The sequence below is a fragment of the Corynebacterium flavescens genome, assembly GCF_008693105.1.
Classification (GTDB): Bacteria; Actinomycetota; Actinomycetes; order Mycobacteriales; family Mycobacteriaceae; genus Corynebacterium; species Corynebacterium flavescens.
This window is the reverse complement of sequence record NZ_VXKK01000042.1, coordinates 1-57,078: the sequence shown is the minus strand read 5'-3', so window position 1 is coordinate 57,078 and position 57,078 is coordinate 1. Positions and strand designations below refer to the sequence as shown.

49 protein-coding genes, 3 tRNA genes and 1 pseudogene (1 of these 53 only partly in view) are annotated in these 57,078 nt (G+C 62.0%); 31 read left to right on the top strand and 22 right to left on the bottom strand.

All coding sequences use genetic code 11. The annotated features are described in order from the left end of the window. Nucleotides 1–279 carry the 5' end (the start) of an AAA family ATPase gene (locus tag F4V60_RS10475; protein WP_075730529.1) on the bottom strand. 1,059 nt of this gene lie to the left of the window's left edge, so the window shows 279 of its 1,338 coding nt (coding positions 1–279); the start codon lies at nt 277–279; the stop codon falls past the left edge of the window. Nucleotides 280–334: 55 nt separating this feature from the next. Then, nucleotides 335–1,654: an MFS transporter gene (locus tag F4V60_RS10470; RefSeq protein ID WP_075730528.1), complete on the bottom strand. Its 1,320-nt coding sequence runs from the start codon at nt 1,652–1,654 to the stop codon at nt 335–337. Between the two features lie 249 nt (nt 1,655–1,903). On the opposite strand from F4V60_RS10470, the gene F4V60_RS10465 reads away from it, so the two are divergent. Then, on the top strand, nt 1,904–2,608 hold the full coding sequence (locus tag F4V60_RS10465) for a response regulator transcription factor (RefSeq protein ID WP_075730527.1): 705 nt from the start codon (nt 1,904–1,906) through the stop codon (nt 2,606–2,608). 65 nt (nt 2,609–2,673) lie between these two features. Further along, the gene (locus tag F4V60_RS10460; RefSeq protein WP_075730526.1) at nt 2,674–4,137 is read left to right on the top strand and encodes a sensor histidine kinase; all 1,464 of its coding nucleotides are present in this window, start codon (nt 2,674–2,676) and stop codon (nt 4,135–4,137) included. A 28-nt stretch (nt 4,138–4,165) separates the two neighbouring features. On the opposite strand, the gene F4V60_RS10455 is transcribed toward F4V60_RS10460, so the two are convergent. Further along, nucleotides 4,166–4,594, bottom strand: coding sequence for an HIT family protein (locus F4V60_RS10455; RefSeq protein WP_075730525.1), 429 nt, complete (start codon nt 4,592–4,594; stop codon nt 4,166–4,168). Nucleotides 4,595–4,628: 34 nt separating this feature from the next. Here F4V60_RS10455 and purD point away from each other — a divergent pair, with 34 nt between their 5' ends. The 5 genes from purD (at nt 4,629) to F4V60_RS10430 (ending at nt 11,259) form a co-directional block, all read left to right on the top strand. Then, nucleotides 4,629–5,915 (top strand): phosphoribosylamine--glycine ligase, encoded by a 1,287-nt coding sequence (gene purD / locus F4V60_RS10450; protein ID WP_075730524.1) that lies wholly within the window; start codon nt 4,629–4,631, stop codon nt 5,913–5,915. A gap of 52 nt (nt 5,916–5,967) precedes the next feature. Then, nucleotides 5,968–7,407 (top strand): adenylosuccinate lyase, encoded by a 1,440-nt coding sequence (purB, locus tag F4V60_RS10445; protein WP_174775532.1) that lies wholly within the window; start codon nt 5,968–5,970, stop codon nt 7,405–7,407. Between the two features lie 28 nt (nt 7,408–7,435). Beyond that, nucleotides 7,436–8,320, top strand: a complete 885-nt coding sequence (locus F4V60_RS10440) for a phosphoribosylaminoimidazolesuccinocarboxamide synthase (protein ID WP_075730522.1) — start codon at nt 7,436–7,438, stop codon at nt 8,318–8,320. Nucleotides 8,321–8,377: 57 nt separating this feature from the next. Further along, entirely contained in the window at nt 8,378–10,492 is a 2,115-nt protein-coding gene (locus tag F4V60_RS10435; protein ID WP_075730521.1) for a S9 family peptidase, read from the top strand. An 80-nt stretch (nt 10,493–10,572) separates the two neighbouring features. Continuing rightward, nucleotides 10,573–11,259 carry a DUF2334 domain-containing protein gene (locus tag F4V60_RS10430; protein ID WP_075730520.1) on the top strand — a complete coding sequence of 229 codons (687 nt, stop codon included), beginning with the start codon at nt 10,573–10,575 and terminating at the stop codon, nt 11,257–11,259. Nucleotides 11,260–11,303: 44 nt separating this feature from the next. Here F4V60_RS10430 and F4V60_RS10425 read toward each other — a convergent pair whose 3' ends face one another. Further along, nucleotides 11,304–14,009: an ExeM/NucH family extracellular endonuclease gene (locus tag F4V60_RS10425; RefSeq protein ID WP_075730519.1), complete on the bottom strand. Its 2,706-nt coding sequence runs from the start codon at nt 14,007–14,009 to the stop codon at nt 11,304–11,306. A gap of 338 nt (nt 14,010–14,347) precedes the next feature. Here F4V60_RS10425 and purS point away from each other — a divergent pair, with 338 nt between their 5' ends. The 5 genes from purS (at nt 14,348) to trhA (ending at nt 19,472) form a co-directional block, all read left to right on the top strand. Then, nucleotides 14,348–14,593, top strand: a complete 246-nt coding sequence (gene purS, locus F4V60_RS10420; protein WP_075730518.1) for a phosphoribosylformylglycinamidine synthase subunit PurS — start codon at nt 14,348–14,350, stop codon at nt 14,591–14,593. Beyond that, complete coding sequence (purQ, locus tag F4V60_RS10415; protein WP_075730517.1) at nt 14,594–15,274, top strand: phosphoribosylformylglycinamidine synthase subunit PurQ; 681 nt, start codon at nt 14,594–14,596, stop codon at nt 15,272–15,274. 30 nt (nt 15,275–15,304) lie between these two features. Then, nucleotides 15,305–17,578 (top strand): phosphoribosylformylglycinamidine synthase subunit PurL, encoded by a 2,274-nt coding sequence (gene purL / locus F4V60_RS10410; RefSeq protein ID WP_075730516.1) that lies wholly within the window; start codon nt 15,305–15,307, stop codon nt 17,576–17,578. Between the two features lie 138 nt (nt 17,579–17,716). Continuing rightward, a complete protein-coding gene (locus F4V60_RS10405; protein ID WP_075730515.1) occupies nt 17,717–18,547 on the top strand; it encodes a MerR family transcriptional regulator in 831 nt (276 codons plus the stop codon). A gap of 190 nt (nt 18,548–18,737) precedes the next feature. Continuing rightward, nucleotides 18,738–19,472 carry a PAQR family membrane homeostasis protein TrhA gene (gene trhA / locus F4V60_RS10400; protein WP_075730514.1) on the top strand — a complete coding sequence of 245 codons (735 nt, stop codon included), beginning with the start codon at nt 18,738–18,740 and terminating at the stop codon, nt 19,470–19,472. On the opposite strand, the gene F4V60_RS10395 is transcribed toward trhA, so the two are convergent. Both F4V60_RS10395 and F4V60_RS10390 read right to left on the bottom strand, forming a co-directional pair. Further along, on the bottom strand, nt 19,469–21,580 hold the full coding sequence (locus F4V60_RS10395) for an acyl-CoA dehydrogenase family protein (RefSeq protein ID WP_075730513.1): 2,112 nt from the start codon (nt 21,578–21,580) through the stop codon (nt 19,469–19,471). The genes trhA and F4V60_RS10395 overlap by 4 nt on opposite strands. 29 nt (nt 21,581–21,609) lie before the next feature. After that, nucleotides 21,610–22,935, bottom strand: coding sequence for an acetyl-CoA C-acetyltransferase (locus F4V60_RS10390; protein ID WP_075730512.1), 1,326 nt, complete (start codon nt 22,933–22,935; stop codon nt 21,610–21,612). A gap of 117 nt (nt 22,936–23,052) precedes the next feature. Here F4V60_RS10390 and F4V60_RS10385 point away from each other — a divergent pair, with 117 nt between their 5' ends. Both F4V60_RS10385 and F4V60_RS10380 read left to right on the top strand, forming a co-directional pair. Then, on the top strand, nt 23,053–24,375 hold the full coding sequence (locus F4V60_RS10385; RefSeq protein WP_075730511.1) for a 3-oxoacyl-ACP reductase: 1,323 nt from the start codon (nt 23,053–23,055) through the stop codon (nt 24,373–24,375). A gap of 1 nt (nt 24,376) precedes the next feature. Beyond that, complete coding sequence (locus F4V60_RS10380) at nt 24,377–25,306, top strand: MaoC family dehydratase (protein WP_075730510.1); 930 nt, start codon at nt 24,377–24,379, stop codon at nt 25,304–25,306. 85 nt (nt 25,307–25,391) lie between these two features. Here the strand turns inward: F4V60_RS10380 and F4V60_RS10375 are convergent, their stop codons facing one another. Together F4V60_RS10375 and F4V60_RS10370 are read right to left on the bottom strand one after the other, a co-directional pair. Further along, nucleotides 25,392–26,393 (bottom strand): HNH endonuclease signature motif containing protein, encoded by a 1,002-nt coding sequence (locus F4V60_RS10375; RefSeq protein ID WP_075731308.1) that lies wholly within the window; start codon nt 26,391–26,393, stop codon nt 25,392–25,394. 279 nt (nt 26,394–26,672) lie between these two features. Continuing rightward, entirely contained in the window at nt 26,673–27,683 is a 1,011-nt protein-coding gene (locus F4V60_RS10370; protein WP_075731306.1) for an acyl-CoA thioesterase, read from the bottom strand. Nucleotides 27,684–27,717: 34 nt separating this feature from the next. Between F4V60_RS10370 and F4V60_RS10365 the strand changes: the two genes are divergently transcribed. Genes F4V60_RS10365 through purM form a run of 3 tightly spaced genes read left to right on the top strand, consistent with a single transcriptional unit; the run spans nt 27,718 to nt 30,709 of the window. Continuing rightward, complete coding sequence (locus tag F4V60_RS10365) at nt 27,718–28,122, top strand: sterol carrier family protein (RefSeq protein ID WP_075730509.1); 405 nt, start codon at nt 27,718–27,720, stop codon at nt 28,120–28,122. 10 nt (nt 28,123–28,132) lie between these two features. Beyond that, a complete protein-coding gene (gene purF / locus F4V60_RS10360; protein WP_075730508.1) occupies nt 28,133–29,647 on the top strand; it encodes an amidophosphoribosyltransferase in 1,515 nt (504 codons plus the stop codon). Nucleotides 29,648–29,656: 9 nt separating this feature from the next. Then, the gene (gene purM / locus F4V60_RS10355; RefSeq protein ID WP_075730507.1) at nt 29,657–30,709 is read left to right on the top strand and encodes a phosphoribosylformylglycinamidine cyclo-ligase; all 1,053 of its coding nucleotides are present in this window, start codon (nt 29,657–29,659) and stop codon (nt 30,707–30,709) included. A gap of 160 nt (nt 30,710–30,869) precedes the next feature. Here the strand turns inward: purM and F4V60_RS10350 are convergent, their stop codons facing one another. Both F4V60_RS10350 and ygfZ read right to left on the bottom strand, forming a co-directional pair. Then, nucleotides 30,870–31,064 carry a DUF3073 domain-containing protein gene (locus F4V60_RS10350; RefSeq protein WP_075731304.1) on the bottom strand — a complete coding sequence of 65 codons (195 nt, stop codon included), beginning with the start codon at nt 31,062–31,064 and terminating at the stop codon, nt 30,870–30,872. Between the two features lie 140 nt (nt 31,065–31,204). Further along, the gene (gene ygfZ / locus F4V60_RS10345; protein ID WP_075731302.1) at nt 31,205–32,275 is read right to left on the bottom strand and encodes a CAF17-like 4Fe-4S cluster assembly/insertion protein YgfZ; all 1,071 of its coding nucleotides are present in this window, start codon (nt 32,273–32,275) and stop codon (nt 31,205–31,207) included. A 30-nt stretch (nt 32,276–32,305) separates the two neighbouring features. On the opposite strand from ygfZ, the gene F4V60_RS10340 reads away from it, so the two are divergent. The 3 genes from F4V60_RS10340 (at nt 32,306) to F4V60_RS10330 (ending at nt 34,838) form a co-directional block, all read left to right on the top strand. Continuing rightward, complete coding sequence (locus tag F4V60_RS10340; protein WP_075730506.1) at nt 32,306–33,181, top strand: aminodeoxychorismate lyase; 876 nt, start codon at nt 32,306–32,308, stop codon at nt 33,179–33,181. A 130-nt stretch (nt 33,182–33,311) separates the two neighbouring features. After that, nucleotides 33,312–33,944 (top strand): HAD family hydrolase, encoded by a 633-nt coding sequence (locus tag F4V60_RS10335; RefSeq protein ID WP_075730505.1) that lies wholly within the window; start codon nt 33,312–33,314, stop codon nt 33,942–33,944. 141 nt (nt 33,945–34,085) lie between these two features. Beyond that, nucleotides 34,086–34,838: a sulfite exporter TauE/SafE family protein gene (locus tag F4V60_RS10330; RefSeq protein ID WP_075730504.1), complete on the top strand. Its 753-nt coding sequence runs from the start codon at nt 34,086–34,088 to the stop codon at nt 34,836–34,838. Nucleotides 34,839–34,850: 12 nt separating this feature from the next. Here the strand turns inward: F4V60_RS10330 and F4V60_RS10325 are convergent, their stop codons facing one another. Then, nucleotides 34,851–35,558: a heme-binding beta-barrel domain-containing protein gene (locus F4V60_RS10325; RefSeq protein ID WP_075730503.1), complete on the bottom strand. Its 708-nt coding sequence runs from the start codon at nt 35,556–35,558 to the stop codon at nt 34,851–34,853. 65 nt (nt 35,559–35,623) lie between these two features. Here F4V60_RS10325 and F4V60_RS10320 point away from each other — a divergent pair, with 65 nt between their 5' ends. Continuing rightward, nucleotides 35,624–36,652: a diacylglycerol/lipid kinase family protein gene (locus F4V60_RS10320; RefSeq protein ID WP_174775549.1), complete on the top strand. Its 1,029-nt coding sequence runs from the start codon at nt 35,624–35,626 to the stop codon at nt 36,650–36,652. A 51-nt stretch (nt 36,653–36,703) separates the two neighbouring features. On the opposite strand, the gene F4V60_RS10315 is transcribed toward F4V60_RS10320, so the two are convergent. After that, nucleotides 36,704–37,552 (bottom strand): LmeA family phospholipid-binding protein, encoded by an 849-nt coding sequence (locus F4V60_RS10315; RefSeq protein WP_075730501.1) that lies wholly within the window; start codon nt 37,550–37,552, stop codon nt 36,704–36,706. A gap of 33 nt (nt 37,553–37,585) precedes the next feature. On the opposite strand from F4V60_RS10315, the gene mshD reads away from it, so the two are divergent. From mshD to pstB, 5 genes are all read left to right on the top strand, one after another. Next, entirely contained in the window at nt 37,586–38,500 is a 915-nt protein-coding gene (gene mshD / locus F4V60_RS10310) for a mycothiol synthase (protein ID WP_075730500.1), read from the top strand. Between the two features lie 246 nt (nt 38,501–38,746). After that, entirely contained in the window at nt 38,747–39,847 is a 1,101-nt protein-coding gene (pstS, locus tag F4V60_RS10305) for a phosphate ABC transporter substrate-binding protein PstS (RefSeq protein ID WP_075730499.1), read from the top strand. A gap of 126 nt (nt 39,848–39,973) precedes the next feature. Beyond that, entirely contained in the window at nt 39,974–41,020 is a 1,047-nt protein-coding gene (gene pstC / locus F4V60_RS10300; RefSeq protein ID WP_075730498.1) for a phosphate ABC transporter permease subunit PstC, read from the top strand. 14 nt (nt 41,021–41,034) lie between these two features. Continuing rightward, nucleotides 41,035–41,949, top strand: a complete 915-nt coding sequence (gene pstA / locus F4V60_RS10295) for a phosphate ABC transporter permease PstA (RefSeq protein ID WP_075730497.1) — start codon at nt 41,035–41,037, stop codon at nt 41,947–41,949. Nucleotides 41,950–41,985: 36 nt separating this feature from the next. Continuing rightward, nucleotides 41,986–42,759 (top strand): phosphate ABC transporter ATP-binding protein PstB, encoded by a 774-nt coding sequence (gene pstB, locus F4V60_RS10290; RefSeq protein WP_075730496.1) that lies wholly within the window; start codon nt 41,986–41,988, stop codon nt 42,757–42,759. Nucleotides 42,760–42,892: 133 nt separating this feature from the next. Here the strand turns inward: pstB and phoU are convergent, their stop codons facing one another. Together phoU and dusB are read right to left on the bottom strand one after the other, a co-directional pair. Then, nucleotides 42,893–43,621 (bottom strand): phosphate signaling complex protein PhoU, encoded by a 729-nt coding sequence (phoU, locus tag F4V60_RS10285; RefSeq protein ID WP_075730495.1) that lies wholly within the window; start codon nt 43,619–43,621, stop codon nt 42,893–42,895. A gap of 52 nt (nt 43,622–43,673) precedes the next feature. Next, nucleotides 43,674–44,819 (bottom strand): tRNA dihydrouridine synthase DusB, encoded by a 1,146-nt coding sequence (dusB, locus tag F4V60_RS10280; protein WP_075730494.1) that lies wholly within the window; start codon nt 44,817–44,819, stop codon nt 43,674–43,676. A 165-nt stretch (nt 44,820–44,984) separates the two neighbouring features. Here dusB and scpC point away from each other — a divergent pair, with 165 nt between their 5' ends. After that, a complete protein-coding gene (gene scpC / locus F4V60_RS10275) occupies nt 44,985–46,487 on the top strand; it encodes a succinyl-CoA:acetate CoA-transferase ScpC (RefSeq protein WP_075730493.1) in 1,503 nt (500 codons plus the stop codon). Here the strand turns inward: scpC and cydC are convergent. From cydC to F4V60_RS10255, 4 genes are read right to left on the bottom strand one after another with little or no spacing between them, the layout of a single operon-like run. Continuing rightward, on the bottom strand, nt 46,484–48,079 hold the full coding sequence (gene cydC, locus F4V60_RS10270; RefSeq protein ID WP_084559200.1) for a thiol reductant ABC exporter subunit CydC: 1,596 nt from the start codon (nt 48,077–48,079) through the stop codon (nt 46,484–46,486). The two genes, scpC and cydC, sit on opposite strands and share 4 nt — an antisense overlap. Next, entirely contained in the window at nt 48,066–49,691 is a 1,626-nt protein-coding gene (locus tag F4V60_RS10265; RefSeq protein ID WP_075730492.1) for an ABC transporter ATP-binding protein/permease, read from the bottom strand. The genes cydC and F4V60_RS10265 overlap by 14 nt, the downstream gene beginning before the upstream one ends. A gap of 25 nt (nt 49,692–49,716) precedes the next feature. After that, nucleotides 49,717–50,727 (bottom strand): cytochrome d ubiquinol oxidase subunit II, encoded by a 1,011-nt coding sequence (cydB, locus tag F4V60_RS10260; protein ID WP_075730491.1) that lies wholly within the window; start codon nt 50,725–50,727, stop codon nt 49,717–49,719. Beyond that, nucleotides 50,727–52,310: a cytochrome ubiquinol oxidase subunit I gene (locus tag F4V60_RS10255; RefSeq protein ID WP_075730490.1), complete on the bottom strand. Its 1,584-nt coding sequence runs from the start codon at nt 52,308–52,310 to the stop codon at nt 50,727–50,729. Before F4V60_RS10255 ends, cydB begins: the two co-directional genes overlap by 1 nt. Before the next feature lie 305 nt (nt 52,311–52,615). Between F4V60_RS10255 and F4V60_RS10250 the strand changes: the two genes are divergently transcribed. After that, a tRNA-Lys gene (locus F4V60_RS10250) sits at nt 52,616–52,691 on the top strand. A 176-nt stretch (nt 52,692–52,867) separates the two neighbouring features. Here F4V60_RS10250 and F4V60_RS10245 read toward each other — a convergent pair. After that, nucleotides 52,868–53,638 (bottom strand): annotated as a pseudogene (locus tag F4V60_RS10245) (EamA family transporter); the annotation flags it as partial. A 97-nt stretch (nt 53,639–53,735) separates the two neighbouring features. Here F4V60_RS10245 and F4V60_RS10240 point away from each other — a divergent pair. After that, nucleotides 53,736–54,548, top strand: coding sequence for a LysR family transcriptional regulator (locus tag F4V60_RS10240; protein WP_198154407.1), 813 nt, complete (start codon nt 53,736–53,738; stop codon nt 54,546–54,548). Nucleotides 54,549–54,849: 301 nt separating this feature from the next. On the opposite strand, the gene F4V60_RS10235 is transcribed toward F4V60_RS10240, so the two are convergent. From F4V60_RS10235 to F4V60_RS10225, 3 genes are all read right to left on the bottom strand, one after another. Then, nucleotides 54,850–55,230, bottom strand: a complete 381-nt coding sequence (locus F4V60_RS10235) for a tautomerase family protein (RefSeq protein WP_075730489.1) — start codon at nt 55,228–55,230, stop codon at nt 54,850–54,852. A 112-nt stretch (nt 55,231–55,342) separates the two neighbouring features. Beyond that, entirely contained in the window at nt 55,343–56,185 is an 843-nt protein-coding gene (locus F4V60_RS10230) for a PhzF family phenazine biosynthesis protein (protein ID WP_075730488.1), read from the bottom strand. Nucleotides 56,186–56,292: 107 nt separating this feature from the next. Then, nucleotides 56,293–56,625, bottom strand: a complete 333-nt coding sequence (locus F4V60_RS10225) for a metal-sensitive transcriptional regulator (RefSeq protein ID WP_075730487.1) — start codon at nt 56,623–56,625, stop codon at nt 56,293–56,295. Between the two features lie 82 nt (nt 56,626–56,707). Between F4V60_RS10225 and F4V60_RS10220 the strand changes: the two genes are divergently transcribed. Both F4V60_RS10220 and F4V60_RS10215 read left to right on the top strand, forming a co-directional pair. Further along, nucleotides 56,708–56,780: transfer RNA gene (locus F4V60_RS10220), tRNA-Glu, on the top strand. Between the two features lie 26 nt (nt 56,781–56,806). After that, a tRNA-Asp gene (locus F4V60_RS10215) sits at nt 56,807–56,883 on the top strand. Nucleotides 56,884–57,078: the final 195 nt, after the last annotated feature.

Sequence of the window (57,078 nt, the reverse complement as noted above, 5' to 3'; positions counted from 1 at the left end):
GGAGATTCCATCCAGCTTAAAGGGGGCGCGAGTCATCGACTTTGCAGCCTGCCACATGGTGGCGGAGTGCTTGATCGCGCTAAATGCATAGTAAAAGGCGTCTAAAATGGCAGACTTTCCAGTCGCATTTCCCCCGAAGATTCCGGCTAAGGGGTAACTCACAGAGTTCCAGTCTCCGTCCTTGGGCCGGAGGGTTTTTAGAGAAGGACGAAGGAGATCGACCGTAACCTCATCGCGGATGCTTTTATGGTTACGGACGGTGAAGCTAAGCAGGATCATGTGCACACAATATCACTCGGAATGGCTCTATTTGAACGATTTTCGAGAAAAGTGACTAGTTCCGCTTTGGTTCGCGGATGGGAATGAGAATGAGAGCTCCGATGAGGAGCACCGCGCCGATGGCGAGTACCCCGCCGCGGTCGCCCTGGCCGAGCAGCGAGACAAAGATGCCGAAGAGCAGCGGCGTCAGCCAGCTCACGGCCCGCCCGGTGGTGGCGTAGAGGCCAAACATTTGGCCCTCCCGCCCCGGTGGTGCCACTCGCGCCAGGAAGGCGCGGGCGGAGGCCTGCGCAGGTCCCACGAAGAGGCAGAGCACGAGGCCACAGATCCAAAACACCGTCGGCCCCGAACCCACGTAGAGCACCCCGGCCATAGCCGTGAGGATGCCCAGGCAGGTGAGGATGATGGCCTTGGGTCCCACGAGGTCGTCGACAAGCCCGCCTACCACCGCACCTAACGCGGCGGCGACGTTGGCCACCACCCCAAAGATGAGGACATCGCCAGCGTTCAAGCCATAGACGGACACGCCTAGTACCGCGCCGAAACCAAAGACAGCGGAAAGCCCGTCGCGGAAGATGGCGGAGGCGAAGAGGAAGTAGAAGGCGTTGCGGTCCTGGCTCCACAGCTCACGCAGCGAAGACCACAGCTGGCGATAGGATTCGATAACCCCGCCAGTTTTCTCCCCCGAGGGAGTGATTTCCGGAACGCGCACCAGCACCGGGATGGCTGAGAGGCCGAACCACAGCGCGGCCAGCAGGGCAACGACCCGGATATTGAAACCGCCCTCGGTGGACAGCCCTAGCGCGCCGCCCTGGCCGGAGACGAAACCGAGGTAGCACACAAGCAATAACACGATGCCTCCGAAGTAACCGGCGGACCAGCCGAATCCGGAGATGCGCCCCACCTTGTCCTCATCGGCGACCTGATTGATCTGTGCGAAGTAGTTGACCTCGGCGAATTGGATGGTGACTGAGGCAAAAGCCAGCAGGGCAAGGCCCACCCAGAAGTACACGGGGGCGTCATTGCGCACGAAGAAGAGGGTGGCCATGGCCAGGAGGGTGATGAAAGTCCACGTGGCCAGCGCACGGCGGCGGGTGCCGAGCCTATCTGAGCGCTGCCCCATGACCGGGGTGACGGCAAAGATTACCAGGCCAGCAATGGTCATCGACCACGACAGCCACTGCGCCGGGGTATAACCAGAATCGATCTGCGTGCCCACCGAATCGGTGAGGTAGACGGCGAAGATGAAGGTGACAAGGACCGCGTTGAAGGCGGCGGAACCCCAGTCCCACATGGCCCAGGAGACAACCGTGAGCTTGTCGGTGCGTTTATCGGCCCGGGGGATGGGGGCGGTGGGGAGAGTCGGAGAGGTCATAAGCCGAAATCCTAAGCGTTGCGGGGGGAGTACGCAGCCTTTGTGCGTGGGCCTGGGGTGAGTGTCTCACAGCAAACGCTCAGAGAGCCTACAGTGGACTAGGAAACCTAGGTGGAATGATGCGATCTTGATGGCCAAGAATCGCGCAGCTGATACTGCAGGTGGTGCGAGGGCGAGTTTAGGAATTAAGTGACTTAAAAAGGTACTGAGAAGTACTGCGAAGTACCGAGTGAGTAAGGAGCACGAAACATGGAAGACAACAAAGGTGTGAAGGTACTCGTCGTTGATGACGAGCCCAATATCGTGGAGCTACTGACCGTTTCCCTGCGTTTCCAGGGATTCGAGGTCTTTAGCGCCAATTCCGGCAACGAGGCCATGCGGGTGGCCCGCGAGGTCAACCCGGATGCCTACATCATGGACGTGATGATGCCGGGAATGGACGGCTTCGAGCTTTTGGGCAAGCTGCGCGCGGAAGGCCTCGATGGCCCCGTGCTTTATCTCACGGCGAAGGATAGCGTGGACCAGCGTATTCATGGACTCACCATCGGTGCGGATGATTACGTGACCAAGCCCTTTAGCCTCGAGGAGGTCATCACCCGCCTGCGCGTGATTCTGCGCCGCGGCGCCGTGACCGATGAGGATCAGGCCGATGCCACCATTTCCTATGCCGACCTCACGCTCAATGATGACACCCACGAGGTGACTAAGGCCGGAGAGATCATCGATCTTTCGCCCACCGAGTTCAACCTCTTGCGCTACCTCATGCAGAACAAAGAGGTGGTGCTGTCCAAATCGAAGATCCTCGATAACGTCTGGCACTATGACTTCGGCGGCGACGGCAATGTGGTGGAATCCTACATCTCCTACCTGCGCCGAAAGATCGACACCGGCGATACTCCGCTCATCCACACCGTCCGTGGCGTGGGCTACGTGCTGCGCACCCCGCGCTCCTAGGGCGTTTGTTAAAGATCGCCTTTTTGAAATTGCTTGTATGAGATAGACGTCAGAGTGTTTATTTAATGACCTACAGGACCGAACCTAACCCCGCCGCGCTCACTGACAACGGTGGCGCTGACAGCGGTGGCGCGGAAGCGTGGAAGCGGCGCATGCAGCGGCCCAAGCCCAAGGCCATGCCCTTGCGCACCTGGCTCGTGGTGCTGCTGGTGGTTGTCTCCGGACTGGGTTTGGCCGTGTCCTCCCTGGCCGTATCCTCCATCATGCGGGACGTGTTGTATTCGCGCGTGGATGATGAACTGCAAGATGCCACCCAGACCTGGGCACGGGAGGTCAGCAGTGACTCCTTCCAAGGGGACTATTCCAAGCGCCCGCCCACCGAATACGTGGTGATGTTTTATACCCCTGATGGCAGCCTGCACTACACGGGCCCTTCGACCTCGACGCCTGATGCCAGCAACCTCTACATCGGAGCTGGCCCCACCACCGTCGGCTCCTTGGAAAATGACCGCCAGTGGCGCGCGGTGGCCACCGAGGAAAACGGGGTCATCACCGTCGTGGCCAAAGACCTGACCACGGAGAACGCCATTTTGAAGGGCTTGGCCGTAGTCCAAGTGCTCATTGTGGCTTTGGTCTTGGCCGTCATCGCAGCAGCGGGCTACTGGTTCATACGCAGGGCGCTTCGGCCCTTGCGGGTAGTAGAGAAGACCGCCTCTGACATCGCCGCGGGCGACCTAGATAAGCGCGTTCCTGAGTGGCCGCTGCACACCGAGGTGGGCCAGCTCTCGGCCGCGCTCAACGTCATGCTCGGGCAGCTGCAGCAATCAGTCATCAGCGCCCAAGACAAAGAGGAGCAGATGCGCCGCTTCGTCGGGGATGCCTCCCATGAGCTGCGCACCCCGCTGACCAGCCTGCACGGCTACACCGAGCTCTATCGTTCGGGGGCAACCTCGGATGTGGACATGGTCTTTTCCAAGATTGATTCCGAGTCCAAACGGATGTCTCTGCTGGTGGAGGACCTTCTGGCGCTGACTCGCGCGGAGGGCTCGCGCCTGGATAAGCGCCGGGTGGATATGCTGGAGCTCTCGCTCTCCGCTGGGTCTTCTGCCCGCGCGGCCTTTCCTAATCGCGAGATTACCGTGGTCAATGACACCCAATCCATTCCCGTGGTCGAAGGGGATCCGGACCGGCTGCATCAGATTCTGCTTAACCTCATCACCAACGGCTTGCGCCATGGTGGTCCGCAGGCCAAGGTCACCTTGCGGCTGCGCAAGGAGGGCGGCGATGTGCTTATCGATGTCCGCGATGACGGCAAGGGCATGAGCGCCCAAGACGCCGCCCACATCTTCGAGCGCTTCTATCGCGCCGATAGCTCGCGGACCCGCGATACCGGCGGATCTGGGCTGGGACTGGCCATTGTCAAGTCCCTGGTGGAGCAGCACGGCGGAAGTATTTCCGTCACCTCAAAGCCGGGGGAGGGCTCTACCTTCACGGTGCGGTTGCCTGCGCTGGAATCCGAATCCGATTAGGCCTCGCTTTGATTAGGCCTCGCTTTGATTAGGCCTCGCGGAAGCCGTCCTCATCGGTGCCGAGGTGCTGGCGAATGCGCGCAGCGGCCTCGTCCATGGCGGCTGGATCCGTGGAGTCCGCAGCGAAAGCCTTGGAGAGGTCATACTCCGTCATGGACTCGGCGGGGAAGAGGTGGATGTGGGTGTGGGGGACATCGAAGCCGGCGATCATGTAACCGGTGCGCGGGGTGCTAAAGGCATCCTTCAAAGCAACGCCGATTTCCAGTGCCACCTTGTTGAGGTGCGCCCACGTTGTTGGATCCAGGTCGGTCCACTTATCCACCTCAGCTATGGGTACGAGCAAGGTATGCCCGTAGCGCACGGGTTCAATGGATAAGAATGCCACGCAGGTTTCGTCGCGGTAGACAAAACGGCCGGGCAATTCGCCGTTAATAATCTTGGTAAATACGGAAGCCATGTTCCTTAGGCTACCGCCAGTTAAGATAGTGGGCATGCGCATTCTCGTTATTGGCTCGGGCGGCCGTGAACACGCCCTGCTCAAAGGCCTAAAAGCTGACCCTTCGACCACTGAATTGCACGTTGCGCCGGGCTCGCCGGCCTTCGCCTCTCTCGCGCAGGTTCACCCTGAATACTCCCGCGTGGAGGATCCTGCGCAGATGCTCGAACTGGCGCAGAAGATTGACGCCGAACTCGTCGTCGTTGGCCCGGAGGTCCCCCTGGTCGCCGGCGTGACGGACGTGTTGCGCGCGCACGGCATCGCCGTATTCGGCCCCACCAAGGCTGCCGCGCAGCTGGAGGGCTCCAAGGCCTTTGCCAAGGACGTCATGGCCGCAGCCGGTGTGCGCACCGCGCGTGCCGAGCAGCTCGTGCCTGGATGCAGCGAGGCTGACATCGAAGAGTGCCTGGATAACTTCGGCCCGCACTACGTGGTCAAGGATGATGGCCTGGCGGGTGGCAAGGGCGTCGTCGTCACGCGCGATCGCATCGCGGCTCGCGCCCACGTGGACGAGGTACTTATTGCCGGGAATCCGGTGCTGCTGGAGTCTTTCCTTGATGGTCCTGAGGTATCGCTATTTTGCCTCGTGGACGGTGAGACCGTGGTACCTCTGCTACCAGCCCAGGACCACAAGCGGGCCTACGACAACGATGAAGGCCCCAATACCGGCGGCATGGGCGCCTATACGCCGCTGCCGTGGCTGCCGGAGGGCGGCGTGCAACGCATCGTCGATGAGGTGTGCACGCCCGTCGCCGCTGAGATGGTCAAGCGCGGGCAGCCCTATACCGGGCTGCTTTATGCTGGCCTGGCCTGGGGCAAGGAGGGCATCGCCGTCGTCGAGTTCAATTGCCGCTTCGGTGATCCAGAAACCCAGGCGTTGCTCAGCCTCCTTAAGTCCCCGTTGACACAGGCACTTTATGCCACCTCCACGGGAGCGCTGGCACAGCTGCCGCCGCTGCGCTGGGAGCAAGGCTATGCGGTGACCGTGGTGCTCGCCGCGGCGGGCTACCCGCAGTCCCCGCGCAAGGGGGATGCCATCACCGGTGAGGGGCTCGATGATCCCGAGCGAATCCTGCACGCCGGGACCACCATCGCCGATGGACAGGTGCTCTCTGCCGGTGGCCGCGTGCTCAACGCGCTGGGCAAGGGGGCCACGCTGGAAGAGGCCCGCGCGGCCGCCTATAAGGTGCTTGACGGTATCACCATGGAGGGTGGATTCTACCGCCACGATATCGGCCTTGCGGCGCAGGAAGGGCGCATTAGCGTGCCGGAGGCCCGCTAGCGAATAAGCGGCTTAGCCGTTAATACCTACCGTGGGGCGAGGACGTGGAATAATAGCCGTCGTGGCTGAAAAGAAGAAGATTTCCAACGTCCTGTCCTCTCGTTATGCTTCCGCCGAGCTCTCCAATATCTGGAGCCCGGAGCATAAAATCATTCTCGAGCGCCAGCTGTGGATCGCGGTCATGTGCGCACAGCGTGACCTCGGCGTCGACATTCCCGCGGCGGCCATCAAGGCATACGAAGCCGTGGTGGATCAGGTCGATCTAGATTCCATCGCCGCCCGCGAGCGCGTGACCCGGCACGATGTTAAGGCCCGCATTGAGGAGTTCAATGCGCTGGCTGGTTACGAGCACATTCACAAGGGCATGACTTCGCGCGATCTTACGGAGAACGTGGAGCAGTTGCAGATCCACAGCTCCCTGCGCCTGCTGCGGGACAAGGCCATTGCGGTGGTCAGCCACATTGGCAGGCACGCCGCGAACTACCAAACTCTCGTCATGGCTGGACGCTCCCACAACGTGGCTGCGCAGGCCACCACCCTGGGCAAGCGCTTCGCTAGCGCCGGCGATGAGATGCTGCTTGCCATCGAGCGGGTCGAGGACCTGCTGGGGCGCTACCCGCTGCGCGGCATCAAGGGCCCCATGGGCACTTCCCAGGACATGCTGGATCTCATGGGCGGATCTGAGGACAAGCTGGCTTCCTTGGAAACCGCCATCGCCGATCACTTGGGCTTCCACCGCATCTTCAACTCGGTGGGGCAGATTTACCCGCGCTCCCTCGACTTCGACGCAGTCTCCGCGCTCGTGCAGCTGGGAACGGCTCCTTCCTCCCTGGCCACCACCATCCGCTTGATGGCCGGCAATGAGACCGTCACGGAGGGCTTCAAAGAGGGCCAGGTTGGCTCCTCTGCCATGCCGCACAAGATGAATGCGCGCTCTTGCGAGCGCGTCGGCGGCCTCCAGGTCATCCTGCGCGGCTACCTCACCATGATCGCCGATCTCGCCGGCCAGCAGTGGAATGAGGGTGACGTATTCTGCTCCGTGGTTCGCCGCGTGGCGCTGCCGGATGCCTTCTTCGCCCTCGACGGACAGTTTGAAACTTTCCTCACCGTCCTGGAAGAGTTCGGCGCCTTCCCCGCCATGATTGACCGCGAACTCGAACGCTACCTGCCTTTCTTGGCCACCACCCGCATCCTCATGGCCGCCATCCGCGCAGGTGTTGGGCGCGAGACCGCGCACGAAGTCATCAAGGAAAATGCGGTGGCCGTGGCGCTGAACATGCGCGAGAACGGCGGCGGGCAAGACCTCATCGAGCGCCTCGCTAAAGATGAGCGCCTGCCGCTGTCCGCGCAGGATCTCAAAGATGCGCTTGCTGATAAGCACGCCTTCATCGGCGCAGCCGAGTCCCAGGTAAACCAGGTGCTCAACCGCATTCGCATCCTGGCAGCGGAGCACCCGAAGGCCGCCGCTTATACCCCGGGCGAGATCCTCTAAGCCCCAGCGCTGGGATAGGATAAGCACCATGCGCCCGTTGCTTTCATCCTATAAATTACTCGCCGCCGGAAAAGTCCGAGACATCTACGAGGTGGACGCTGACACCTTGTTGATGGTGGTCTCGGACCGTATTTCCGCCTATGACCACTCCCTTGAACCCGCCATCCCGGACAAGGGGAGGGTCCTTACGGCTATGTCAGCCTACTTCTTTGACGCCATCGACTTTCCCAACCACCTGGCAGGCCCGCTCGATGATGAGCGTATCCCCGCCGAGGTGCTGGGCCGCGCGATGGTCGTGCACAAGCTGGAGATGCTGCCCTTCGAGTGCGTCGCCCGCGGCTACCTCACCGGCTCGGGGCTCAAGGAGTACCAGGCCAGCGGCACCGTGTGTGGAGTGGAGCTGCCAGCGGGCCTGAAAGAGGCATCGCGCCTGCCTGAGCCGATCTTCAGCCCGGCCACCAAGGCCGAGCAGGGCGAGCACGATGAGAACGTCTCCTTCGAGGTCGTTGCGGCCAAGCTGGGAAGCGAGCGCGCGGAGGAGCTGCGCGCGGCCACCCTGCGCATCTACGCCACCGCCGCGAAGCTGGCGGAGGACAAGGGCATCATCTTGGCCGATACCAAGTTCGAGTTCGGTCTCGATGCGGGCGGCACCCTCATCCTCGCCGATGAGGTGCTGACTCCGGATTCCTCGCGCTACTGGCCGGCTGATTCCTACGTTGAGGGAGAGGTGCAGCCCTCCTTTGACAAGCAATACGTCCGCGATTGGCTTACCTCGCCTGCCTCCGGCTGGGATAAGGAATCCGATAGCACGCCCCCGCACCTGCCGGAAGACGTTGTTGCCGCCACCCGCCTGCGCTATATCGAGGCCTACCAGCGGATTTCCGGAAAGTCCTTCGCTGACTTCCTGGGCTAGCCGGCGCGTTTTACCTCGGCGCTGCAGGGGAGAAGGGCACGCGTAGAATGTGTCGTCATGACTACCCAACCCCCAGTAGCGCCTAAGCACCCCACCACCCGCCAGTTTCATGGCCGGACCTTTGTGGATAACTATGAGTGGCTGCGTGATAAGAAGTCACCCGAGACGCTGGCCTACCTCAACGCCGAGAATGACTACACAGCCGCGAAGACTGCTCACCTAGAGCAGATGACTGAGAACATCTTCCAGGAGATCAAATCGCGCGTGAAGGAGACGGACATGTCCGTGCCCACCCGCCGCGGTGGCTATTGGTATTACGGGCGCTCCGAGGAGGGCAAGAACTACGGCTATTCCTGTCGTATCCCCGTGGCGGAGGGCTCTGATCCCTGGGCAGCTCCCACCATCCCGGAGGAGGGCTCTCCCGCCGGCGAACAGATCATCCTCGATGCCAATGCGCTGGCGGAGGGCCACGAGTTCTTCTCCATCGGTGCGGCATCGGTCTCTGATTCGGGCCGCTACCTGGCCTATTCCGTGGACTATGCTGGCGATGAGCGCTTTAGCCTTTCCATCCGGGACCTGGAGACTGGCCAGCTGCTCGAGGATCGCCTCGAGGGCATCTTCTACGGAGCAACCTGGGTGGGGGATTCCTTCATCTTCTATTCCACCGTCGATGATGCGTGGCGCCCCGATACCGTGTGGCGCCACAAGGTAGGAACCCCGCAGTCCGCGGATGTCGCTGTATTCCGTGAGGAGGATCAGCACTTCAACGTCAGTATCGGGGGCTCGCGCAGCGATAAGTACCTCTTCATTGGCGTCGGTTCCAAGATCACCTCGGAGATGTGGGTGCTGGAACAAGACAACCCCGAGGGCGAGTTCCGCAGCCTGTGGGAGCGAAAAACCGGTGTTGAATATGACGTCGACCATGCGGTGGTAGCCGGCAGGGACTATTGGGTTGTCACCCACAACGCCACGGGGCCGAACTTCGAGGTGGGGTATACGGGCGTCGACAAGCAGGCTCCACTGACACAGCTGGAGGTGCTCCTGCCACATCGCGATAACGTGCGCGTGGAGGGCGTGGATACCTACCGCGACCAGATCGTGGCCAGCTATCGCCGCGATGGAATCGGGCGCGCGGCCGTGATGCGTTTGGGTGATGCGGGATTTGGCGAGTTCAGTGAGCTGACCTTCAACGAGGAACTCTACAGCGTGGCCGTGGGCGGCAACCCGGAATGGGATGCGCCGGTGCTGCGAGTTAGCTATGTCTCCTATATTCAGCCCGCGCAGCTCTTTGACTACCGCGTAGATACTGGCGCCTACACGCTGCTCAAGGAGCAGGAGGTGCCCGGCGGCTATGACAAGGAGGAGTACGTGGCCTACCGCCTGTGGGCCACTGCAGCAGACGGTACCGAGATCCCCATCTCCGTAGTACACCGCGCCGACCTTGACCGCACGCGCCCCCAGCCGCTGCTGCTCTACGGCTACGGCTCCTATGAAAGCAGCATGGACCCCGGCTTTTCCGTGACGCGTCTGTCCCTCATGGACCGCGGGATGATCTACGCGGTGGCGCACGTGCGTGGCGGTGGGGAGATGGGCCGCAAGTGGTACGACGAGGGCAAACTCCTGCAAAAGAAGAACACCTTCACCGACTTCATCGCCGTGGCCGATGAGCTCATTGCCTCCGGGGTGAGCACGCCTGAGCACATGGTGGCCGAGGGCGGTTCTGCTGGTGGCATGCTCATGGGCGCGGTGGCCAATATGGCACCGGACCGTTTCCGTGCGATCCAGGCGGTGGTGCCCTTCGTGGACCCGCTGACCTCTATCCTCATGCCGGAGCTGCCGCTGACGGTTACCGAGTGGGAGGAATGGGGCGATCCTTATCACGATTCGCAGGTCTATGACTACATGGAGTCCTATTCGCCCTATGAGAACGTGGAGGCCAAGGACTACCCGGACATCCTGGCGATAACCTCCTTGAATGACACCCGCGTGCTTTACGTGGAGCCGGCCAAGTGGATAGCCAAGCTGCGCGCCACCGCCACCGGGGGAGAGTTCCTGCTCAAGACCGAGATGGTCGCCGGCCACGGCGGAGTATCTGGGCGCTATGACAAGTGGCGTCAGGGCGCCTTCGAATATGCCTGGACCATCAACAAGGCAACCTCGCTCGAACGCTAGGGATTAGAGCGGGCTCTTAGTGGGGCCCGGATCCCTCGCTCGCCGCGCGCGGGCCGGGCTGCTGTGGGATACTGCAGACTATGCATGGCCAACTTCTGGTTTCAATTTCCAGCATTTTTGCAGACACAAGGGGGCCGGCGGCTAACCTTTTGCGCTCGCTCGATGGGGAAGGCATTCCGGTGTCTTTGCTTATCGCACCGCACATCGACGGACACTGGCATCTGGCCAAAGATGCCTCCACCCGGGACTGGCTCAAAGACGAGGAGGCAGCCGGGCGCGTTCTCATACTCAACGGCTTTGACCGTGCGGTCCAGGGGCGCCGGGCAGAGTTTGCCAATCTCGATTCACACGAGGCGCGCCTGCGTTTGCGCGGCGCCACCCGCCAGATGGCGCAGATCGGTTTCAACCCGCGCATCTTTGCCCCGCCGCGCTGGCGCATGTCCCCGGGCACGCTGGAGGTCCTCCCGGAGTTCGAATTTGACCTCGCGGCTTCTACTCGCGGCATCCACGAGCTGGCCACGGATACGCTCCACCAGGCGCGCAACCTCTCCTTCGGTGAGGGCTTCGGCGCTGCCAAATGGTGGCGCCGCAACATCATTCACGCGGCGGAGCGCTCAGCAGCGCGGGGCAATACCGTGCGCCTTTCGGTCTCCGGGCGCAACCTGGACGATAAGAAAGTGGCGCACGATTTCTGCAAGGCCGTCGAGCGCGCCGCTAGCGCCGGGGCGGTCCCGGCTGACTACGGCGTGTATCTCAACCACGGCTAGGCGCGCCCTCCCTCACCCACGGTGGCACGGAGGGGGAGAAGTGCCTAGAGTCCCAGGAAAGCGCGCAGGGGCTTGGGCAGGGCTTCGACAAGCGCGGGTGGCAAGGTTGCGCGCAGGCTGCCCAGGATGACGGCAATGCCGGGGATGGCTACGAGCGCGGCCACCAGTGCGGCCACGAGCGGTGCGGAGGTGGCGCTAGAGCCGGAGCTCAGCGAGATGTCCTCGTCATTATCTTCCGGCGGGTTGACCGCGGAAGATCCCTCCAGGTTGAATCCCACCTTGACCGGGTCATGGTCGGAGGAGCGGAAGGGGGAGGCGTCGAGGAGGTCCACGGCGTTGTAATTGCGGCGCGAGTACTCGAAGGCCAGGGGCTCATCGGCGTTGATGTTCCACACCTGGGCGTCGCGCAGCTTGGCGCTGGCGGTGTCGTTGGCCAGGACATGGTCGAGGGAACCCAGCAGCCCATCGAATTGATAGGAAGCATCGGCATCGTATTTCTCCGCGGGCACGGTGTAGCCGTTGCTGCGGAATAGTGAGAGGGCATCCTCGCGGGAGTAGGTGTTGAGGTCCCCCATGACGAAGATGGCCTTGTCCTTCCAATCCTCCTGCTTGTATAGGTGATCCAGCACGGCCTGGGCCTGCGCGTTGCGGAGGTTGGCGTTGTTGCCCTGGCCGTCGCCATGGTCGGCGTCGCCATTTGCTACCGAACCCTTGGACTTAAAGTGGTTGGCTACGGCGACGAAAGTCTCGGTGACCTTGTCATCGGTGGCGGCGAATTCCTGGGCAAGAGGCTCGCGGGCGGTGCCGCTAAAGCGCGTGTCGTCGAAGATGCGGGATGGCCCCACCGGCTTCACGCGGTCTAACTTGTAAATGAAGGCGGTGCGGATGACGTCGGGGTTCGCGGGAACCTCCTCGGGCGAGCGGACATAGTCCCAGTTCCCGCCGTTTTTATTGAGCTCCGCGGTCAGGTGGGCCACGGCCTGGTCGCGCTTGGCGATGTCCCCCGTAACCGCGTATCCATCCTCGATCTCCGACAGCGCCACGACGTCGGCGTCGAGGCCGTTGATGGCGGCCACGATTTTGGTCTGCTGGTCGTTGAAGGCGGATTCGGTGTAGGCGCCGCGGGTCTTGCCGCTCTTGACGGTGACCGGATTGCCGTCTTTGTCGGTGAAGGGAGTCGCGCCCACATCCTTGCCCAAGGTGGTGAAGTAGTTGAGGACGTTGAAGGCGGCGACGGTGTAGTCACCTTCCACATCCAGCGCGTTTAGCTCGTCGGCGCGGGAGTCCTCCCAGGAGATGGGGAGATCGGCGGCGCTATTAGCACCCGTGAGCGGGGCGGTGGGCTGGAAGCGCCAGGCCTCGTGCGAGTAGTCCAAGATAACCGGGTGCTGGAAGTGGACAACGTCCGTGGTGCGCAGGGACGTGATGGTGCTCCCGCCGTCCTGGGTGATATACGGCAGCGCGGTGTTCTGATCGCCGTCGAGGTAGTTGCGGGTGCGGCCGTCATCCAACGTAATGAGGCGGGCTGCGTTCTCCGCCGCCAGCTGCTGCAGTGGGGAGTTGGGATCGGTGGAAGGCAAGTGGACGTCGGAAGGCTGGCGCAGGGCCTGCGTGCCGGGGGCGAGCCCCACGGTGCCGAACTTGTTGAGCTCGTAGTTATTGGTCACGGTGTGCGCGCCGGGTTTGATGAGCATGTGCTCGAGAGGCTCGCGGGCCTCGTCGCCGGCGGGGAGCTCCGGGAGGGACAAGGCGGTGACAGGCGGCAGCGCCTCCTCGAGATAGTCGGCAGAGCTGGCGGTAATCTGGGTGGAATCGAAGTACTCGGAGACCTTTCCTGTGACCTCGACGGAGTCCCCGATAGTCGGATACGCGGCGGTGGGCGAGCTGCCCATGTATACAAAAATTGCGGGGGAGGCCTCGGGCACGGAGTCCCCGGTGCCGCCGGTCTGCATGCTAAAGCCATTGCGGCCGCCCTCGGACCATACGCCGGTGACAACGCCGGTGGTGGTCACCGTCTGATCCTGGAGCGGGGAGTGCGCGCCGCTTCCCTGGATGGCGGAGATCTCGGTGATGGTGCCAGGCTCTGCGGGGTTCTCGGGATCCGTGGGGTTAGTCGGATCGGTAGGCTCACCGGGCTCGGTGGGTTCTGTGTTTCCAACACCGCTGGACTGCGGGGTGGGGGCGCCAGTGCTGAAGTCGCCGGAGTTATCGTCCGTGTCGGTGCCAGCAGCATCACGCGCGACGGAGAATTTATTGCTGGCAGCGGGTGCGGGAGAACCCTCGAAGACGCTGGCGCCGCCGTAACCCACGGTGTCGATGACTTCCGCGCCCTTGCTTAAGCGGACGGAGCCTTGCTTGGCACCCATGGCCAGCTCGGTCGTTGCATCGGGGGAGGATAGGGCGAGGCCAGTGTTGGTGCCCGCTTTGGCCTGGATGAGGTAGTGGCCGCCTGCGGGAATGCTGCCGGACAGCGGGGCGGTGCCGCCGGTGTTGCCGTTAGCGGCGAGGTAGGCCACGGAGTAGCCCTCGAGGGAGATCTCTTGAGCGGTGGGGTTGAAAAACTCAATGAAGTCGTGGGTATAGGGGGCGCCAGCGTTGCCACCGCCGCCATAGACCTCGGAGATGACAACGGCGGAGCCGTCGGGGGCGGCGTGGGCAGGTACAGCAATGGTGGCCGCGATGGTGGCCGCAAGGGTGGTCGAGGCGACCAAGGACGCGATGGCGCGGGCGCCGAATGCGCGAGAATACATGGAAGAACCTTCGTGTAGAGAGAGAAAAGCGATGGGCATTTCCGTTTATATTGCACGCGCTGAACGCATGTGTGGCGGGGGCAACCATGCACCTGCGACTTCATGTTTAGGCAGCTGAGAGTTCTTTTATAGGCCTGTGGAGTTCAAGCGGAGTTCACCTCTTTGGCCGTGGGTTTGGCGCCGGGTTTGGCGCCGTGGGTATGGGAGCGTGGCCCAGGCGGGTGGAAACGGAAACATATGGGGGTGATCTCAACCGCTCGGGCGGGTAGGAACCAGCGGGTCCAGCGGGTTAAACTATGCTTCGCAGACCAAGCCCCACACAGTAAAGGCAAAATTTCATGGCTCGTGTTGTTGTCAATGTCATGCCCAAGGCTGAAATCCTGGATCCGCAGGGACAAGCCGTCGTTCGCGCCCTCGGTCGCATCGGAGTCAGCGGGATAAGTGATGTCCGCCAAGGAAAGCGCTTCGAGCTGGAGATCGATGATTCCGCCGTCTCCGCCGCAGACCTAGAGAAGGTAGCAGCCACCTTGCTGGCCAATACCGTCATCGAGGATTACGAGGTCGTCGGTCTGGAGGTCCAGTAAGTGACCGCCAAGATCGGAGTTATTACTTTCCCCGGCACGCTCGATGATGTCGATGCCTCCCGTGCCGTGCGCACCGCCGGGGCCGAGGCCATAAGCCTCTGGCACGCCGACGCCGACCTCCATGGCGTCGATGCCGTGGTCGTCCCCGGCGGCTTTTCTTATGGTGACTACCTTCGCTCCGGGGCTATCTCGGCGCTGGCGCCCGTCATGCAATCCGTCATTGAAAAGGCACGCGGTGGCATGCCCGTGCTCGGCATTTGCAATGGTTTTCAGATCCTTACTGAGGCAGGCCTCCTGCCGGGTGCGTTGACCCGCAACCAGGGCCTGCACTTCCACTGCACCGATACCTACCTCGAGGTGGATAACGCCAACACTGCGTGGACCACCGAGTTTGAGCAGGGGCAGAAGATCCTCATCCCCTCCAAGCACGGAGAGGGCCGCTTCCAGGCCGATAGCGAAACCCTGCGCGCGCTGGAGGAAGAAGGCCGCGTTGTCTTCCGTTACACCGATAACTACAACGGCTCCCTCAACGCCATCGCCGGTATCACCAACGAGACTGGGCGCGTCGTCGGCTTGATGCCGCACCCTGAGCACGCTATCGACACCCTCACCGGGCCCTCCCTTGATGGCCTGGGCCTGTTCGTATCCGCCATCAAAGCCGTCGCGAACGCCGCCGCATAAGCCACCGCGAAAGCTATAAGGAGAGCGAAAATGACCGTTCAAAACGACACCGTCGATCAGGCTTTAACTACCCCTGGCCAGTCCCAGCCATATCGCGAGCTCGGGCTCAAGGATGACGAGTACCAGCGCATCCGCGATATCTTGGGCCGCCGCCCCACTGACGCGGAGCTGACCATGTACTCGGTCATGTGGTCCGAGCACTGTTCCTATAAGTCCTCCAAGGTTCACCTGCGCTACTTCGGCGAGACCATGACCGAGCAGATGGGTTCCAAGATCCTCGCCGGCATCGGTGAGAACGCCGGCGTCGTCGATATCGGCGATGGCAATGCGGTGACCTTCCGCGTGGAATCCCACAACCACCCCTCCTACGTCGAGCCCCACCAGGGCGCAGCTACCGGCGTCGGCGGCATCGTCCGCGACATCATGGCCATGGGCGCGCGTCCCATCGCCGTCATGGATCAGCTGCGCTTCGGTCCCGCCGATGCCCCGGATACCAAGCGCGTCCTGCCCGGCGTGGTCAGCGGTATCTCGCACTACGGCAACTGCCTGGGCCTGCCCAACATCGGTGGCGAGACCGTCTTTGATGAGTCCTATGCCGGAAACCCGTTGGTCAACGCCCTGTGTGTGGGCACGCTCAAGGTCGAGGACCTCAAGCTGGCCTTTGCCTCCGGCACCGGCAACAAGGTGATCCTCTTTGGTTCGCGCACCGGCCTCGATGGCATCGGCGGCGTCTCCGTGCTGGCCTCGGACACCTTCGAGGATGGCGCCGAGCGCAAGCTTCCTGCCGTGCAGGTGGGAGACCCCTTCGCAGAGAAGGTCCTCATCGAGTGCTGCCTCGACCTCTACAAGGCCGGCGTCGTCGTCGGCATCCAGGACTTGGGTGGCGCGGGCCTGGCCTGCGCCACCTCCGAGCTGGCTGCCTCCGGTGACGGCGGCATGGAAGTCAACCTTGACGAGGTTCCGCTGCGCGCTGAGCACATGACCGCCGCGGAGATCCTCGCCTCCGAGTCCCAGGAGCGCATGTGTGCGGTCGTGGCCCCGGAGAATGTGGAGAAGTTCAAGGAAATCTGCGCCCACTGGGACGTCACCTGCGCCGAAATCGGCGAGGTCACCACCGGAAAGCACCTCATCATTCGCCACCACGGCGAGGTCGTCGTCGACGCCCCCGCGCACACCATCGCCAACGAGGGCCCCGTCTACGATCGCCCCTTTGCCCGCCCCGACTGGCAAGATGATCTCCAGGTCTACCGCGGCATCGAGAACGCTGACCTGGGAGAGGCTCTGCTCCAGCTCGTTTCCTCCCCGGCGCTGTGTTCGCGTGATTTCATCACGGACCAATATGATCGCTACGTCCGCGGCAACACCGTCCAAGCTCAGCACGCCGATTCGGGCGTCCTGCGCATCGACGAGGAGACTGGCCGCGGCGTGGCTGTCTCGGCAGATGCCTCGGGCCGCTACACCAAGCTGGATCCGAACATGGGCGCCCGCCTGGCTCTGGCTGAGGCTTATCGCAACGTGGTTGTCACCGGCGCGCGTCCGGTGGCCGTCACAAACTGCCTCAACTATGGTTCCCCGGAGAACCCCGATGTCATGTGGCAGTTCCGCGAGTCCGTCCACGGGCTTGCCGACGGCGCTGTGGAACTGAGCATCCCCGTCTCCGGCGGCAACGTTTCCTTCTACAACCAAACCGGCGATGAGCCGATCCTGCCCACCCCGGTCGTCGGCGTGCTCGGCGTCATCGAGGATGTGCACCAGGCCATTGGCCACCGCCTCGGCACCGTCTCCGAGCCCGAGGTCATCGTGGCCTTGGGTGAGACCAAGGACGAGTTTGGTGGTTCCATCTGGCAGCAGATCTCCGGCGCCGGCCTCAACGGCCTGCCGCCTCAGGTGGATCTGGCCAACGAGCAGGCCCTGGCTGATTTCTTCATCGGCAACACCTCGCTGACCGCGGCGCATGACGTCTCCGAGGGTGGCAACGCCGTCGCTGCCTTCGAGATGGCCAACCGTGCGGGTACCGGCCTGAATATCGACCTGTCGAAGATTCACTCCGATCCTTTCGTGGCCGCTTTCTCCGAGTCGGCATCCCGCGTCCTCGTGGCCACCACCGCCGATCGCGTGGACTCCGTTCTCCAGCGCGCCGGCGAGCTCGGCATTCCCGCCGCCGTCGTGGGCGAGACCAATGACTCCGGTGAGTTCACCTTCGGCGATGCCAGCCTGCCGCTCGCACAGCTGCATGAGGCCTGGGCCGCGACCTTGCCAGGCCTCTTTGGCCACGCGGTGGGGGCAAACTCCGTCGTCGAATAAGCGCCTCTAGCGCCTTTAAGCTCACACAGCCTTAGCCTCTGGGGTTCAACCCCGGATGCTAAGGCTGTTGGCGTCTTCACGTGATTGTCGGCACATCTATTTGCTTCTCACACAGTGTCAGGAAGTTGACTTAAGGACATGGATCATCACCACGAACTCCTGCCGATAGGCCTGTTTTCCCAGCTTGCAGGAATTAGCGTGCGCATGCTGCGTTACTACCAAGGTCACGGACTCATTGAGCCGGATTATGTCAATGAAAGCAGCGGGCGGCGCTTCTACCGCGCTGAACAAGTGAAAGAAGCTGCCCTGGTCATGAGGCTGAGAGCCGCTGGTTTTTCCGTGCGCTCAATCGCGCAGGTCCTCCCTGTTGTCGATGATCCTGCCCATATTGCCGTTGTGCTCGCCAGGCACCATGCGGATCTGGCGGCAAAAAGCGCGGCAGTACACCAAGAACTCGCCAACCTGGATCGGTTGCGAGCTTATTTGAAAGGACACCCTGAGATGAGCGAAGTGAAGATCGAGACCCTGCCTTCCTTGAAACTGGCCACCGTGCGGAGAGTTATAGACTCCTATGATGCGGAAGGCGAGCTGTGGAATGAGCTTATGGATTTACTGCGGCACAGTGATGCAGTGCTTCCCTCCAGCGGCCTTTCCGGCGCAACTTTCCACGACTCCGACTATCGCGATAGTGGTGTGGATATAGAGGTTTGGGTAGAGGTAACCGAAAGTTTTGAACCCCCGCAGGGGCTTGGATTCAGTGAACAGCCCGAATGCGAGATTGTTTCAGCCACTTTGCGCGGGGACTACTCCCAGGTGCCGGCAGTCACTCAAGAAATCGGTAAGTTTATCGCGGAAAGGAACGTGGAAACCGGTCCGATGTTCAACATCTATCATGTCGGACCTGCTCAGAACCCTGACCCAACTTCCTGGGTGACCCAATTGTGCTTCCCGCTGCGTGCGAGCCAGTAGCCGGGTGCATTCTGCGACGCTCTAAACCGTTACGTGCAGCTCGAAGTTCTCGGTCTGGAGTTTTGGATCCAAAACTAGATCTGGCATCTGCACGGGCGTGAACCTATACTACGGAGGAGTAAGTACTGAGAAGGACTTTGAGTGGGTCGCGGTGGTGAATCTACGCAAAGTCCGGGGTTGAGGTTAGGGCATGAAGAAGGCAAACCAGCAGGCACACGCTTTGGGTGTGCCCACGGAGCCGCTGGTAAAACGCACGTATTGGGTCGCGGACCGTGGGCCACGCCCGCTCATTCGCGGCTGGGCGCACCTTGTGGCGGCGCTGCTGTCCGTCGTGGCCTCGACGGTGCTCATCACCTATTCCTGGATGACTCTGTCTTGGGGCCCGGCCCTCGGCGTCACTGTCTACGGGGTGGGCATCGTCTCCCTCTTTGGGGTTTCGGCTCTCTATCACCGAGGGCCGTGGACCACCGCGCGCGCAGTGCAGTGGTGGCGCCGCGCGGATCACGCCACCATCGCCGTCTTTATCGCAGCGACCTACACGCCGCTGTGCCTCATCGCGCTTTCCCCGAGCCAAGCAGCCTGGATGCTTGGCATAGCCTGGGCGGGTGCGACTCTCGGCGTGGTCTTAAACCTCGTCTGGATAACTCACCCGCGCTGGCTGGATGTGGTGGTGTACCTCTCCTTGGGATGGCTGGTGCTCCCGCTTATTCCTACGCTGTGGGCCACGGCTGGCCCCACGGTGGTGTGGCTGCTCTTCGCCGGCGGGATTGTCTATTCCCTGGGCGCTTTGGTCTATGGCTTCAAATGGCCCGGTCGCAATGCCCGCTGGTATGGCTATCACGAGCACTTCCACACCGCCACGATCGCCGCTGCTGCGGTGCATATCGTGGCGGTGTGGATGGTGGTTGTCTCCGCGGGGAACTAGCGCAGCAGCGGGTCTACCCCTGCGCCGTTGAGCATGGGCACGTCATGGACCTCGGCGGGCAGCCCGAAGCCCTCAACCAGGACCTCCGCCCACGGGCCCAGGGAATCCACCAGATCGTTGATGGCGGCGCGTGCGGCCTTGATCCTGCCGGAAGGCAGCTCCCGGTGCTCCTGATACCAGCCCGCGTGTTGGACTATGGTGTCGAAGGCGAAGAGGTGGCGCAGCTGCTCAAAGACCTGCCGGGCTTGTGAGCCTTCCTCGAGCTTTTCTTCCGCCTCCACCATGGCCTGGATGAGCAGTGCATCGACGCGCGCCCAGCCGGCAGCGATGAGGTGGTCCTGGCACTTGTCCACGATGGCGGCCGCTTGTACCCGGTCTGCTTTCCGCGCCGGCTGGATGCGGCGCACAAGGGCGAAGAGGACCGATTGTGCACGGTCGTCGATTAGCTTGGCCTGGTAGGAAGGGTTAAACAGCGAGGCCGCCTCCGTTTCGCTAACGAGATCGCGCAGGCGCTGCAGGCGGGTGGTGAAGCCGGCTCGGCGCCGGACCACATCGCTGGCGGTGGTTGCCGCATACTTGACCGTCTCCCAGGGAGAGAGCTCATTCATCTCGCGGCCATAGGCGGTGAGCAGGTTCTTGCCCACCATCTGAATGAGAACGGTGTTATCGCCCTCGAAGGTGGAAAAGACATCCGAGTCCGCGCGGTAGGTGGTCAAGCGGTTCTCTGATATGTACCCGGCCCCGCCACAAGCCTCGCGGCATTCCTGAATCGTAGAGGTGGCGTTCGCAGTCTGTGCGGTCTTGATGGCCGCGGCGAGGGATTCCATCTCCCTGGAGGCAAACTTCTGTGCCTCGGTGGGCTCTGCCACCGACCACTTGCCGGCCTCCTGCTCGTCGTTGATTTCCTGGTAGCGTTCGAGAATCTGCACGTAGAGCAGGTGCAGCGCATAGGTGCGGGCGAGCGGAATGAGCAGGCGCCTGCGGTGCTGGCGGTGCTCAATGAGGCGCTTTTCGGCTCCTGTTGCTCCCTCGAACTGGCGGCGCCGCGTGGCATAGCGTACCGCGATGTCGAGAGCGGCCTGGGTGGCCCCGCCCGCGGCGCCGGCCACGCCGATGCGCCCGCGGATAAGCGTCCCCAGCATGGTGAAGAAGCGGGCATTCTGGTTGGAGATGGGCGAGTGATAGCGCCCATCCGCATCGACGTCGGCAAAGCGGTTGAGCAGGTTTACGCGGGGAACGCGCACCTTGTCAAAGCGCAGGGTGCCATTATCGACGCCGAGCAGGCCGCCCTTGTGCCCGTGATCCCCGGCGCTCACCCCTGGCTGCAGCGATCCATCGGCGTCACGCAGGGGAACGATAAGCGCGTGGACGCCGTTGGAACGGCCATCGCTCTCCGGGGTAATGAGCTGGGCAAAGACCACTGCGGCGCGACCATCAACGGCGGCATTGCCGATGTAGTTCTTCACGGCCGAATCCCGCGGGGTGTGGATGATGAACTCTTGAGTCTGCGGGTCATAGGTGGCGGTGGTCTCGAGGTTTTGCACGTCTGAACCGTGGCCGCACTCCGTCATGGCGAAGCAGCCGGGCAGCTCCAGGGAGGCTGCCTTCTCCACCCACTCGCGGTGGCGTTCGGTGCCGAGCTGATCTAGTGCTCCGCCCCATAGCCCCCATTGGACGCCGGCCTTGATGGCCAGGGAGCCGTTGCCCCAGGCCAGGGACTCGAGGGTGAAGGTGGCCAGGATGGGCTGCCCCTCGCCGCCGTTCTCGCGGCGCATGCCGCGCTGGAAACCGCCTTGCTCGCAGACCTTGGACAGGTTGTCAAAGGTGTGTTGGCGCTGCTGCGCGGTCGATAGCTCAGGGCGCGGGTAGAGCTGCGGATCTGCCATGAACCCGCGCAGGGAGTTGCGGTAGTCGCCATACCCGCCGTCGAGAAGCGCCTGCAGCTCGCGCGCCACGGAGTGATCCGGGGTGATGGGCAGGCGTTGGGGACTGCCTACTTCGGCCTTGGGCGTGGAGGCATCCGGCGGGCCGGCGCCGGAATCGGGCCGCGCGGTGGCCTTCTTGGTAGGGGCCGGGTTCTTTGAGGTAGGGGATGTGGTCAAAGCCATGATCTTCTCCTTATATATTGTTTGGATGTTTAAAGCTCGAGGATGGCGGTGATTCCTTGCCCTCCTGCCGCGCAGATGGAGATGAGCGTTCGTCCGCCGCAGTTCTCGGCGAGGTTCTTTGCTGCGGTGGCCAAGATGCGGGTGCCGGTGGCGGCGAAGGGGTGGCCGGCGGCGAGGGAGGAACCCTTGACGTTGAGCTTGGAGCGGTCGATGGGGCCTAGGGCCGCGTCGAGACCGAGGCGTTCGCGGCAGTATTCGGTGTCTTCCCAGGCTGCCAGGGTGGCCAGCACCTGCGAGGCAAAGGCCTCGTGGATCTCGTAGAAGTCGAAGTCCTGTAGGCGCAGATTGTTGCGGTGAATCAGGCGCGGCACGGCATAGGTGGGGGCCATGAGGAGTCCATCGGGCCCGTGCACGAAGTCGACGGCGGCGGTCTCAGAATCAACCAGGTAGGCCAGTGGTTCTAGGCCGTGGCGGCTGGCAAAGTCCTCGTTACCGAGCAGCGCCACGGAGGCCCCATCCGTCAGTGCGGTGGAGTTGCCGGCGGTCATTGTCGCCTCCGTGCCGTGGGCCTGGGCGTCCTGCCTGCCAAAGACGGGCTTGAGCGAACTGAGTTTCTCCATCGACGTATCCGCCCGCAAGGTGGTATCGCGCCTAACTCCGAGGTAGCCGGTGGTCAGATCGTCGAAGAAGCCGGCGTCCCACGCGGCGGCGAGCTTGCGGTGTGATTCCAGGGCAAGTTCGTCTTGAGCCTCGCGCGAGATATGCATCTCCCGGGCGGTGATGGCCGCGTGCTCACCCATGGACAATCCTGTACGCGGCTCCGCGTTGCGCGGCTGTTCCGGCTCCAACTGCTGCGGGCGCAGCGAGCCGAGCAGGCGCAGGCGCTTGCCCATGCTGCGGGCGGAAGCGAATCTTAAGAGCGTGCGGCGCAGGTCATCGTTGAGGGCTAAGGGGGCGTCGGATGTCGTGTCAGTACCACCGGCCACGCCGCCCGAGATGCGCCCGGCGGAGATGGCATCGGCCACGATGACGGAGGCGGCCAGGGAGGTGCCGCAGGCCTGCTGCACGTCTAGAGCCGGGGTGGTGGGGGCTAGGGCGGAGCCGAGTACGGTCTCCCGGGTGAGGTTGAAGTCGCGGGAATGCTTGATAACGGCGCCGCCAGCCATGAGGCCGAGTTCCTCGCCTTGCAGGCCGAAGCGGGCGACGAGGCCGTCGAGGGTTGCGGTGAAGAGGTCTTGGTTGGAGGCGCGGGCGTATTCGCGGTTCGAGCGGGCGAAGGGGATTCGGTTGCCGCCGAGAATGGCGACGCGGTTGGCGCTTCCTTCACGGGCGCTGCTGGTTCTGGTGTTATTCATACAAACTCCTCGGTTCTTGGTTAGCCAGCGAGTATTGTTCGTCACATTCAACGTGTTATTGTTAGTTCTATCACCTAAATGATATGAGCTGCAACCTACCTCCGAAGGGAGAAGAGTATGTCGAAGACGTCAATCATCGAGAAAATCATCAACTCGCCCGTCGCCGGAAAGGCGGGCGTTCCCCAAGGTTATCCACTCCGGCGCTGGAAGGCGGGCGAGCCCGCACTCGACGGCGGGGTGATGCTCGGCGGCGAGGGCCGCATCGCAGATTTCCTGGGGCGGGCGCTGGCCGGGGACTACGACATCCTTGCCCCCGGTGACCGCGCTGCCCTGCTTTTCGATGCCACCTCGTTAACCACCCCAGACCGCTTGCGCGAACTCTATGACTTCTTCCATCCCCACATGCGTTCCCTGCGGCCCAATGCCCGCATCGTTGTTGTAGGCACCACTCCGGAGTCGCTGCACGATACCCAGGCGCGGATCACTGCCCGCGCCCTGGAAGGATTCGTGCGCTCGCTGGCCAAAGAGCTGCGCAAGGGCGCGACCGCGAACCTCGTCTGGGTGGACCCCGACGCGGTTGGTGAGGTCGAGGCCACGGTACGCTTCTTCCTCTCGGCTAAGTCCGCCTTCGTCGACGGCCAAGTAGTGCGCGTGTCCGCGCGCCCGACGGACGGCGCCACATCCCCCACCGACTGGGCGCGCCCGGCTGCGGGAAGGCTAGCTGTAGTCACCGGCGCGGCCCGCGGCATCGGGGCCACCATTGCCGAGGTCCTCGCCCGCGATGGCGCGCAGGTCATCTGCGTGGACGTGCCCGCAGCAAGTGAGCACCTCAGCGCCACCGCGAACAGGGTAGGCGGAACCGCCCTTGCCCTCGATGTCACGGACCCTGCCGCAGCGCAGACTCTGGCGCGGCATGCTCGCGAGCGCTATTCACGCAACCTGGATGTCATCGTGCACAATGCCGGAATCACCCGCGATAAGCTCCTGGCCAACATGAAAGAGGAACAGTGGGAACAGGTGCTCGCGGTCAACCTCTTAGCGCCGGTGCGCATCACGGAGAGCCTCATTGACGCCGGTGCCTTGGCCGAAGGTGCTGCCGTCATCGGCGTATCCTCCATGGCGGGGATCTCCGGCAACCGGGGCCAGACCAACTACGCCACCACCAAGGCAGGAATCATCGGCCTCGTAGACGCGCTGTGCGCACCGCTGGCGGACCTCGATTCCACCATCAACGCCGTCGCGCCGGGTTTCATCGAAACGGCCATGACGGATGCCATGCCCACCCTCCCGCGGGAGGTCGGCCGGCGTGTCAACTCACTGCAACAAGGTGGTCTGCCTGTCGATGTCGCTGAAACCGTCGCCTTCTTCGCCTCCCGTTCCGCGGCTGCCGTCACCGGCAATACCGTGCGGGTATGCGGACAAAATATCTTGGGGGCCTGAGATGGATTTCCAGACGCTTCCGGCCATTCCATCCCTCAGCAAGCTCTATCGGGGCCAGGTGGCAGGTCTTATCCGCCCAGGAGGAAAGCCCCCGGTTTCATCTGCACCCGCCACTGGCTATCAGGTGGAGGATGTCTGCTTCGACGCAGAAAGCGTCGCTCGCTACTGCCACCTGATCGGCTTTCGCCTGCGCGATGCCGTGCCGGCGACCTACCCTTACCTTCTTTCTTTTCCCCTGGTCATGCAGGTGATGAGCGCAAAGGATTTCCCCTTCCGCGCCGTCGGCACGGTGCATATCTCTAATCTCATCGAGCAGCATCGAGCGCTGCGCATCGGCGATAACCTTGACATTCGGGTGCACGCGGACAACCTGCGGCCGCACCGCAAGGGCCTGGCGATAGACATGGTGACAAGCATCGACGTCGCTGGCTCGGAAGCCTGGCGTCAGACCTCGACCTTCCTAGGTGTGGGTGCTAGCTTTGCCGATTCCTCCCCCGCCGAGCTGCGCGACAGGCCGCAAGCTCAGCGCCTTTTGCCCAAAGCGCGCGAGGAAGCCTTGATGGAGATCCCTGTGGCGCTTCTGCGCTGGAGCTTTGAGCAAGTGCGCGAGTACGCGCAGGTCTCCGGAGACAAGAATCCCATTCACGTCTCGCGGGCGGGGGCTAAGGCCTTCGGCTTTCCGCGGCCTATCGCCCACGGTATGTACTCTCACGCGCGCATGCTCGCCTCCCTAGAGGGCCGCATCCCGCAGGAGATCCGCGTGCTGGCGGACTTCTATGCTCCGCTGACTGTGCCCGCCACCACCGCGCTGCTCAGTCGCGACGACGGCGCCGGGGCCTGGGACCTGTGGCTGCGCCCTGCCTCGGATCCTCAAAAGCTCCACGTCGCCGCTCGAGTGGAACCCATGGACTTACTCGGGCAAGGGAGATAGCGCGGACACAGAATCCGCCGCCGCGACAATGGTTCTTCTGGTTGTGGTTTTGGGGGTGCGGAAAGTCGCCGCCTGGCTTGTTGACCTAACGGCTCGTATGTGGGGGCTGCCAGACTATTGTCCCGCCTTGGCGGGTAAGGCGCCCGCGCCTCGGTGGCGCATTCGGATCATCCTCATTAACCCCGTTGTGGTAGTTGCACAAGGTCACCAGGTTGGCAACGTTAGTCTCCCCGCCATGGCTCCACGGGGTGAGATGGTGAAACTGCCCCCGCTCTGCCGGGATATTACAGCCCGGCCATGCACACGTGGGGTGCTCTGCTGCGAGCATCGTGCGCTGTTTCGTTGAGGCGAAGCGCTCAAAGCGGTACAAGTCCACCGGCCCGTGTGTACGGCTGATGATCGTGACAAGTCCTTCGCCTGCGCAGGCGCGTTCCACAAGCTGCGCGCCGGTGATAACAGTCCCACTGGTGGTGCGTATCATCACATCACCATCCTCGCGGCGTACAAGCTTCCCGTAGTCTTCCAACTGGAGGACTGCCATGGTGGTAACGCGAGTACGCGCGGCTGGGCCTGTTTCACCGAGCATGCGGGCGATAAAACTCTTACCCGGATGCTGCTGGTCGATGGTTCGGAAGGCATCTGCCATATCCAACCCATTACCCGTTACTGTCAAGGTAGCCAGCCCATTAGGGTGCTGGCGCAGCAGTGCGCGCTCGCAATACTCGCGGGGGGCGCGCATCTCGCGCAGCCGGCGCCTGGCTACCGCAGTAACCTGCTCGCTTGGCGTGGCGCATAACTCTACGCGCAGGTTCCACGCATCCAGTTTCCCTGTAATGCGGCGGGTAAAAGATTCGATCTGGCGCAGGGTGCTCACAGTGTGCCTGTTGCGCCGAGCAGAGTTAACGGCCGAGCGCTGCTTTGCTGTATAGGGAGTAGTACCGAAGTAGATGGCGTGCAGGCCTATAAGCTCGGCGGCATCCTGCGCGCTGGCCCCCATCTTCTCGAGGTCTAGCGCAGATAACCCCGAGCACTCAGCAACGAGGTCAACACCTCGGCTAAGTTGTGCGAAATACTCCTGCAAGCCCATGCCCCTCACGCTAAGGCACCGCCCAGCGGTGCGACAATCCCTAGCCCGCACCAAGGCGGAGAACTGTGGATAACTCGCAAGGCCCACCGTAGTTATCCACAGACACGCCACCTCACCAGAATTCCATAGTGCGCTAGCACGGCCATCTGACCTATCCTGAAAGATCGGGCTCATGCAGAGACAAGCAATACTGATACAGCGAAACCAGAAGAGCCGCTAAAGGTCAACTATGTGCAGTGAACACTCCCCTCGGGGCGCACGGAAGACCCCGCGGGAGCTCTAGTCCAAGTGCTGGTGCTGCGGCGCCACAACGAGGGGCTTAGGCGAGTACTTGCCGCGCAGGCTGCGCAGGATACCGGCGTGCTCCCACAGGCTCTTGTCCTCCTCGGTGCGGGGGGTGAACTGCCGGGCCGCCAAGGGCTGCCAGTCGTTGTCCATAGCCATATAAGCCACGGTGGCGTGAATAGCGGTGCGCAGGGACTCGCGTCCGCCGCGGGGATCACCTGCGCGGACGTGGATGGACATCTGCATAGAGCGGGCGTCGGTACGCATCATGCGGGCATCGACCTCGATGAGGTCGCCGATGGAAATCGGCTCGTAGAAGCGAATGCCGCCGGCGTAGACGGCGACGGTACGCTCGCCCGACCACTCCATCGTGCAGGCGGTGCCGGCCTCATCGATCCACTCCATGGCGGTTCCGCCGTGCACGTTGCCGCCCCAGTTAACGTCCGTGGGCTTGGCCAGGAAGCGGTTGATCATCCGCGGGGCATCGGAAGGGCCGTCGTAGGTTTGCTTTTCCATCTCTTTTTCAATGGCCTTGCGCAGCTGCACGCGGGACTCCGCAGCCTCCCAGACGCGACGCTGGTCATCGGTCTCGGGGCTAAAGGGAGGCACCTCGGTGGAGCGCCCGGTATCCGGGTCCATGGCCACGAAGATGACGAGGCAGTCGCAGGCGCGGGTGAAGATGCCGTCGCGCGGGTCGGCGGAGCGCACCTCGTTGACGATGTGCATGGAAGAGCGCCCGGTCATGGCGATGCGGGAGCGCACCTCGACGATGTGGCCGGAGGGGATGGGACGGGTGAAGTGGATATGGCCCACATAGGCCGTCACGCAGTATTTTCCTGACCACTGGACGGCGCAGGCATAGGCAGCCTGGTCGATCCACTCGAGGACTCGGCCGCCGCCGATGCCCTGGGCACCTGCGATGATCTGGTCGGTCGGCAGCGCCATGAAGCGCAAGACGATGGAGGGCGATTTCGCCTTATCGGCGGGCAACGTTGTAGGTGACATGGCTAAAAAGGTATCAGCAGCTAGGATGTGGGGCATGAAGAAGCCCGTTGATTCCGCTCTTACGCGGGCCGCAGTCCTCGCGATAGGGGAGTGGATAGCCGCCCCAGATTCGGTAGAAAAGCCAGCTAGAGCCGCGCTTGGCGATGCCGTCCGTCGCACCGCCCGCTCCCTCGAAGCCGACGCTCCGGGCCACTCGGTCGAGGTGCGCGTACCCCCATTTGTTGCGGTGCAGTGTATCGAGGGCCCGCGCCACACGCGCGGTACTCCGCCGAATGTGGTGGAGACGGATCCGCAGACGTGGCTGCAGCTGGCTACCGGATACCTCAGTTGGCACGAGGCCGTCTCCAGCGGCCGGGTAGACGCTTCAGGTTCGCGCGCGGATGAGGTCGCGGCATGGCTGCCGGTCATTCCGTTAGTTTCCACGGGGCACAACCGCTAGTATTAGCGCCGTGGTAGCCGTACAAACACCAAGTATTGCCAATCTTGATGATCATAACGAGACCGAACCCCGTGAGGAGTGTGGCGTCTTCGGCGTCTGGGCTCCGGGGGAGGAAGTCTCCAAACTAACCTACTTTGGTCTTTTCGCCCTGCAGCACCGCGGGCAAGAAGCCGCCGGAATCGCCGTCGGCGATGACGAGCATATCGTCGTATTCAAGGACATGGGCCTCGTGGCCAATATCTTCGACGAATCCATTCTGGCCTCCCTGCAGGGCAATGTCGCGGTTGGTCACACGCGCTATTCCACCGCGGGTGGCAAAGAATGGTCAAACGTGCAGCCCATGTTCGGCACCTCGCCCAACGGCGTTGATATCGCCTTGGGACACAACGGTAACTTGGTGAATCACCAAGAGCTGCGCGAGGAGGCGGTGGAGCGCGGCTTCGTCAAAGCGCATGAAAAGTCAGTCTCCGACTCGATGTGTCTCTCCGTGTTGCTGGCCGGTGGAGTCGGGGAGGATGTCGATGTCTTTGAGGCTGCTCGCGAGCTTTTCCCCCGAGTCAAGGGAGCCTTTTGCCTGACATTTACGGATGGGCATACTCTCTATGCTGCTCGAGATCCCCACGGCGTACGCCCGCTGGTTCTTGGCAGGCTGCCCCAAGGCTGGGTCGTGGCCTCGGAGACCTGTGCACTCGATATCGTTGGCGCTCAGTTCATCCGCGAGGTCGAACCCGGCGAGCTCATCGCCATCGATGAGGCAGGCATCCGCTCGGAGCGCTTTGCACAGCCCACGCGTCATGGCTGCGTCTTCGAGTATGTCTACCTTGCCCGCCCGGATACCGATATCAAGGGCCGTTCGGTGAATGCTGTGCGGGTGGACATTGGGCGTCGCCTAGCGCGGCAGCACCCAGCCCCCGAGGCAGACCTGGTCATCCCTGTGCCGGAATCGGGCAACCCGGCGGCGGTAGGATATGCCCGGGAGTCTGGCATTACTTTTGCCCATGGGTTAGTAAAGAACGCCTATGTGGGACGCACCTTTATCCAGCCCACGCAGACGCTGCGCCAGCTGGGCATTCGCCTGAAACTCAACCCGCTGCGGGAAGTAATCGCCGGTAAGAAGCTTGTGGTCGTGGATGATTCCATCGTCCGCGGCAACACCCAGCGCGCGCTTATCCGCATGTTGCGGGAGGCAGGCGCGGCGGAAGTGCACGTGCGCATTGCCTCGCCGCCTGTGAAGTGGCCCTGCTTCTACGGCATCGACTTTGCTTCCCCCGGCGAGCTCATCGCCAACGCCAACCCCTCCGATGACCCCGAGGTGGTGCGCAAGACCATCTGTGATGCCATTGGCGCAGACTCCTTGGGCTTTATTTCCACCGATGAGATGGTCGCCGCCACCGAGCAACCGCGCAAAGAATTGTGCGCGGCGTGCTTTGATGGCAAGTACCCCCTGGGGCTTCCCGCCGATAATTCCAATGCCGAGGCCGTGCGCACGCTGCTCGGGCTTGAGGCTACTACCGAATCTAACTAAGGACTTTCCATGAGCGAGAACACCTACGCAGCAGCCGGCGTCAGCATCGAAGAGGGCGACCGCGCGGTAAGCCTCTTCGCCCCCCACGCCAAGCGCGCCACCCGTCCCGAGGTCATGGGCGGCCTCGGCGGCTTTGCCGGACTTTTCAAGCTGGGCGAGTACAAAGAGCCCATCCTGGCCGCCGGCTCCGATGGAGTGGGCACCAAGCTGGCCGTGGCCCAGGCCATGGACAAGCATGACACCATTGGCATCGACCTCGTTGCCATGTGCGTCGACGATCTCGTGGTCTGCGGAGCCGAGCCGCTCTTCTTGCAGGACTACATCGCCGTGGGCAAGGTAGTTCCGGAGAAGATCGCCGAGGTAGTCAAGGGCATCGCGGAAGGCTGCGTGCAAGCAGGCTGTGCCCTGTTGGGCGGGGAAACCGCCGAGCACCCCGGGGTGATGGGCGCCGATGAGTACGATGTCTCCGCCACCGCCGTCGGCGTGGTCGAGGCAGCCGATCTGCTGGGCCCAGACAAGGTGCGCAGCGGTGACGTGCTCATCGCCATGGGTTCTTCCGGACTGCACTCCAACGGCTACTCCCTGGCGCGTTACATTCTCCTCGAGCAGGCCGGTCTGCCGCTTGATGGCTACGTCGAGGAGCTGGGTCGCACCCTGGGTGAGGAAATGCTTGAGCCCACGCGCATCTACGCCAAGGACTGCCTGGCACTGACCGCAGAATGCGGCGTCTCCACCTTCTGCCACGTCACAGGCGGCGGGCTGGCGGGCAACCTAGAGCGCGTCATCCCGGAGGGCCTAGTGGCGCAGGTCAACCGTTCCTCCTGGAAGCCGGGGCAGATTTTCAAGACCATCTCCTCGGTGGGCAAGGTCAAGCTCTCCGAGATGGAGAAGACCTTCAACATGGGCGTCGGCATGATCGCCATTGTCTCGCCGGAGGACCGCGACCGCGCACTGGCAATGCTGACCGCCCGCCACCTGGATGCCTGGGAACTGGGCACCGTGCGCGAGGCAGAGGGCGAAGAGCCCCGCGTTATCATGCAGGGCGAGCACGCCAACTTCTAAGCGGGCTTAGTCCTTCAGTCCTGCCTCGCGCTTCCAGGCGTGCGGCAGGTCTGATTTTTCTTTCTGGCTTGTCGCCGGCCTACAAGAGATAAGACATGACTAAAGGGCCTCAGAAACCCGCCTTGAGGCGGCCTCTGTGGCCCTCATGTGGAGAAACGGCTTAGCGCTTCTCCTCATTGTCATCAGCCCATTCGTCGACATATTCGGCGTACGGGTCTTCCTCCTCGTGGTGGGAGTCGCTCTGCTGCTTGGAGGCAAGCTCTTTCTGAAGCGAATCCAAATCCATATCGGGCGAATTGTACTTTAGCTGGCGTGCAACTTTGGTCTGCTTTGCCTTTGCGCGTCCGCGTCCCATGTGCATGACCCCCTCTATGTGAGTAGGGCATCCAGGGATTCTTGGACGCCCCATCGGCTTATCTGATGTGTATCTTCCTGTAAGACACAATAGCCTGTGTGACGAAAAAATTCCGCACTACCCCCTCGAACTGGGCAAAACTACCGCCCACGCAGCCGATCTACGGCGGCGCGCCCGGCTTTCGGACCTTCATCGCTCGGTACGGAATCCGGATCGAGCGATGCGGCGACATCACCGATGTGCAGCTGCGGATTGCTGAGAGCAGAGCGTTTAACCAACGCGAGCGCGATAGGGCCCCACTCGAAGTCGTGGACGATGGTGCCAACGCGCCCCACTTGGCGGGTGCCAAGCTCTACCGGATCGCCGATTGCGGGAAGGCTAGGCGCCGAGCCATCCAGGTTTAACAGGACAAGTACCCGTGGGGAGCGGCCCAAGTTTTCTACCCGGGCCACCGTTTCTTGGCCGCGGTAGCAGCCCTTTTCCAGGTGAACGAAGGCGGGGGATTGTCCGCGGGCTATCCACTGGGGGACCTCGTGGGCAATGGCCTTGTTATCAAGATCTGCGGCTAGCTCCGGCTCGCGTGCACGCACGCGCTCGGCGGTATAAGCCATCAGCCCGACGAGGCGGCCGCCTGCTTCCTCGAGCTCGCTTACTGCGTCCACGAGGCTCGCGCGCGGCACGGCAATATCGGTGCGAGGGACGCCCTGCCAGTCCACCTCGCGGGTATACACCGCCGAGGCAGGAATGGGGAGCCCGGAATTCTTCTGTGATCCCAGAAGCGTAAGCAGCGCGAGGTCGGCCTCTTTCACGGTCACCTTGGACCAGAAGATCATCTTGGTGAGGTAGTCCAGCAAAGACTCAAACTGCCCGGCGGGCACATCGAGATAGAAAGTCCCCTCGTGCAGGGTGAGATCCATCTGGTGGAGGATGTGGCCCTTGATATCGAAATCGAGGGCGCCGGCGCTGAATCCCTGCGGGACTGTATCGAGCTTCTGGGAGAGCAAGTTGTTGAGGAACTCGCCGGCATCCGGGCCCGCGACTGCGATGACGCGGCGCTGTGAGCGGTCGACGATGGCGGTGCCGTTGTGGGCGGCGCGCTGTTCGACGAGCGGATCCCCGTAATGCCAGGCAACCCCGGCAGCGTCGATAAACGTTGCGCCTTGGTGCTCGGCGGCACCGGCGCGGCTGAGAAGTGGCGAAGAGTAACTCACGCCCACCGATGGTAGGGCATAATCGAACTTATGGAATTCACGCCGCGAAAAGAGCCGGTCATCTACGTGGTAGAACCCTATGGTGGCTCGATCCGCAAGCATTCCCCGTCGTTGCCACTCATCTTTGTTGATGATGCAGCAGTGACCCGGGGAGACGGCATTTTTGAGTCCCTGCTCGTGCGCGGGGGAAAAGCCGCAAACCTGGATCGGCACAAGGAACGCTTCGCGGCCTCGGCCCGCGCGATGGACTTGCCCGATCCCATGCTGGATAAATGGGAGCAGGCCACCGCGATGGCAATTGCGGATTACACGGGTGCTGGCAATGCCGGGGAACTCGTGGAAGCCAAGTGCACGTGGACTTATACGCGGGGGCGGGCGTCGACAGGGCGTCCCTCCGCTTGGGTAGTGGTTGGCCCCATCGAGGAGAGCGTGCTCGAACAACGTGCTCACGGGGTAAAGGTAATGACCACCCCGCGGCTGTGGCAGGTGGCCCAAGAGTTGCCTGCTAAGACCCTCAACTACGCGGCCACAATGGCGACGCTGCGCCTGGCTCGCTCGCGGGGTTTTGAAGATGTCATCTTCATCGACCCCGATACCGGTCGCGTATTAGAGGGCGCCACCTCGACTGTGGTGGTGGTCAAGGGGGATAAGCTGCGCACCCCGGCCGGCCGTGGAATCTTGCCGGGAACCACCCAGGCGGCGCTGTTTGAGGCTGCCGCAGCGCAGGGCTTTCGCGCCAAATCCAAGGAAATGACGGTGGATTATCTCAAGGGTGCGGACTCAGTGTGGTTGGTCTCCTCGGTGCGCACCGCAGCCCGCGTCACCCAGGTGGATGAGACGGTACTGCCCGCGCCGAAGAATGAAGCCGAGTTGCGGCGGCTTATTGCGGAGGCGGCGGCGCACTAGGACGCGCACCTTGACGCAGCAAGGACCGCTGCGTCAAGGAACACTATTGATCGCTATCGGTCGCAGTGTTCAAGGCAATAGGCTAGGGAGATGAGTAATAGCACCGCCGGAACCGATAGGACCTAAACGCATGACTGAATCAGTCACAGATCACCCTGATGCCTTCCTCTTCGATGTCTTCGGAGTTCTCATAAAGAGCCAGGGCAAGGCCCACGTCGAGCGCATCGAGCGCGAGCTGGGACAGCCCTGCAAGAACTCTAAGCTAATGGAGGTCTACAACGAGCTGCGCCCGGCCCTGGATGCAGGCAGGGTCAGCGAGATCAGCTATTGGAACCAGATCAAGCAGCGCGCGGGCCTCGATTTTCTGGATCCTGTTGAGGCGATCGAGGTCGACTATCGCGGGGTGGTCGATCTTCCCAACCGTGAGGTTATTGATTTCATGCTGGAGCTCAAGGACCACGGGCACACCGTGGGGATCCTCTCCAACATTCCACCGGGGCTCGCCCATGACCTGCGAGAGAAGCACTCCGTATGGTTGGACAGGCTCGACGCGGTGAACTTCTCCTACGAGATTGACGTCGCCAAGCCGGAACCGGAGGCTTTCCACCACGCCCTTGCATCTTTGGGGCGCAAAGCCAGCAGCGTCGTCTTCATCGACGACCACCTGGTCAACGTGGAGGCTGCTCGCAGGGAAGGGCTACACGCCATCCATTTCCAGGGCATTGATTCCCTGCGCAACGATCCACTTATGGGCGCGCAGTGATGACAGGCCCGCTTATCTTTCTCTTCATCGATGGCTTCCGAGAAGGCAGAGTCGGCTAACACCACCTTGAAGGGCTTGGTACCGGGTTCTGGAGGGGGGCAGGGTGCGCCGGGATCATAGGAGGGCCTATCCTAATTCCCCGTGACCACCATCGCTCTTTCGCTTTTGCTATCCGTCTTCGTCGGCGCCATCCTGCAACGCATCACAGGGCTTGGCGTCGGCCTCGTAACCGGCCCAGTACTCACCACTGTTCTGGGCCCGCTTTCTGGCGTGACCATGGTCAACGGTTTGTCTACGATAAACGCGGTCAACAATGCCTGGTCCGTGCGCAAACGGACGGATTGGCATCGCTTTCGGGTGCTTGCAGGGGCACTGCTGCTGGGTTCACTGCCCGCAGTCTGGGTCGTTCACGTACTCAACGGTCCCTGGCTGCTCATCGCCGTCGGCGCCTCGGTGCTGCTTGCACTAGGGATCTCACTTTTCCCGACTGAAAAGTTCCGCCTGGATGAGCACGCACGGATACCCATGATCATCTTCGGTGTGATTGGCGGATTCATGTCCACCGTCGCGGGCATCGCAGGGCCAGCCCTGACGGTCTATGCGCGGCTCTCCCGGTGGGATTACCGCGATTTCGTAGCGACCCTGCATCCGATTCTGCTCGTGGCCAATACTGTGTCTTTCCTGCTTAAGGTGTTCCTCATCGGCGGTCTAAACTTCGGCGGCACGCCGGTGTGGCTGTGGGCCGCCGCCGTTGCGATGATTTTCGTCGGAGCATGGTTCGGAGAGCGGATCAATGCGCGAATCTCCACCTCGATGGCCAAGCGCATTGCCACGCTTCTCGCCGCGGCCGGTGCCACCGTTGTGCTCGCTCGCGGAGTGACGGGCCTGCTCTGAGTCTTATGAAACCTAGCCGGCGACGCGGGTGAGCTCGGCGGACATATAGGGGCGCATCTCGCCTTCGACGAGGCGCTCATCAACCCAGCCCAGGTTGTTGTTGGGCATAAGCCCGTACATGCGCTTGCCCGGTCCGAGGTTCTTCGGCCCGGTCTCAGTGACCATGGTGGAGGCGGACTCGAGCTGCCAGGCGCGCTCGTTGAAAGGCTCGCCGTAGAATATCTCCACGACACCGTTCGACGAGGTATAGGTCATCTCGATCTCGTCCTTGGGGGAGATGCGCCAGAAGCCGGTCTCACGCACGTCGGGGCCGGTGGCCTTGCCCTCGGCGTCGATCCGCCAGGTGCGGGAACTAAAGGTGAGGTAGTTCTCGCCGTCGTGCGCGATGACCAGCTGCTGGCCAAAGGCATATTGCTCGCCGTCGGTATTGTGCGCCTGGCCTTCGCCCTGCCATACGCCTACTAGCGGCAGCAGGCCGAGGAGGCCATCGTGCAGCGACGGGCCCTGCCGGAGGTTGGCCGTGTCATCGGGGACAGGAACTTCTCCCAAATCAAGCGGCGGGAGGTTGCGGGAGGCGGCGTCTTTCCACGCCTCGGCGGCGCGGTTGACGGCCTCGTTTCCGTCGATCTTGGCCTCGCCCTGCGGCTGCTGCGCGGCGGGGGCGGGTTCAGAGGAGGCGGGGGTTTGTGCTGAAGTGTTTTCGTTATTGTTTTCGCTCATGGCGCCCCAGCCTAGTCGTGTCTTGGTCGAGATAACCACTAGGCTATGTCCCTGTGCGCGTACTTATGATTTCCAACCCAAACTCCACCAGTCAAACCGAGGAGCTCTTTCGGCGAATCGTGCCGCCCCTGCGCGCGGTACCAGGTCTTGAGCTGTTGGTGAAGTTCACGCACTTCGCCGGGCATGCGGAGCAGATGGTGCGGGGGCTAAGCCGCGCTGACTTCGACGTCATCCTCGCCGTGGGCGGGGATGGAACAGTCAATGAGATAGTCAATGGCCTGCTAGGCCCTGCCGCAGACGCCCCGGGTGTCGAGGCCGAGCGGCTGCCCGCGCTAGGAATTATCCCGACCGGTTCTGCCAATGTATTCGTGCGCGCGCTTGGTTTCCCCAACACGCCCATTGAGGCAACGCACGTGCTTACGCGGTTGTTGGAGCGCGATATCCGCCGCACCATCGCGCTGGGTACCTGGAATGAGAGGTGGTTTGTCGTCAACGCCGGCTTCGGGCTCGATGCGGATGTCTTGGCGCACGTCGACCGCGCCAGGGAGCAGGGCTTTGCCGCCACGCCCCTGCGCTATCTTTCGGTGTCTGTGCAGGCCTATCTCCGCGCGCGCATCAAGCCTCCGCGCATAAATGTCAAGGCGATAGGCCGCGATGGGGATGTCCTAGTGGTCAACGAGGCCCCGCTCATCTTCACCTCGAATACCAACCCCTGGACCTTCCTGGGACCGCTGCCGGTTGTGACCAATCCGGGTAATTCTTTCGACGGGGGGCTGGGCCTTTTCGGGCTCAGTGATCTCGGCGGCATCCATGGGTTGGTGGGAATGGCCCACCTCATGGGCGTCGACCAGCGCCGCTGGCTCAACAAGATCACGCAGGCCCGCACCATCCACTTCGATGATGCCAAGGAGATAGAACTGACCTGCCCCCAGCCGGATCGTTTCCAGGCGGATGGGGAATCGGAGGGAGTGTTTACCAGCGTGCATTTGACGTCCGTGCCCAATGCCATTGAGGTTTATGCGCCGCGCAAGGCGAGCGAGCCCTATAAGCGCTCTGGGCGGGAGATCCTGCGGGACCTCATCCGCATCAAATAAAGCGCCAAAACCTAAGGCAAGTTTGGCGCGCTTGGCGAAGTCGCCTTTGTTTTAAGGCCGCGTACCAAAAACGGTGGGCCGCGACGGTGTCTGAGGGGCGACGCCGACTTTCTCAGCGGTGTCTTCGGCCTTCTGTTCGGCATCGGCGACGGCCTGTTCCTCGGAGCCCTCGATCTCCAACGGTGACAGTTGCACTGTGCTTAAGGTGATGTCGCGCTTTTGCACCTCGAAAGAAATGGATCCGCCATGCAGCTTGACGGAGGTGGCCTGGGCGGGAAGCGGCAGCTGACGGGTGTCGAACTCGAGGGAAAAGGCCTTGTTGAGTCTTTCATCATCCTCGTCGTAGACCCGCATCTGGAACTCGGGGCCCACTAGGCGCAGGGTTACCTTGACCGTGGATTTACTCGAATCCCCTGGCAAGGTTCCGGTCAGCTCTGCCTCCGCGGAGGTACCGCCGGTGGGGGAAATGTTGTCGGGGTTGGCTATGGAAAGATCCGTGATTCCTAGCAGCCGGCCGAGCGCGACTCCGTCGAGGCTGATGCTGCGCGAGTAGGTGGAAACGGGCGCTCCCTGGAAGTCACCATGGAGAAGCTGTGTCGGTGTGAGGCTAATATCGCGCAGTGTGGTGGCGGCGTTGACCATGCCGAGCTTGGGCACCTCTACGTCCAAGGACTGCACCTCAATGAAGGGAACCTCGCCGGTGAAGAAGGCGGCGCTGAAGGGAACGCCTCCGACGAAGACGTTGGGGGAGTTCTCCAGCCGAGAATCCGCCTTGACCTCCTGGGCCAGCTTATGCTCGGTATGCATCGCGAGCCCCGAATCTATGGCCCAGGCGGCGACCACTGAGGCGACCGCGGCCAGCAGGGGGACTATCCTGCGGTCAATTTCAATGACACTCACCCCTCTATTCTTACAGGACGTATCCTGGGGCCCATGATTAGCAACGGCCATTCCATCGAGCACGTACAACTTCCTGGCGATCCTCAACGAGCCCAGCTGGTGGCTGCACTAGCTAAAGAGGCAGAGAACGAAGACAACATCGCTCCCTTCTCAGAGGAGTTCTTGAAGGGATTGAAGGATGCGCGCCTTGGCCATGAGCACTTCATCGTCGAGGATAGTTCAACGGTGGTGGGCTGCGGCGCCATTCACGGCGACAGCGCCGAGATGTTTATCGCGCCGCAGTACCGCGGGAAAGGTCTGGGAAGTGCGCTCTATGCGGCCTTGGTTGCCGCTAACCCCGCCGTGCAGGTGTGGGCACATGGCAACCTGGCGCCAGCGCAAGCAATCGCCGCGGCTCACGGTCTCAAGGTGGTGCGCCGCCTGCTCGTCATGGAGGTCTCTGGGGAGGCACTCGTGGCGGCTGCACAGGCGGATAAGGCCCCGCTTCCCGCCGCAAACCTGCGCGAGAGCACTAAGAAGTGGGGTAGGCAGGTGGTTGAGGAGCAGTGGCTCAAGGCCAATAACGAGGCCTTTTCCTGGCACCCTGAGCAAGGCGGCTGGGACTTAGAGCGCCTACATCGAGCCATGGAAGCGCCCTGGTTTGATCCGGAAGACGTGTTGTTCTTGTGGGACGAGGGGCCGCAGTTGGCGGGATTTCATTGGACCAAGTGGCATAGAGAGTCTAGCCCCGCCTTCGGAGAGGTCTATGTCATCGGCTTGGCGGACTCCTATCGTGGTAAGAAGCTCGGGGGACCGCTGCTGACGTTGGGCCTTCACCACCTGGTAGACAAGGGCGCGCACAAGGTGATCCTCTACGTGGAGGCTGATAATGCACCGGCGGTAAAGATCTACGAGCGTTTGGGCTTTGAAATTGCGGAACAGCACTGTGTTTGGGCGCGAGGTGATTAGTTTCACGGCGGAACCTAGTGCAAGTTCATTATTTGTTTACCTGATCCACCCTGTGCGGTTAACCGGCCGCTATTAGATTCTCTCCCTGTGAGTTAACCGTGCTTGTTGGCTGCCTCCTGAAAAATGGTTGAGGGAAGGCGATGAACGAGCGGCTGTAGGACCCCACAGCGGTATTGGAGCAGATGCACGTCCAGTATTCGGTTCGCTCGACTAATCTGTCTCTTTATTGAACCGGAAAGGTTTACCGTGATTCGCAACTTCAAGCGCACCGCCGCTATCTTCGGTATCGTCGCCGCAACCTCTACTGCTCTCGTTGCTTGCACCGAGTCCTCCGAAGGCTCCGACTCTGCAGCTGAAGGTTCCGAGGATGTTTCGGGCACCCTCGTTGGTGAGGGCGCATCTTCTCAGCAGAACGCTATGAGCATCTTCCAGAAGGCTTTTGCGCAGGCTTACCCCAGTGCTGAGCTGTCCTACACATCTTCCGGTTCTGGTGCTGGCGTCAAAGCCTTCACCAACGGCACCGCCGTTTTCGCTGGTTCTGACTCCGCACTCAAGGACGATGAGATCGAGCCCGCTAAGCAGCGCTGTGAAGGCAACGAGGCCTGGCACCTGCCTTCCACCATCGGCCCGGTAGCCATCGCCTACAAGCTTGATGGGGTTGACCTCAACCTCTCCACCGCTAACCTCGCCAAGATCTTCAAGGGCGAGATAAAGAAGTGGAATGATGACGCCATCGCCGCCGAGAATGAGGGCGCCAACCTTCCGGATAAGAACATCACCGTCATCTTCCGCTCGGATGAGTCCGGTACCTCGGATAACTTCCAGAAGTTCCTTGCCGGTGCTACCGGCAACTGGGAGGGCAAGGGCAAGCAGTTCCCGGACTCCGTCGGCGAGGGCGCTAACGGTTCTTCCGGTGTGGCTGACCAGGTTGCCAACATTGATGGCGCTATCACCTACGTCGAGGCCGGTTTCGCGCACCAGAAGGAAGCTGAAGGCGTCAAGATTGCCAAGATTGACTTCGGCTCCGGCCCTGTTGAGCTCTCCAGCGAGACTGTTGGCACCGCGCTCGAGAACCTCAAGTTCAAGGACACCGGCTCTGAGCACAACATGGTCGTGGATTCCTCCGCTCTGTTCGAGTCCAAGGATGCCGGCGCTTACCCGCTCATCCTGACCACCTACAACATCGTCTGCTCTGCTGGCTACGATGAGGAGACCTCGAAGCTCGTGAAGGCCTTCTTCACCACCGTTCTGGATAACCAGAATGCAGACCTGGAGAACGCCGGCTTCATCCCTGTTACCGGCACCCACTTGGACCGCCTGAAGGCTGCTGTTGACGCAATTGCTTAAGGCGTTCTAGCGTCTTGCATTGTGCTTGTGTCGCTGCCCCCATCCGTTGGTTTCCGCGTTTGGGGGCTGCTGCATGTATAAGAAAACCTGTTACTAAGTCACCGTTGAAAAGGATTCCGTAGTCTCATGGCAGACAACAATCTCACCGCGGCGTCGGGCGTCGAGCAGGAAGCTATCCCAGCTTCGCAGCCTGCTTTAGGTACCGGCGGACCGCAGATTGCTACCGAGCCCGCGCGCTCGGGGGTTAAGCGCCCAGGCGATCGCATCTTTGAAATCCTATCCACCGCTTCGGCCACTCTCATCACCATCATGGTCGCTGCTATCGCAGCCTTCCTCATCTGGCGCGCGGTTCCTGCGCTCGCGGTCAATGAAGGTGGACTACTCGGATTCTTCACCTACGGACAGCGCTGGGAAACCTCCGACGTCGAGGCAATGAAGTTCGGCATTCCCACTTTGTTCGCCACGACGGTGCTGATTTCCGTCTTCGCACTCATCATTGCGATGCCGGTTGCCTTGGGTATCGCCATCTTCCTTTCCAACTACGCGCCCGCGCGTGCTGTCAAGCCGCTGGGATTCTTGGTTGATATGCTCGCCGCGGTTCCTTCCATCGTCTACGGTCTCTGGGGCTGGCAGGTTCTTGGCCCAGCGCTCTCCGGGTTCTACACCTGGTTGGAGTCGTGGGCAGGAGGGTTCTTCCTCTTCCACGTTTATGAGAACTCCCCCTCCTTCGCTACTGGTCGCAACATCTTCACCGGTGGCATCGTTCTCGCAGTCATGATTCTTCCCATCATCGCGGCCACTGCGCGCGAAGTCTTCGTGCAGACGCCTCCGGGTCAGGTCGAATCGGCTTTGGCACTGGGTGCCACGCGCTGGGAAGTCATTCGCATGACGGTGCTTCCCTTCGGCATGTCCGGCTACGTCGCCGGTTCCATGCTCGGCTTGGGTCGCGCACTGGGAGAGACCATGGCTCTCTACATGGTTGTCTCGCCTCTCATCGACTTCCGCTTCTCTCTCTTTGACGGCGGTACCACCTTCGCCACGGCCATCGCTTTGGCGGCGGCAGAGTTCGGCAACGAGATGCGTGCCGGTGCCTACATCGCGGCCGGCCTCATGCTCTTCCTGCTGACCTTCCTGGTCAACGCCCTTGCCCGCTCTATCGTGAAGAACAAATAAGGACAGGGTGAAAAATGACTATCGCAACTGATTCTGCGGCCCCCATGAAGTCGGGCCCCACCTTCCTCGATATCTCCGCATCGCGCAAGGCAACCAATAACATCGCCACCGCCATTGTCTGGGGAACCATGATTCTGGCCATGGTGCCGCTGGTATGGGTTCTCTGGGAGCTCTTCTCCCGTGGCGCCGGAACCGTGCTCAACGCTGACTGGTGGATGCTCTCCCAGCGTGGCGTGATCAACAGTGAGGCCGGCGGCGGTGCCGCTCACGCTATTGTTGGTACTTTCGTGCAGACCCTCATCGCCACCGTCATCTCGGTGCCAATCGCCGTATTCACCGCGATTTACCTCGTCGAGTACTCCAAGGGCGGACTCCTGGGCAGAGTAACCACCTTCATGGTGGATATCCTCTCCGGCGTGCCCTCCATCGTGGCGGCGCTGTTCATCTTCGCCATGTGGATTACCCTCTTCGGCTTTGACCGCTCCGGTATGGCCGTGGCCCTTTCCCTGGTGCTCCTTATGATTCCTATTGTCGTGCGCAATACCGAGGAAATGCTGCGCGTGGTTCCCATGGACCTGCGCGAGGCCTCCTATGCGCTGGGTGTGCCCAAGTGGAAGACCATCGCCAAGATCGTTCTCCCCACCGCTCTCTCCGGAATCGTCACCGGCATCATGCTCTCTGTCGCCCGCGTGATGGGGGAGTCCGCTCCCGTACTGGTCTTGGTCGGTTCCTCCTCCTCCATCAACTGGGACCCTATGAAGGGGCCACAGTCTTCGCTTCCTCTCATGATGCTGGATATGTACAAGGCCGGCGCTCAAGACGCCGTCTTGGCTAAGTTGTGGGGCGCCGCCTTCACGCTGGTTCTTATCATCGCCATCCTCAACATTGCAGCGCGATTCATTTCCGCGAAGTTCTCCGTCAAGAAGTAATCACAGCCACCACCTCGCTCATAGGAGTTTCAACACATGTCCAAGCTCGCGCTCAATGACGTGAACATCTTCTACGGTGATTTCCACGCCGTGCAAGACGTCAACATGCAAATCCCGGCCCAGGCCGTTACCGCCTTTATCGGCCCCTCGGGCTGCGGTAAGTCCACTGTTCTGCGTACCCTCAACCGCATGCACGAGGTCATCCCCGGTGCTACCGTGTCGGGCGAGATTCTGCTTGATGGCAAGAATATCTACGGCCCGCGCATTGACCCCGTATCCGTGCGCAACACCATCGGCATGGTATTTCAGAAGGCCAACCCCTTCCCCACGATGTCCATCGAGGACAACGTGGTTGCTGGTCTGCGCCTGTCGGGTGAGAAGAACAAGAAGAAGCTGAAAGAGGTCGCTGAGAAGTCCTTGCGCGGCGCCAACCTCTGGGACGAGGTCAAAGATCGTCTTGATAAGCCAGGCGGCGGACTCTCCGGTGGTCAGCAGCAGCGTCTGTGCATCGCTCGCGCGATCGCTGTTGAGCCTGAGGTCCTGCTCATGGACGAGCCCTGCTCGGCGCTGGACCCGATCTCCACCCTCGCCGTGGAGGACCTTATCCACGAGCTCAAGGAGAACTTCACCATCGTCATCGTGACTCACAACATGCAGCAGGCTGCGCGCGTGTCCGATAAGACTGGTTTCTTCTCCCTAGAGGCCACGGGCAAGCCGGGCCACTTGGTGGAGTTTGATGAGACGACCAAGATCTTCGAGAACCCGTCCAAGAAAGAAACCGAAGACTACATCTCAGGCCGCTTCGGATAAGTGGAGAGAGGTCTCGAACCTAAAGCAAAGGGGCCCGGCTCGTGTGAAACGAGCCGGGCCCCTTTGCTTTGCGGTTTGGAAGCAGTCCCTGCCTGAAACGGCAGCGGCAGATGCTTAATGGCAGATAGTGCTTTTAGGCGCGGAACTGCTTTTCTAGGTCAGCCATTCGCTGATCAAACTCGGCGTCACGGGCTTCTTGCTTGAGCTTCTCCTGGTACTTATCAGGCACCAAGCCGGTGACGAGGTAGATCATGCGCCCGGCTACCTGAACGCAGTGGTCGGCGTAGCGCTCGTAGTAGCGGGTGATCTGCGCGGTTTCGACAGCCTCACGCACCGTGCCCTTCCACTCCCGCTGGGTAAGCGTGTTGAGGACGTGGGCGTTGAGATCGTCCACAGCGTCATCATCGGTGGACAGGGCGAGTGCCAGATCCGGGTCCGGATTGATGAGGATCTCCTGAATGGTGTCACTCATTTCGAGAACAAGGCGCACCATCTCTTCGAAGATGCCGGTGTACTCCTTGGGGATGACCGGGTCTGGGTGCCGGCGCCGCGCCGCTTTGGCGATGTGGCGGCTGAGCTGACCCATCCGGTAAAAGTCCTCGACGATGTATATCGAAGAAACCACCTGGCGCAAATCCTTGGCCATGGGGTTTTCTAGGGCAAGCAACAGCACGGCGCGCTCCTCACAACGGGAGCGCACCTCGTCCAATTCCTCGTTGAGTGAGATGGCCTCTTCGGCAGGGTCAAGGGACCTGTTGATCAGGGCATCGGAGGCGTTGGACATGATCTTTTTTACTGTCTCGCCCATGATGATGAGGTCGTGGGAGAAGTTGTCCAAGTGTTCACGATAAGCGGTCCGCATAACTCGACATAGTAGAACATCACCGCACTATATGCGCGGTGGGCGCGAGGATTTAACCCCCGGAGTGCATGATTTCTGCGCCTTCGGGCACAGTTGCGTCCTCTGGATCATCGAGCCAACCCGCGGGTAGTACGACTTTAGCAGAAGATCCCTGACGTCCGCGGGCGCCGTCGGAGTCCACGGCGCGCGCTGTGGAATCAGCCCAGGGGGCTAGAAGCTCCTCGAGGTTGCGCACGGAGTTGACCTTGGCCAGCCCCGCGCGGACCTGGCCGCCCACGGGGAATCCCCGCAGGTACCAGCCCACGTACTTGCGAATATCGCGGCTGGCGTGGTCCTCTCCGTCGTGCTGAGCCAGGAGCTGTGCGTGGCGGATCATAATGGAGGTGACTTCGCCCAAGGTGGGCTCTGCCGGGATCTCCTCGCCGCGTAGGTGTGCAGAGAGCTCAGCAAAAAGCCAGGGGCGTCCCAGGCAGCCGCGGCCGACGACGACGCCGTCGCAGCCAGTTTGATCCATCATGGCGCGGGCGTCGGAAGCTTTGAAAATGTCGCCGTTTCCCAGCACGGGGATGCCGGTATCGGTGAGGTGCTCTTTGAGGCGGGCGATCTCGTTCCAATCCGCCTGCCCGGAATAGCGTTGGGCGGCGGTACGGCCGTGGAGTGCCACGGCTGCGGCACCCTCCTCGACGGCGATGTGCCCGGCGTCGAGGTGAGTATGGTGCTCATCGTCGATCCCGACGCGCATCTTGACGGTGACGGGGATGCCTGTGCCCTCAGTGGCCTTGACCGCGGCGGCGACGATATTGCCAAAGAGCCGGCGCTTATAGGGCAGAGCGGAGCCGCCGCCGCGGCGGGTGACCTTGGGTACTGGGCAGCCGAAGTTCATGTCGATGTGGTCGGCGAGGTTGTCGTCGACGATCATCTTCGCGGCCTTGTAGGTGTATTCGGGGTCGACCGTATAGAGCTGCAAGGAGCGCGGGCTCTCCTCGGGGCCGAAAGTGGTCATGTGGAGAGTCTTCTCATTGCGCTCTACTAGGGCGCGTGCTGTAACCATCTCGCACACGTAGAGTCCGGAGACTGTGCCCGTGCGAGCCACTTCCTGCTCGCGGCAAAGAGTACGGAAAGCCACGTTGGTTACACCCGCCATGGGGGCGAGTACAACGGGAGATTTGAGTGCAATATTGCCGATAACCAGATTCACGCCCCCAATTGTGCTCTTTGGGCTGGTGAAAGGGCAACTCCACCCATTAAAGAAATCTTTGCAAAGTTTGGAGAATTTTCGACGCAACTTCGCTAGTGTGGTCTACGTAACTTATTAGGGGCTGACGTAACCGAGGTCTTAGCCCAGGAACTAGGAGGATTTGCTTTGTCCGATAGGATCGCATACGCGCCGTTCAAGGAGCTCGTAGTCTCTGCAGAAGAAGCCGCGAAGTATGTTAATCACGGCGACCGTGTTGGTATTTCTGGGTTTACTGGGGCTGGCTACCCCAAGGCGCTTCCGACCGCTATCGCGGAGAAGGCCAAGGCCGCTCACGCCGCCGGCGAAGAATTCGCCATCGATCTCTTCTCCGGTGCTTCTACCGCGCCGGACTGCGACGGTGTCCTAGCTGAGGCAGATGCCCTGCGTTTCCGTTCGCCCTATAACTCTGACCCGATCCTGCGTAACAAGGTCAACTCGGGCGACCTCCTCTACCAGGACATCCACCTTTCCCACTCCGGCCAGCAGGTCGAGGAGGGCTTCTACGGTGACTTCCAGGTGGCCATCATTGAGGTTGTGCGCGTCATGGAGGACGGAAACATCGTTCCTTCCTCGGCCGTGGGCAATAATCTTGAGTACATCGACGCCGCAGACAAGATCATCTTGGAAGTAAACTACTGGCAGTCCGAGAACCTCGAGGGCATGCATGACATCTACCGCATCGAGAAGCTGCCGCACCGCCTGCCCATCCCCATCACCCAGGTCGATGATCGCATTGGCACCACCTTCATTGAGCTGCCGAAGGAGAAGGTCGTTGCCATCGTCGAAACCAACGCGCCTGACCGCAACGCGCCTTTCAAGGAGCCAGATGAGGTCTCGGAGAAGATCGCGGCCAACTTCCTTTCATTCTTGGACGGCGAGGTTCAGGCAGGCCGTCTGGCCTATGATCGCTTCATCATGCAGTCCGGCGTGGGTAACGTTCCCAACGCCGTGATGGCAGGCCTTCTGGAGTCCAAGTTTGAAAACATCCAGGCCTACACCGAGGTCATCCAGGACGGCATGCTCAACTTGATCGATGCGGGCAAGATGACCATCGCCTCCGCCACCTCCTTTGCGCTGTCTCCTGAGTACGCGGACAAGATGAACGCGGAAGCGGAGCGTTACCGCAAGCACATCATCCTGCGTCCGCAGCAGGTGTCCAACCATCCGGAGGTCATTCGCCGACTCGGCCTGATTGCCTCCAACGGCATGATTGAGGCCGATATTTACGGCAACATCAACTCCACCAACGTGGGCGGCTCCCGCATCATGAACGGAACGGGTGGCTCGGGTGACTTCACCCGCAACGGCTACATCACCACCTTCGTCTCGCCCTCGGTGGCCAAGGACGGCGCCATCTCGGCCATCGTGCCCTTCGTCTCCCACACGGATCACACCGAGCACGACACCATGGCCATCATCACGGAGTATGGCGTGGCAGACCTGCGTGGCCTTGCTCCGCGTGAGCGCGTGGAGAAGGTCATCGCCGTGGCGCATCCGGAGTACCGTCCGCTGCTGCAGGAGTACTACGAGCGCGCGAAGAAGAACAAGTTCATCCACACCCCGCACGATCTGAAGACCGCCTTCGACTTCCAGATCAACTTCGCCGAGAAGGGCGATATGCGCGGCTAGGACGCGGCATCCTCGGTGGGCCGGGGGAAGACCTCGATGCCCACCGGTCCGGGGGAGTGCGTCACCACGATGACCGTGCGTGAAGCCAAGGCCCCGGGCAATCGCTGTTTTAAGAGCATCGTGAGCAAGCGGGCGGAGTCCTCCGCCGCTATATGCTCTGTTGGCTCGTCGAGCAGCAGCACCTGGGCATCCGTGCACAAGGCACGGGCCAACAACAGTCGGCGGCGTTGGCCGCTGGACAGTGACTCGGCGCCGTCGGCAAGCAGCGTGTCTAGCCCGAGCTCGAAGCCCACGGCATCGAGCGTTTCGCGCATGAGCGCTTCGGAGGCCGAGGGGGCACCGACGCGAAGATTCTCGCGCACGCTGGTAGAAAACACCCAGGCATCCTCCGCAGATAGTACGCAGGAAGCCGGGCGCGTCACCGTACCGGAGACGGGTTCGCGCATGCCCGCAATGGTTTCGAGCAGCATTGTCTTCCCAGCCCCGGACCTTCCCCTTATGACAACTCGCTGGCCAGGCAGAGCGTCAAAGTCCCATTCTTCATCACCGAACTCGGTCTGCAGCCCGCGTGCACGCACCTCATCGGTCGGCGTCTGCTGCGGTTGGGGGCGCGCAGGGGCCGCAAGTACGGCAGCCAAGGAGTGGATGGAGCCGGTGGCTTCCTGCCAGGTCTGCGCGGCCTGCGGCAGCGTGGCGTGGGCCTCGAAAGCTGAGAGTGCGAGGAGCACGAGCGTGCCCATCCACATTGGGTTGCCGTCGTAGAAGGCTACCGCGCAGGCCAAGACGCCCACCGCGGCAGCGCCGCTGGCGGCTGTTGCTAAAGCATCTGCCACTGCCAGCGGAATATCAGCACTGATGCGAGCAGCGGTATCGCGCCGGGAGGCGGAGTCTGCGGCGGCGCGCAGGAGCTCGTCGCGCCCAGCGGCGGCGAACTCTACCCGGTTGTGCAGGGTGGAGTCGAGGGCTTCGGTGAAGGCATTACTAGTGGCGGCCGCCTGGGAGCTCCGGCTGGCTCTGGCCACGAGGAGGGGGACCGCAACGCCGGTGACGGCGAATGCGGCCGCCATGACTACTGCCGCCGGCCACGATAATGCTGCGGCGCACACGAGCGCCACCAGGCTCATCAGCGCGGCCACGCCGCAGGGGATGAGGGTGCGCACGATGAGGTTGGTGGTTTTATCGGCATCGTCGACAAGGCGCACGTGGGCGCGCCCGCGGGTCCCGAGGTCGACTTGGCGGGTGATGAGCGCGCTGAAGATGGCGGCACGCAACCTCGTGGTGGCGTTTAGAGCTACGCGGTGCGCATAGAGACGGTCGGCGTAGCGGAAGACGGCGCGCGAGATGCCGAGGGCGCGCACGCTGGTCACCGCCACGGAGAGCTCGAGGACAGGCGGAGCCTGCCATGCTCGGGTAATTAACCAGCCGGAGGTCATGGCCAAGGCCAGCGCTGCCATCAGCGCCAAGGAACTAAGCAGAATGGCCGCCACCAACGTGAGGGGGCGCAGGCCACAGGTGGCCAGAAGGAAACGCAGCTGAGAGGCCGTGGCGGGCTCAGCACGGCGTTGGGCCCGGGGCTCTTTAAGTGTGGGCACTGTCTTCTCCTTCCAGCGTGTAGACGCGGTCAGCCACTGCCAGGACGCGCGGGTCGTGGCTAGCTATGAGCACCGTGGCACCCTCGTCGGCGCGGGAACGGGCGACGCGAAGCACGTCTTCGACAAGCGCGGGCGAGAGATGCGCGGTGGGTTCGTCAAGGAGGAAGCAGCGGGCCGGGCGTGCCAAGGCTCGGACGATGCCTACTCGTTCCCGCTGGCCAGCAGAGAGCCCGGAGCCGGTGGCAGAGACCTCCCGTTCCAGGGGAACGTCCAGTGGAATCTGCCTGGAAGCGGCAGCGATGCGCGCGGGCTGAGCCCCCCAGAGCTCAAGGTTGTTTTCTACGGTGCCGGGCAACAAGGAAGGGGTGGGAGGTAGATAGGAGATGTCCGCGGGAAGGGCGAGGCTGCCTTCAACGGCGGCGTCGGGAAGCTGGCCAAGGAGGGCGAGGAGAACGCTGGACTTGCCGGCGCCATTAGGGCCGGCGAGCACCACCAGCTCTCCGGGCAGAGCCTGCAGGTTCAGGTTTGAGGGCCGGATTCCGTCGCGCCCCGAGATACTCAGGCCCCGTACGCTTATCCCGCCACCTGACGTGAGCTCGCGGTAGCCGCCACGCATCTGCTGAGGTTCCGCGATGAGGTGCAGGGCCGCCTGGGCGGATTCCATGCCATCTGCGGCAGCATGGTAGCTGCTGCCCACCGTGCGCACGGGGTTGAAAACCTCGGGCACGATGATGAGGACCACGAGCGCGGGCAGAAGCTCGATAGTGCCTGCCACCAGGCGCAGCCCGATGCTCACCGCAACCAACGCTACCGAAAGGGTGGCGATGAACTCGAGCGCGAAGGAGGAAAGGAAGGCCAGGCGCAGCACTCCTAAAGTCGCCGCGGTATGCCTTTCCCCGAGAAGGGACACGTTTGCTTGGGGCTGCTCGGTCCGGCGCAGCGCGCGCAGGGTGGGTGCCCCTCCCACGAGATCGGCCAGCTGCTGGCCCAGGCCGGCCGTCACCTCGAGGCGGCGGCGGGTATGTTGTGCGGTCAGCGTGCCGATGAGGATCATGAACACCGGGATAAGCGGCAGTGTAACCAGCGCAAAGACTGCGGATACCCAGTCAAAGTAGGCAATCGTAGCGAGCGCCGCCGGGGTGGAAATGCAGGCGGCGATAAGGGCAGGCAGAAACTGCGAAAGGTAGGGGCGGAAGTCCTCCATGCCACGGCTAAGCACGTGGCGCCAACGCCCCGCCTCCTCCTCGACCTCGCGGGGATCGCGGTGGCCAAGCGCCGTGAGTGTGGCCTCCCGCAGCTTGTCGACGCTCGCGCCTACCGCACGTGACTGCTCCCGCCTAGCCACCCCAGCCACGCAGGCGTGGGCGAGAACCACCGCGCACAGGATAAGGAGCAGAACCATTATCCGGGAATCGCCCAACCACGAGACTGAATCTGGGGGAGTGTACCCCAGCGCCGTGCGCGTGATGACGGTGGCGGCGACCGTGCCGATGAGGACCCCGCGCGCCATGACTAATACGGTGGACAGGGCCTGGAATGCCCCCGTGCGCACGATAAGCCTGCGCACAGGCGGAACGAGGCGCAGGAGGGCGGGATCAACGGGTGCGGCCATAGGAGTGTCCTTGCGGGCTTTTAAGCTAGTGGGAAACGGTGACGCGCTTGCGGAACTGCCAGTAGGACCAGCCTTGGCCCACGAGCACGCAGGGCGCCAAGAACAGGGAGGCCCAGCTCATGATCTTGAGCGTATAGGGGCTGGCGGCCGCGTTGTAGATGTCTAGTCCGGCTATCTCATTGGTCGCCGGAAGCAGCGCCGGGAACAGAGAACCGAATAAGAGCACCCCGACCCCGATGAGCGCTGCTGCGGTGCCATAGAAGGCCAAGGCGTCGTTGTTCTTCCACAGTGCAAACAAAGCCACGGCGAGGGCGAGTACGACGGCGACCAGGGCGATCCAGGTCCAGCCTTTGCCCAGCGAAAGCTGCATCCACACCAGGTAGATTGCGCCCACGAGGACGGCAAGGGGGGCGAGACCAGCCCGGGCGATGTCACGCGCGCGTTGACGGACGGGGTCGGCGCACTTGAGCCCGAGGAAGAAGAGCCCGTGCAGGAAGAAGATCAGGACAAAGGCGATGCCGCCCAGCAGGCCCCGCGGGTTGAGCAAACTGATGAAGCCCTCGGTGGCTGCGGAGACATGAGCAAAGGAAGAAAAGGCGACTCCGCCGACGATATTGGTCATGGCCACGCCCCACAGCAGTGCCGGGAGAACGGAACCGAAGACGATGCCGGCGTCGCAGCGCCTCCGCCAGGCCAGCGTATCCACCTTGTGCCGCCACTCCAGGCTGACCCCGCGCACGATGAGCGCCACGAGGATGAGCAGAAGTGGCAGGTAGAAGCCTGAGAAGAGTGTGGCGTACCACTCGGGGAAGGCGGCAAAAATACTGCCGCCGGCCACAATGAGCCAGACCTCGTTGCCGTCCCACAAGGGGCCGATAGATTCCACTGCCGCGCCGCGGCGCGCATCTGCCTCAGTGGCGTTCTTGCCGCCGAGAAAAGGCAAGGACATGCCGACGCCGAAGTCGAAGCCCTCCAAGACAAAGTAGATGGTGAAGAATATCGCGATGGCTATAAACCACAAGGTATTGAGATCCATTACTTCTCCTCCGGGTGGTTGTTATTTTCCGTAAGTGACGCATCCGCGCCGCCGGGGCAAGATTCCTGTGCCGAGGAGAAACTCAGCGGGGCGAGCTCGCTGTCCTCTCCTGGGCCATACAGCGCGGCGGCCAAGTCTTTCTCCTCGCCATCGCGCAGGCCCGGCTGATCCAGGCCGGCCCGGGCGTAGCGCTGCATCAGCCAGAACCACACCACGGCAAGCACGCCATAGAGGGCGGTAAAGGTCAGAAGGCTTGTCCAGACCACCCATTCCGGGTGGTCGGAGACCCCTAAGTCTACGATAAGGTGCAGCTTTTCCTCGCCTCCGGGGAAGTTTCCTTCCTGAAACTCCGGATTGGGAGCGACGATCCACGGCTGGCGACCCATCTCAGTGAAGATCCAGCCTGCGAAGTTGGATAGCCACGGTGCTGGCAGGGCAAGCAGTGCCCCGATTCCCATCCACCGAGCGGTGGGAACCCGGCCCTTGCGGGTGGTCCACAAGGCTATGAGCGCCAAGATGCACGGGACGATGAGGAAACCAATCATCAGGCGGAAAGACCAGTAGGTGACAAAGAGGTTGGGCATGTAATTGCCCGGCCCGTAGAGCGATTCATAGTATTGCTGCATCTCGGTGACCCCGCGCAGCTCCACGCCGCTGAACTTGCCCTTGGCCAGGAAGGAAAGCACGTAGGGCACGTCAATAAGGTGCTGGGCGGTCTCGCAGTTATTCAAACGGGAGAAGGCCAATATCGAAAAACTAGGGTCCATTTCGGTGTGGCACAGAGCCTCCGCCGAGGCCATCTTCATGGGCTGCTGGATAAACATCAGCTTGCCCAGAGCGTCACCAGTTATCGCTATTGCCGCCGTGCCGAGGAGGATTATCCACGAGCCAAAGCGGGTGAGGCTGCGCCAGATCCCCGCGGCGTGGCCGTGTTCATCACCCGCGCGCTTAGTACGGATCATCCACCAGCCAGAGATCCCTGCAACGAGCGTGCCAGCCAAGATCCAGCCGCCGGCCATGGCGTGCGGGAAGGCCTGCAAGGCGGTGGGATTGCTGAGCAAGTCCCACAAATCCACCAAGGTGGCGCGCCCGCGGTCTGGGTCGAACTCCGCGCCAACTGGGTGCTGCATGAAAGAATTGGCCACGATGATGAAGTAGGCGGAGATATTAACCGCCACCGCCACCGTCCAGATCGCGCCCAAGTGAGCCCACTTGGGAACCCGGTCCCAGCCGAATATCCATACGCCCAAGAAGATGGACTCGAAGAAGAAGGCGGCCAGTCCCTCGAAGGCCAGCGGCGCCCCGAATACGTCTCCCACGAAGCGCGAATACTCGGACCAGTTCATGCCGAATTGGAACTCCTGGACAATTCCGGTGACCACGCCCATGGCGAAGTTGACCAAAAAGAGGTTTCCAAAGAACTTGGTCGCCCGGAACCACTCGGGATTGCCGGTGCGGTGCCAGATGGTCTGCATGATGGCCACCATGGGTGCAAGCCCCATGGTCAAGGGCACAAAAATGTAGTGGTAAACAGTGGTGATTCCGAATTGCCACCGAGATATATCAACGAGGTCTAGGTCCATGTGTACACTTCCTTCACGTGCAGTACGACGACCGCGCACCAAGAAGGAAAACCTAGGCTCCTCATGCCTCGCGGTCACTTACTTAAGTAGTCGAAGTGGACCACGGGAGGGTTCCCACCCTATGAAGAAAGCCACACAGCCTTGAAACTGAAGCAAGTGCAGGACTATAGGCTAGAAATAGTGCGGTATAAGGACCCTCGGGCGCTCCGTTTTAAAGGCTACGCCGCTGCGCCAAACTGGGGCTCCCGCGCTAAGTGGACCCCAATTTCTCTAGCGCGAAGAGTCTCGCTAGAATGTAGCGAGTTGGGCCTTTAGCTCAGTTGGTAGAGCTACGGACTTTTAATCCGCAGGTCGTGGGTTCGATCCCCACAGGGCCCACCAATGTGAAGTCTCGAGACATCGTTCCTATGTGATGTCTCGAGACTTTTGTGATCCGAGACTTGCTGCTGTGCGCGACGGCGGGAAGTGAGCGGCTGAGGGCTAAGCTGGCCGGCGACCATGGCGAGCAGCGCGAGGATAAAGCCAGACACCTGGATCGCGTTGAGGGATTCACCATTGAGCACGACCCCGACGACCCCGACGAGCGCGGCGACAAGCGGGGAGATAACCCCCAGGAGCGCGGTGGCTGTAACGGGGAGATATTGCAGATTGTTGAACCACACAGAGTAGGCAACAAGCGTGCCCACCACCCCGAGCCACAGATAGCCTCCGAGGGCGGGGGCATCGATGTGGGAGGGTGCGCCTTCGATAAGCAGCGCGGGAACAAGCAGCACCAACCCGCCTGCCGTGAGCTGCCAGCCGGCGAGGGCTACAGGGGAGACGCCTGCGGGTATTCCCCACCGCTTTGTCAGCACCACTCCGGACGACATGGAGGCGGCCATGGCGATTCCTGCTGCGATCCCTGTGGCGCTAAACGCTGCCGCGGGGCCGAGGACAACCATCGCTACGCCGAGAATGCTCAGCACCGTCCACGCCGCGCGCCATCCGGAGGTTTTCTCTCCTAAGACAAAGAAGGCGAGGATCGCGACAAAGACGGGCTGACCAGCCCCGAGGGGGGCCGCCACCCCGCCCGGCAGTGCACCGGCGGCGATGAACAGCAGAGGGAAGAACCCGATGTTTGAGGAGCCGAGGACGAGCGATTTCCACCACCACGCGCCTCGGGGCAGGGTGCGGCTAATAGCAAGTGCAATGAGTCCTGCCGGCAGTGGGCGCATTAAGGCAGCGAACCAGGGATGGTCCGGAGGAAGAAATTGTGTGCTGACGTAGTAGGTGGTTCCCCATACAGCGGGAACGAGGGCGGTGAGCGCGATGCGCGTTGCTTGATTCATAGTATTCAGTATGGTTCTAACAGGAACTATGAGCCCAACACATTATCGTCATAGGAACGTTCGCAATTAGAGATTAATCTGGTGGGGCGGGGAGAAATTGCATGGAACTGAACCAGCTGAGATACGTCCTGGGGTGGCGCGTACGCGCAACTTCACCCGAGCCGCGCAGGAGAACTACGTGGTGCAATCGGCGTTGAGCCATCAGATCAAGGCTCTTGAGAAGGAGCTCGGCGTCGCTCTTTTCGCCCGCACGAGCCGCCGAGTGGAGCTCACCGCTGCGGGGGAAGCCTTCCTTCCTGCGGCTAGGAGCTGCTTAGAGGCCGCGGCTAGGGCGCGGGTTGAGGCCATCGCCACGACGGGCGAGCTGCGTGGCACCGTGTCTGTGGGGGCTATTCCTACCCTGAGAGGGGTGGACCTTCCCGCCGCATTGGGAGCCGTGCGGCGCAAGCACCCGCGTCTGCATGTCACGCTGCGGGTGGGCAAGAGCACGGATTTCGTCCGCGAGATCGCCCACGGCGCGCTCGATCTCGCCGTACTCGGCGTGGCCGTGGGGGTCAATCCCATAGCCGAGCACAGCGGTGTGGCGATCCAGGAGATCAGGCGTGAGAAGCTGGTCGCGGTCTTTGCACGGGGGCATCATCTAGCGCAACGCACCAGCCTGCACCTAGCGGACGTGGTCGGGGAGGATTTTGTAGACTTTCCCGCCGCCAGTCCAGGCCGCCAGCAAAGCGACCTCGCCTTTAGCCGGGTGGGCCTGCGGCGTGAGGTGGCCTATGAGGCGGCGACCACGGATCTCATCCTGGACCTCGTCCGGCAGAACCTGGCCATGGCCATGCTCGCGCCCTCCGTCGTGAAGGGGGAAGGGCTGGGCACCGTTCCGGTCGTTGATGGTCCGGAAAGGGTGATCTAATTGGCTTTGAGTGATTTCAATCCCTCCGGCGCGGCCCTCGCGCTGCTCAAGGAGCTCGGACAGAGCCCCAAAGCGCAGGAGTGAGCCAAAACCTCGGTAGAAGGCTTGGATTCGGAGACAGGGGTGGCTAGCCGGTGGCTTTGAGGCGAGGAAGACACCGAGGATGGCCACCACGGTTACTAGCGCGCCGATCAGCTGCCCTCAATGAGGCCGAGTATCAAGATAATAAGTATCAAGATAATAACGCGGCGAAGCTCGCGCGCCTGCGCAGCAGTACCCCGGCTCTAAGCGGCCAGCCACGCTAGTCGGCGTATTGCGCTATTCCCCCGCCGAAGGACCAGTTTTCCTTCGGCACCTCGACGAGGTTGATGAATACATCCTCGGTGCGGATTCCGATTGCTGCTTGCAAGCCATCGGCCACGGTGCGATAGAACTCTTTCTTAAGCTCTACGCTGCGCCCCGCGTTGAGGGTGATCTGAATGATGATCGCGCGCTCGCTTCTATCCACGAAGTAGTGCGGATCAATGTAGAGATTTGCCGGGTCGTGGGAGTTGATGATGATGAACTTATCGCCGTTGGGGGCGCCGAAGACGCTGTGGAGCGCCGCGTAAATGCCATCTGCAATGGCGTCTTTGTGGGCGGCTGTGGTGGACTCCGGAACATCGACACGGACGAGGGGCATGAGAAATCCTTTCGGTAGAGGGGTGTGGCGCTAACTCTACGTCACGACCGCGCTGCAGTGGTGTGCTTCATAGAGAGATAGCCCTGTGTCTCACGCCCGCTTGGAGGCGAAGCTACGCCAGCGCCGTTCCGCGGAAGAGGGTATTCGTCGCGCCGCCCACCCACACGGTTCCCATCTCATCCGGGGTGATGGTGATGTCTCCCGCGCGTCCGAGCAGCGAACCTTGAGAGACGCGATAGGCCCCATCGACGCGTCCGCTGCGGATGAGCCACTGCCCCACGGAAGCGTTCATTGAGCCGCAGACTGGATCCTCAGCGACGCCGGCACGGGGGGCGAAGCTGCGCATTTCAAAGTCGAATTCGCTGCCCGCCGGATAGGCGCCGATTGCGCCGACCATGGCATCGGGGATAAGGGAGAGATCCGGCTGCAGATCCAGAACCTGTTGGGCGGTGGGGAGCTGGACGACGGCCCACCCCGGGCCATTGTCCACCCACTGATGAGCCGCGATGTCCTGACGCTCGATGCCAAACGCGCGGGCAATCGTGGCGAGGAAGTCCTCGTTGAGGTCGCCGCTGCGCTGCGTGGCGGGCGCGGCGAAGGAAAGAATTCCCTCACCACGCCGGACCTTAATGAGGCCGGCAGCGCATTCCTGAACAAGAACCTCCTTATCGCGGGAATCGCCGTGGTGCTCGAGCCAGGCATGAGCCGAGCCCAAGGTGGGGTGCCCCGCGAAAAGCAGTTCGCCGCGCGGGGTAAAAATGCGGACGCGGTAATCGGCGCCTTCTTGGGTGGGCGGCAGCAGGAACGTGGTTTCAGAAAGGTTGGTCCAGCGCGCGATCTTTTGCAAGTCGGAATCGCTGAGATCCTCGGCCTCGAGAATGACTGCCAGCGGGTTTCCCTGGTAAAAGCTCTGGGAAAACACATCTACTTGTGCAAAGGGATAGGACTTAGGCACTGAAGGGTCCTTTCATCATCGGTATTTCTCACCGGGGCTGCGGCCAGGTTAAGCGGCAACTCTACCCGCGCAGTGAAGCCAGGGCAGCGGGTAGTGGAAAGCACCACCTACTTCTTCACTAGCTTGCGAATGGCGGTCATGGCCTCGTCGAGCTTCTCTTGGGAGAGATTTCCGTTGCCGGCAGCGGCACCAGCTACACAGTGCTCGATGTGATCGTGGAGAAGCGCCAGCGACACGTTCTCCAGCGCGGAAGTCACGGCGGAAATCTGGGTGATGATATCGATGCAGTACTGATCTTCTTCGATCATGCGATGGACCCCGCGGGCTTGTCCTTCGATCCGCTTGAGGCGTGCGAGATACCGCGCCTTGTTTTCGCTATTGGCGTTATAGCCATGTGCTTGTGGCTCATGGCAGCCACATGTATCGCGCTGGTCACTCATGGTTTTAGGCCTTCCAGTGTGGGCGATTTTGTAGTTGGGAATATCTCCAGTATATTTCTATGACGTTGCCTAATGGCGACAGGCCCCCATCGTCTAGCGGCCTAGGACACCGCCCTTTCACGGCGGCGGCACGGGTTCGAATCCCGTTGGGGGTACGGAAGAGATTCCATTAATTCAATATGGCCCTGTGGCGCAGTTGGTTAGCGCGCCGCCCTGTCACGGCGGAGGTCGCGGGTTCAAGTCCCGTCAGGGTCGCCATGTTTAGCCTCGAGACGCCTTTCCTATGTGGTGTCTCGAGGCTTTTGTGATCCGTATGGGTTAAATCAGGGGCTAAGGAGCAAAAAGTGTGTCTGCGGGCGTGTCGGGGTTAGGTGCCGGGCCAGCCTTTGCGGATTCCTAGGTTGTGGTTGTATTCGTTTGGGATAGCGTTGTCGTAGAGGGCTGGTCTTCCGG

What these genes read in the sequence shown, in the direction of transcription:
- F4V60_RS10440 (WP_075730522.1), top strand. Translation starts at nt 7,436, where the DNA reads ATGCGCCCGTTGCTTTCATCCTATAAATTACTCGCCGCCGGAAAAGTC.
- F4V60_RS10365 (WP_075730509.1), top strand. Translation starts at nt 27,718, where the DNA reads ATGAAGAAGCCCGTTGATTCCGCTCTTACGCGGGCCGCAGTCCTCGCG.
- F4V60_RS10390 (WP_075730512.1), bottom strand. Translation starts at nt 22,935, where the DNA reads ATGAATAACACCAGAACCAGCAGCGCCCGTGAAGGAAGCGCCAACCGC.
- purM (WP_075730507.1), top strand. Translation starts at nt 29,657, where the DNA reads ATGAGCGAGAACACCTACGCAGCAGCCGGCGTCAGCATCGAAGAGGGC.
- F4V60_RS10465 (WP_075730527.1), top strand. Translation starts at nt 1,904, where the DNA reads ATGGAAGACAACAAAGGTGTGAAGGTACTCGTCGTTGATGACGAGCCC.
- F4V60_RS10460 (WP_075730526.1), top strand. Translation starts at nt 2,674, where the DNA reads ATGACCTACAGGACCGAACCTAACCCCGCCGCGCTCACTGACAACGGT.
- F4V60_RS10470 (WP_075730528.1), bottom strand. Translation starts at nt 1,654, where the DNA reads ATGACCTCTCCGACTCTCCCCACCGCCCCCATCCCCCGGGCCGATAAA.
- pstA (WP_075730497.1), top strand. Translation starts at nt 41,035, where the DNA reads ATGACTATCGCAACTGATTCTGCGGCCCCCATGAAGTCGGGCCCCACC.
- phoU (WP_075730495.1), bottom strand. Translation starts at nt 43,621, where the DNA reads ATGCGGACCGCTTATCGTGAACACTTGGACAACTTCTCCCACGACCTC.
- F4V60_RS10455 (WP_075730525.1), bottom strand. Translation starts at nt 4,594, where the DNA reads ATGGCTTCCGTATTTACCAAGATTATTAACGGCGAATTGCCCGGCCGT.
- F4V60_RS10255 (WP_075730490.1), bottom strand. Translation starts at nt 52,310, where the DNA reads ATGGACCTAGACCTCGTTGATATATCTCGGTGGCAATTCGGAATCACC.
- F4V60_RS10350 (WP_075731304.1), bottom strand. Translation starts at nt 31,064, where the DNA reads ATGGGACGCGGACGCGCAAAGGCAAAGCAGACCAAAGTTGCACGCCAG.
- F4V60_RS10265 (WP_075730492.1), bottom strand. Translation starts at nt 49,691, where the DNA reads ATGGCCGCACCCGTTGATCCCGCCCTCCTGCGCCTCGTTCCGCCTGTG.
- F4V60_RS10225 (WP_075730487.1), bottom strand. Translation starts at nt 56,625, where the DNA reads ATGAGTGACCAGCGCGATACATGTGGCTGCCATGAGCCACAAGCACAT.
- purS (WP_075730518.1), top strand. Translation starts at nt 14,348, where the DNA reads ATGGCTCGTGTTGTTGTCAATGTCATGCCCAAGGCTGAAATCCTGGAT.
- F4V60_RS10340 (WP_075730506.1), top strand. Translation starts at nt 32,306, where the DNA reads ATGGAATTCACGCCGCGAAAAGAGCCGGTCATCTACGTGGTAGAACCC.
- mshD (WP_075730500.1), top strand. Translation starts at nt 37,586, where the DNA reads ATGATTAGCAACGGCCATTCCATCGAGCACGTACAACTTCCTGGCGAT.
- F4V60_RS10405 (WP_075730515.1), top strand. Translation starts at nt 17,717, where the DNA reads ATGGATCATCACCACGAACTCCTGCCGATAGGCCTGTTTTCCCAGCTT.
- F4V60_RS10425 (WP_075730519.1), bottom strand. Translation starts at nt 14,009, where the DNA reads ATGTATTCTCGCGCATTCGGCGCCCGCGCCATCGCGTCCTTGGTCGCC.
- F4V60_RS10430 (WP_075730520.1), top strand. Translation starts at nt 10,573, where the DNA reads ATGCATGGCCAACTTCTGGTTTCAATTTCCAGCATTTTTGCAGACACA.
- F4V60_RS10320 (WP_174775549.1), top strand. Translation starts at nt 35,624, where the DNA reads ATGATTTCCAACCCAAACTCCACCAGTCAAACCGAGGAGCTCTTTCGG.
- purD (WP_075730524.1), top strand. Translation starts at nt 4,629, where the DNA reads ATGCGCATTCTCGTTATTGGCTCGGGCGGCCGTGAACACGCCCTGCTC.
- F4V60_RS10335 (WP_075730505.1), top strand. Translation starts at nt 33,312, where the DNA reads ATGACTGAATCAGTCACAGATCACCCTGATGCCTTCCTCTTCGATGTC.
- F4V60_RS10435 (WP_075730521.1), top strand. Translation starts at nt 8,378, where the DNA reads ATGACTACCCAACCCCCAGTAGCGCCTAAGCACCCCACCACCCGCCAG.
- pstB (WP_075730496.1), top strand. Translation starts at nt 41,986, where the DNA reads ATGTCCAAGCTCGCGCTCAATGACGTGAACATCTTCTACGGTGATTTC.
- trhA (WP_075730514.1), top strand. Translation starts at nt 18,738, where the DNA reads ATGAAGAAGGCAAACCAGCAGGCACACGCTTTGGGTGTGCCCACGGAG.
- F4V60_RS10395 (WP_075730513.1), bottom strand. Translation starts at nt 21,580, where the DNA reads ATGGCTTTGACCACATCCCCTACCTCAAAGAACCCGGCCCCTACCAAG.
- pstC (WP_075730498.1), top strand. Translation starts at nt 39,974, where the DNA reads ATGGCAGACAACAATCTCACCGCGGCGTCGGGCGTCGAGCAGGAAGCT.
- F4V60_RS10325 (WP_075730503.1), bottom strand. Translation starts at nt 35,558, where the DNA reads ATGAGCGAAAACAATAACGAAAACACTTCAGCACAAACCCCCGCCTCC.
- purL (WP_075730516.1), top strand. Translation starts at nt 15,305, where the DNA reads ATGACCGTTCAAAACGACACCGTCGATCAGGCTTTAACTACCCCTGGC.
- F4V60_RS10235 (WP_075730489.1), bottom strand. Translation starts at nt 55,230, where the DNA reads ATGCCCCTCGTCCGTGTCGATGTTCCGGAGTCCACCACAGCCGCCCAC.
- cydB (WP_075730491.1), bottom strand. Translation starts at nt 50,727, where the DNA reads ATGGATCTCAATACCTTGTGGTTTATAGCCATCGCGATATTCTTCACC.
- F4V60_RS10370 (WP_075731306.1), bottom strand. Translation starts at nt 27,683, where the DNA reads ATGTCACCTACAACGTTGCCCGCCGATAAGGCGAAATCGCCCTCCATC.
- F4V60_RS10380 (WP_075730510.1), top strand. Translation starts at nt 24,377, where the DNA reads ATGGATTTCCAGACGCTTCCGGCCATTCCATCCCTCAGCAAGCTCTAT.
- F4V60_RS10385 (WP_075730511.1), top strand. Translation starts at nt 23,053, where the DNA reads ATGTCGAAGACGTCAATCATCGAGAAAATCATCAACTCGCCCGTCGCC.
- F4V60_RS10375 (WP_075731308.1), bottom strand. Translation starts at nt 26,393, where the DNA reads ATGGGCTTGCAGGAGTATTTCGCACAACTTAGCCGAGGTGTTGACCTC.